Origin of the sequence: Lysinibacillus sp. NPDC092081, assembly GCF_044755845.1 — a bacterium.
GTDB lineage: Bacteria > Bacillota > Bacilli > Bacillales_A > Planococcaceae > Lysinibacillus.
On sequence record NZ_JBIVRU010000022.1, the window covers coordinates 1 to 57,671 of the forward strand.

Annotated in this window: 65 protein-coding genes and 1 pseudogene; 17 read left to right on the forward strand and 49 right to left on the reverse strand. The window is 34.9% G+C overall.

Annotated features, from left to right (window positions below; translation table 11 throughout):
- Positions 1-416: 416 nt before the first annotated feature.
- The 5 genes from ACIQLB_RS21250 to ACIQLB_RS21270 all read right to left on the reverse strand — a co-directional run bounded on the left by ACIQLB_RS21250 (position 417) and on the right by ACIQLB_RS21270 (position 4,253).
- Positions 417-977 carry a DUF1697 domain-containing protein gene (locus tag ACIQLB_RS21250; RefSeq protein ID WP_400730456.1) on the reverse strand — a complete coding sequence of 187 codons (561 nt, stop codon included), beginning with the start codon at positions 975-977 and terminating at the stop codon, positions 417-419.
- Between the two features lie 25 nt (positions 978-1,002).
- Complete coding sequence (locus ACIQLB_RS21255) at positions 1,003-1,821, reverse strand: alpha/beta fold hydrolase (RefSeq protein WP_400730458.1); 819 nt, start codon at positions 1,819-1,821, stop codon at positions 1,003-1,005.
- A gap of 11 nt (positions 1,822-1,832) precedes the next feature.
- Entirely contained in the window at positions 1,833-2,306 is a 474-nt protein-coding gene (locus ACIQLB_RS21260; protein ID WP_400730460.1) for a GbsR/MarR family transcriptional regulator, read from the reverse strand.
- A gap of 394 nt (positions 2,307-2,700) precedes the next feature.
- Positions 2,701-3,258, reverse strand: a complete 558-nt coding sequence (locus tag ACIQLB_RS21265; RefSeq protein ID WP_400730462.1) for a cysteine hydrolase family protein — start codon at positions 3,256-3,258, stop codon at positions 2,701-2,703.
- Between the two features lie 188 nt (positions 3,259-3,446).
- Entirely contained in the window at positions 3,447-4,253 is an 807-nt protein-coding gene (locus tag ACIQLB_RS21270; RefSeq protein WP_400730464.1) for an aminoglycoside adenylyltransferase domain-containing protein, read from the reverse strand.
- A 432-nt stretch (positions 4,254-4,685) separates the two neighbouring features.
- Here ACIQLB_RS21270 and ACIQLB_RS21275 point away from each other — a divergent pair, with 432 nt between their 5' ends.
- Positions 4,686-5,369 (forward strand): DNA alkylation repair protein, encoded by a 684-nt coding sequence (locus ACIQLB_RS21275; protein ID WP_400730466.1) that lies wholly within the window; start codon positions 4,686-4,688, stop codon positions 5,367-5,369.
- A gap of 91 nt (positions 5,370-5,460) precedes the next feature.
- On the opposite strand, the gene ACIQLB_RS21280 is transcribed toward ACIQLB_RS21275, so the two are convergent.
- The 5 genes from ACIQLB_RS21280 to ACIQLB_RS21300 all read right to left on the reverse strand — a co-directional run bounded on the left by ACIQLB_RS21280 (position 5,461) and on the right by ACIQLB_RS21300 (position 8,734).
- Complete coding sequence (locus ACIQLB_RS21280) at positions 5,461-5,754, reverse strand: Ada metal-binding domain-containing protein (RefSeq protein ID WP_400730468.1); 294 nt, start codon at positions 5,752-5,754, stop codon at positions 5,461-5,463.
- Positions 5,755-5,773: 19 nt separating this feature from the next.
- Complete coding sequence (locus tag ACIQLB_RS21285) at positions 5,774-6,592, reverse strand: SPL family radical SAM protein (RefSeq protein WP_400730470.1); 819 nt, start codon at positions 6,590-6,592, stop codon at positions 5,774-5,776.
- Between the two features lie 31 nt (positions 6,593-6,623).
- A complete protein-coding gene (gene adaB, locus ACIQLB_RS21290) occupies positions 6,624-7,157 on the reverse strand; it encodes a methylated-DNA--[protein]-cysteine S-methyltransferase (protein ID WP_400730473.1) in 534 nt (177 codons plus the stop codon).
- Positions 7,141-7,779: a bifunctional transcriptional activator/DNA repair enzyme AdaA gene (locus ACIQLB_RS21295; RefSeq protein WP_400730474.1), complete on the reverse strand. Its 639-nt coding sequence runs from the start codon at positions 7,777-7,779 to the stop codon at positions 7,141-7,143. The genes adaB and ACIQLB_RS21295 overlap by 17 nt, the downstream gene beginning before the upstream one ends.
- A gap of 241 nt (positions 7,780-8,020) precedes the next feature.
- Complete coding sequence (locus ACIQLB_RS21300; protein WP_400730475.1) at positions 8,021-8,734, reverse strand: 2OG-Fe(II) oxygenase; 714 nt, start codon at positions 8,732-8,734, stop codon at positions 8,021-8,023.
- 166 nt (positions 8,735-8,900) lie between these two features.
- On the opposite strand from ACIQLB_RS21300, the gene ACIQLB_RS21305 reads away from it, so the two are divergent.
- From ACIQLB_RS21305 to ACIQLB_RS21320, 4 genes are all read left to right on the forward strand, one after another.
- A complete protein-coding gene (locus ACIQLB_RS21305) occupies positions 8,901-9,812 on the forward strand; it encodes a DNA glycosylase (protein ID WP_400730477.1) in 912 nt (303 codons plus the stop codon).
- A gap of 296 nt (positions 9,813-10,108) precedes the next feature.
- Positions 10,109-10,795 carry a DUF421 domain-containing protein gene (locus tag ACIQLB_RS21310; protein ID WP_400730479.1) on the forward strand — a complete coding sequence of 229 codons (687 nt, stop codon included), beginning with the start codon at positions 10,109-10,111 and terminating at the stop codon, positions 10,793-10,795.
- A gap of 147 nt (positions 10,796-10,942) precedes the next feature.
- Positions 10,943-11,857: a class I SAM-dependent methyltransferase gene (locus tag ACIQLB_RS21315; RefSeq protein ID WP_400730481.1), complete on the forward strand. Its 915-nt coding sequence runs from the start codon at positions 10,943-10,945 to the stop codon at positions 11,855-11,857.
- 19 nt (positions 11,858-11,876) lie between these two features.
- Positions 11,877-12,230: a cupin domain-containing protein gene (locus ACIQLB_RS21320; protein ID WP_400730482.1), complete on the forward strand. Its 354-nt coding sequence runs from the start codon at positions 11,877-11,879 to the stop codon at positions 12,228-12,230.
- A 308-nt stretch (positions 12,231-12,538) separates the two neighbouring features.
- Here the strand turns inward: ACIQLB_RS21320 and ACIQLB_RS21325 are convergent, their stop codons facing one another.
- The 5 genes from ACIQLB_RS21325 to ACIQLB_RS21345 all read right to left on the reverse strand — a co-directional run bounded on the left by ACIQLB_RS21325 (position 12,539) and on the right by ACIQLB_RS21345 (position 16,221).
- A complete protein-coding gene (locus ACIQLB_RS21325; protein WP_400730484.1) occupies positions 12,539-12,958 on the reverse strand; it encodes a VOC family protein in 420 nt (139 codons plus the stop codon).
- Between the two features lie 51 nt (positions 12,959-13,009).
- Positions 13,010-13,720, reverse strand: coding sequence for an ABC transporter permease (locus ACIQLB_RS21330; protein WP_400730485.1), 711 nt, complete (start codon positions 13,718-13,720; stop codon positions 13,010-13,012).
- An 11-nt stretch (positions 13,721-13,731) separates the two neighbouring features.
- Positions 13,732-14,427 (reverse strand): ABC transporter ATP-binding protein, encoded by a 696-nt coding sequence (locus tag ACIQLB_RS21335; RefSeq protein ID WP_400730487.1) that lies wholly within the window; start codon positions 14,425-14,427, stop codon positions 13,732-13,734.
- Positions 14,428-14,490: 63 nt separating this feature from the next.
- Positions 14,491-15,039: a PadR family transcriptional regulator gene (locus tag ACIQLB_RS21340; RefSeq protein WP_400730489.1), complete on the reverse strand. Its 549-nt coding sequence runs from the start codon at positions 15,037-15,039 to the stop codon at positions 14,491-14,493.
- A gap of 297 nt (positions 15,040-15,336) precedes the next feature.
- Entirely contained in the window at positions 15,337-16,221 is an 885-nt protein-coding gene (locus ACIQLB_RS21345; protein ID WP_400730490.1) for a LysR family transcriptional regulator, read from the reverse strand.
- 264 nt (positions 16,222-16,485) lie between these two features.
- On the opposite strand from ACIQLB_RS21345, the gene ACIQLB_RS21350 reads away from it, so the two are divergent.
- Together ACIQLB_RS21350 and ACIQLB_RS21355 are read left to right on the forward strand one after the other, a co-directional pair.
- Positions 16,486-17,802 (forward strand): aspartate aminotransferase family protein, encoded by a 1,317-nt coding sequence (locus tag ACIQLB_RS21350; protein WP_400730492.1) that lies wholly within the window; start codon positions 16,486-16,488, stop codon positions 17,800-17,802.
- Positions 17,803-19,206: a sodium:solute symporter family protein gene (locus ACIQLB_RS21355; RefSeq protein ID WP_400730493.1), complete on the forward strand. Its 1,404-nt coding sequence runs from the start codon at positions 17,803-17,805 to the stop codon at positions 19,204-19,206.
- A 127-nt stretch (positions 19,207-19,333) separates the two neighbouring features.
- Here ACIQLB_RS21355 and ACIQLB_RS21360 read toward each other — a convergent pair whose 3' ends face one another.
- Positions 19,334-20,179 carry an MBL fold metallo-hydrolase gene (locus tag ACIQLB_RS21360; protein WP_400730495.1) on the reverse strand — a complete coding sequence of 282 codons (846 nt, stop codon included), beginning with the start codon at positions 20,177-20,179 and terminating at the stop codon, positions 19,334-19,336.
- Positions 20,180-20,327: 148 nt separating this feature from the next.
- A complete protein-coding gene (locus tag ACIQLB_RS21365; RefSeq protein WP_400730497.1) occupies positions 20,328-21,086 on the reverse strand; it encodes a class I SAM-dependent methyltransferase in 759 nt (252 codons plus the stop codon).
- A 495-nt stretch (positions 21,087-21,581) separates the two neighbouring features.
- Between ACIQLB_RS21365 and ACIQLB_RS21370 the strand changes: the two genes are divergently transcribed.
- Both ACIQLB_RS21370 and ACIQLB_RS21375 read left to right on the forward strand, forming a co-directional pair.
- Positions 21,582-22,154 carry a GNAT family N-acetyltransferase gene (locus tag ACIQLB_RS21370; protein ID WP_400730499.1) on the forward strand — a complete coding sequence of 191 codons (573 nt, stop codon included), beginning with the start codon at positions 21,582-21,584 and terminating at the stop codon, positions 22,152-22,154.
- 93 nt (positions 22,155-22,247) lie between these two features.
- Entirely contained in the window at positions 22,248-22,682 is a 435-nt protein-coding gene (locus ACIQLB_RS21375) for a ribosomal maturation YjgA family protein (RefSeq protein WP_400730501.1), read from the forward strand.
- Between the two features lie 180 nt (positions 22,683-22,862).
- On the opposite strand, the gene ACIQLB_RS21380 is transcribed toward ACIQLB_RS21375, so the two are convergent.
- Positions 22,863-23,708: an alpha/beta hydrolase gene (locus tag ACIQLB_RS21380; RefSeq protein WP_400730596.1), complete on the reverse strand. Its 846-nt coding sequence runs from the start codon at positions 23,706-23,708 to the stop codon at positions 22,863-22,865.
- 338 nt (positions 23,709-24,046) lie between these two features.
- On the opposite strand from ACIQLB_RS21380, the gene ACIQLB_RS21385 reads away from it, so the two are divergent.
- On the forward strand, positions 24,047-24,532 hold the full coding sequence (locus ACIQLB_RS21385; RefSeq protein WP_400730503.1) for a tetratricopeptide repeat protein: 486 nt from the start codon (positions 24,047-24,049) through the stop codon (positions 24,530-24,532).
- 54 nt (positions 24,533-24,586) lie between these two features.
- On the opposite strand, the gene ACIQLB_RS21390 is transcribed toward ACIQLB_RS21385, so the two are convergent.
- The 13 genes from ACIQLB_RS21390 to ACIQLB_RS21450 all read right to left on the reverse strand — a co-directional run bounded on the left by ACIQLB_RS21390 (position 24,587) and on the right by ACIQLB_RS21450 (position 33,503).
- Positions 24,587-24,808: a DUF3955 domain-containing protein gene (locus ACIQLB_RS21390; protein WP_400730504.1), complete on the reverse strand. Its 222-nt coding sequence runs from the start codon at positions 24,806-24,808 to the stop codon at positions 24,587-24,589.
- 10 nt (positions 24,809-24,818) lie between these two features.
- A complete protein-coding gene (locus tag ACIQLB_RS21395) occupies positions 24,819-25,037 on the reverse strand; it encodes a helix-turn-helix domain-containing protein (protein WP_053484019.1) in 219 nt (72 codons plus the stop codon).
- Positions 25,038-25,049: 12 nt separating this feature from the next.
- Complete coding sequence (locus ACIQLB_RS21400; RefSeq protein ID WP_400730507.1) at positions 25,050-25,529, reverse strand: DUF2975 domain-containing protein; 480 nt, start codon at positions 25,527-25,529, stop codon at positions 25,050-25,052.
- Between the two features lie 515 nt (positions 25,530-26,044).
- Entirely contained in the window at positions 26,045-26,716 is a 672-nt protein-coding gene (locus ACIQLB_RS21405) for a DUF3885 domain-containing protein (protein WP_400730598.1), read from the reverse strand.
- Between the two features lie 476 nt (positions 26,717-27,192).
- A complete protein-coding gene (locus ACIQLB_RS21410) occupies positions 27,193-27,579 on the reverse strand; it encodes a DUF5071 domain-containing protein (RefSeq protein ID WP_400730509.1) in 387 nt (128 codons plus the stop codon).
- 139 nt (positions 27,580-27,718) lie between these two features.
- Positions 27,719-28,204, reverse strand: coding sequence for a hypothetical protein (locus tag ACIQLB_RS21415; RefSeq protein WP_400730511.1), 486 nt, complete (start codon positions 28,202-28,204; stop codon positions 27,719-27,721).
- Positions 28,205-28,327: 123 nt separating this feature from the next.
- Positions 28,328-28,873, reverse strand: coding sequence for a CDI toxin immunity protein (locus tag ACIQLB_RS21420; protein WP_400730513.1), 546 nt, complete (start codon positions 28,871-28,873; stop codon positions 28,328-28,330).
- Positions 28,874-29,494: 621 nt separating this feature from the next.
- The gene (locus tag ACIQLB_RS21425) at positions 29,495-29,737 is read right to left on the reverse strand and encodes a hypothetical protein (protein WP_400730514.1); all 243 of its coding nucleotides are present in this window, start codon (positions 29,735-29,737) and stop codon (positions 29,495-29,497) included.
- 264 nt (positions 29,738-30,001) lie between these two features.
- Positions 30,002-30,421, reverse strand: coding sequence for a GNAT family N-acetyltransferase (locus tag ACIQLB_RS21430; RefSeq protein ID WP_400730516.1), 420 nt, complete (start codon positions 30,419-30,421; stop codon positions 30,002-30,004).
- 22 nt (positions 30,422-30,443) lie between these two features.
- Entirely contained in the window at positions 30,444-31,481 is a 1,038-nt protein-coding gene (locus ACIQLB_RS21435; protein ID WP_400730518.1) for a serine hydrolase domain-containing protein, read from the reverse strand.
- Between the two features lie 230 nt (positions 31,482-31,711).
- A complete protein-coding gene (locus ACIQLB_RS21440) occupies positions 31,712-32,173 on the reverse strand; it encodes an alpha/beta fold hydrolase (protein ID WP_400730520.1) in 462 nt (153 codons plus the stop codon).
- Between the two features lie 159 nt (positions 32,174-32,332).
- Positions 32,333-32,752 carry a hypothetical protein gene (locus ACIQLB_RS21445; protein WP_400730522.1) on the reverse strand — a complete coding sequence of 140 codons (420 nt, stop codon included), beginning with the start codon at positions 32,750-32,752 and terminating at the stop codon, positions 32,333-32,335.
- A gap of 265 nt (positions 32,753-33,017) precedes the next feature.
- Entirely contained in the window at positions 33,018-33,503 is a 486-nt protein-coding gene (locus tag ACIQLB_RS21450; protein WP_400730524.1) for a hypothetical protein, read from the reverse strand.
- Positions 33,504-33,577: 74 nt separating this feature from the next.
- Between ACIQLB_RS21450 and ACIQLB_RS21455 the strand changes: the two genes are divergently transcribed.
- A complete protein-coding gene (locus ACIQLB_RS21455) occupies positions 33,578-33,796 on the forward strand; it encodes a DUF3951 domain-containing protein (protein ID WP_370041620.1) in 219 nt (72 codons plus the stop codon).
- Positions 33,797-34,062: 266 nt separating this feature from the next.
- Here the strand turns inward: ACIQLB_RS21455 and ACIQLB_RS21460 are convergent, their stop codons facing one another.
- A complete protein-coding gene (locus ACIQLB_RS21460) occupies positions 34,063-34,584 on the reverse strand; it encodes a hypothetical protein (RefSeq protein ID WP_400730526.1) in 522 nt (173 codons plus the stop codon).
- A 54-nt stretch (positions 34,585-34,638) separates the two neighbouring features.
- On the opposite strand from ACIQLB_RS21460, the gene ACIQLB_RS21465 reads away from it, so the two are divergent.
- Complete coding sequence (locus ACIQLB_RS21465; RefSeq protein WP_400730528.1) at positions 34,639-35,268, forward strand: apurinic/apyrimidinic endonuclease family protein; 630 nt, start codon at positions 34,639-34,641, stop codon at positions 35,266-35,268.
- Positions 35,269-35,404: 136 nt separating this feature from the next.
- On the opposite strand, the pseudogene ACIQLB_RS21470 reads toward ACIQLB_RS21465, so the two are convergent.
- Positions 35,405-35,683, reverse strand: a pseudogene (locus ACIQLB_RS21470) (alpha/beta fold hydrolase); the annotation flags it as partial.
- A gap of 394 nt (positions 35,684-36,077) precedes the next feature.
- Between ACIQLB_RS21470 and ACIQLB_RS21475 the strand changes: the two are divergent.
- The 3 genes from ACIQLB_RS21475 (at position 36,078) to ACIQLB_RS21485 (ending at position 37,682) form a co-directional block, all read left to right on the forward strand.
- On the forward strand, positions 36,078-36,377 hold the full coding sequence (locus tag ACIQLB_RS21475; RefSeq protein WP_370080191.1) for a DUF2089 family protein: 300 nt from the start codon (positions 36,078-36,080) through the stop codon (positions 36,375-36,377).
- Positions 36,377-36,676: a hypothetical protein gene (locus ACIQLB_RS21480; RefSeq protein WP_400730530.1), complete on the forward strand. Its 300-nt coding sequence runs from the start codon at positions 36,377-36,379 to the stop codon at positions 36,674-36,676. Before ACIQLB_RS21475 ends, ACIQLB_RS21480 begins: the two co-directional genes overlap by 1 nt.
- An 859-nt stretch (positions 36,677-37,535) precedes the next feature.
- On the forward strand, positions 37,536-37,682 hold the full coding sequence (locus ACIQLB_RS21485) for a YjcZ family sporulation protein (RefSeq protein WP_400730531.1): 147 nt from the start codon (positions 37,536-37,538) through the stop codon (positions 37,680-37,682).
- A 647-nt stretch (positions 37,683-38,329) separates the two neighbouring features.
- Here the strand turns inward: ACIQLB_RS21485 and ACIQLB_RS21490 are convergent.
- The 5 genes from ACIQLB_RS21490 to ACIQLB_RS21510 all read right to left on the reverse strand — a co-directional run bounded on the left by ACIQLB_RS21490 (position 38,330) and on the right by ACIQLB_RS21510 (position 44,043).
- The gene (locus ACIQLB_RS21490; protein WP_400730533.1) at positions 38,330-39,373 is read right to left on the reverse strand and encodes a phosphotransferase family protein; all 1,044 of its coding nucleotides are present in this window, start codon (positions 39,371-39,373) and stop codon (positions 38,330-38,332) included.
- Between the two features lie 12 nt (positions 39,374-39,385).
- Positions 39,386-40,162, reverse strand: a complete 777-nt coding sequence (locus ACIQLB_RS21495; RefSeq protein ID WP_400730537.1) for an SDR family oxidoreductase — start codon at positions 40,160-40,162, stop codon at positions 39,386-39,388.
- On the reverse strand, positions 40,159-41,394 hold the full coding sequence (locus ACIQLB_RS21500) for an acyl-CoA dehydrogenase family protein (RefSeq protein ID WP_400730539.1): 1,236 nt from the start codon (positions 41,392-41,394) through the stop codon (positions 40,159-40,161). Before ACIQLB_RS21500 ends, ACIQLB_RS21495 begins: the two co-directional genes overlap by 4 nt.
- An 880-nt stretch (positions 41,395-42,274) precedes the next feature.
- Entirely contained in the window at positions 42,275-42,586 is a 312-nt protein-coding gene (locus tag ACIQLB_RS21505) for a helix-turn-helix domain-containing protein (protein WP_400730600.1), read from the reverse strand.
- Between the two features lie 569 nt (positions 42,587-43,155).
- The gene (locus ACIQLB_RS21510; protein ID WP_400730541.1) at positions 43,156-44,043 is read right to left on the reverse strand and encodes a LysR family transcriptional regulator; all 888 of its coding nucleotides are present in this window, start codon (positions 44,041-44,043) and stop codon (positions 43,156-43,158) included.
- A gap of 139 nt (positions 44,044-44,182) precedes the next feature.
- Between ACIQLB_RS21510 and hutG the strand changes: the two genes are divergently transcribed.
- Together hutG and gltS are read left to right on the forward strand one after the other, a co-directional pair.
- Positions 44,183-45,148, forward strand: a complete 966-nt coding sequence (gene hutG / locus ACIQLB_RS21515) for a formimidoylglutamase (RefSeq protein ID WP_400730543.1) — start codon at positions 44,183-44,185, stop codon at positions 45,146-45,148.
- Positions 45,145-46,329 (forward strand): sodium/glutamate symporter, encoded by a 1,185-nt coding sequence (gene gltS, locus ACIQLB_RS21520; RefSeq protein ID WP_400730545.1) that lies wholly within the window; start codon positions 45,145-45,147, stop codon positions 46,327-46,329. Before hutG ends, gltS begins: the two co-directional genes overlap by 4 nt.
- Before the next feature lie 62 nt (positions 46,330-46,391).
- On the opposite strand, the gene ACIQLB_RS21525 is transcribed toward gltS, so the two are convergent.
- From ACIQLB_RS21525 to ACIQLB_RS21575, 11 genes are all read right to left on the reverse strand, one after another.
- Complete coding sequence (locus ACIQLB_RS21525; RefSeq protein ID WP_400730547.1) at positions 46,392-47,657, reverse strand: polysaccharide deacetylase family protein; 1,266 nt, start codon at positions 47,655-47,657, stop codon at positions 46,392-46,394.
- A gap of 469 nt (positions 47,658-48,126) precedes the next feature.
- Complete coding sequence (locus tag ACIQLB_RS21530; RefSeq protein WP_400730549.1) at positions 48,127-48,966, reverse strand: D-alanyl-D-alanine carboxypeptidase family protein; 840 nt, start codon at positions 48,964-48,966, stop codon at positions 48,127-48,129.
- 90 nt (positions 48,967-49,056) lie between these two features.
- Positions 49,057-49,668, reverse strand: a complete 612-nt coding sequence (locus ACIQLB_RS21535; protein WP_400730551.1) for a histidine phosphatase family protein — start codon at positions 49,666-49,668, stop codon at positions 49,057-49,059.
- Positions 49,669-49,709: 41 nt separating this feature from the next.
- Positions 49,710-50,132, reverse strand: coding sequence for a DUF3995 domain-containing protein (locus ACIQLB_RS21540; RefSeq protein WP_400730553.1), 423 nt, complete (start codon positions 50,130-50,132; stop codon positions 49,710-49,712).
- A 90-nt stretch (positions 50,133-50,222) separates the two neighbouring features.
- Positions 50,223-50,747 (reverse strand): TetR/AcrR family transcriptional regulator, encoded by a 525-nt coding sequence (locus ACIQLB_RS21545; RefSeq protein WP_400730555.1) that lies wholly within the window; start codon positions 50,745-50,747, stop codon positions 50,223-50,225.
- Positions 50,748-51,264: 517 nt separating this feature from the next.
- Positions 51,265-52,953, reverse strand: a complete 1,689-nt coding sequence (locus ACIQLB_RS21550; RefSeq protein ID WP_400730557.1) for an AAA family ATPase — start codon at positions 52,951-52,953, stop codon at positions 51,265-51,267.
- A gap of 509 nt (positions 52,954-53,462) precedes the next feature.
- Positions 53,463-54,440 (reverse strand): helix-turn-helix transcriptional regulator, encoded by a 978-nt coding sequence (locus tag ACIQLB_RS21555; RefSeq protein WP_400730559.1) that lies wholly within the window; start codon positions 54,438-54,440, stop codon positions 53,463-53,465.
- Positions 54,441-55,002: 562 nt separating this feature from the next.
- Entirely contained in the window at positions 55,003-55,320 is a 318-nt protein-coding gene (locus ACIQLB_RS21560) for a YbjQ family protein (RefSeq protein ID WP_400730561.1), read from the reverse strand.
- A gap of 12 nt (positions 55,321-55,332) precedes the next feature.
- Complete coding sequence (locus ACIQLB_RS21565) at positions 55,333-55,812, reverse strand: nucleoside 2-deoxyribosyltransferase (RefSeq protein ID WP_400730563.1); 480 nt, start codon at positions 55,810-55,812, stop codon at positions 55,333-55,335.
- A 10-nt stretch (positions 55,813-55,822) separates the two neighbouring features.
- The gene (locus ACIQLB_RS21570; protein ID WP_400730565.1) at positions 55,823-56,257 is read right to left on the reverse strand and encodes a GNAT family N-acetyltransferase; all 435 of its coding nucleotides are present in this window, start codon (positions 56,255-56,257) and stop codon (positions 55,823-55,825) included.
- A 278-nt stretch (positions 56,258-56,535) separates the two neighbouring features.
- The gene (locus ACIQLB_RS21575; RefSeq protein ID WP_400730567.1) at positions 56,536-57,597 is read right to left on the reverse strand and encodes a suppressor of fused domain protein; all 1,062 of its coding nucleotides are present in this window, start codon (positions 57,595-57,597) and stop codon (positions 56,536-56,538) included.
- Positions 57,598-57,671: the final 74 nt, after the last annotated feature.

Sequence of the window (57,671 nt, forward strand, 5' to 3'; positions counted from 1 at the left end):
GGCAAAATTAAAAATGAGTCCGGTGCAATACCGAACTCATTTTACCCGAGCTGCCTAATGAAATAACCGTGTCTAACTTTTAGGGGTCACTTCATCTGCCCTTCAGCAGTCACAAGGTTTCATCCACGTTTAAGAGAGTATACGTCGAGTTTACAACGTACACAAACAGTGAGGGAAATTGGACAAACTGAATGGCAAGAACTTGTTTACACGTTTGTTTGTCATTATCCATCACCCTCTTCCTTCATTTTTTTCTAATATATAGGAGAAATACAAAAAAAGTCAATTGACCAAATATTTTTTAAGCTCCTAAATTTAGCAGATGGAATATTAAATCTATGCGTTGTAGCCATTGTACCTTCTAGTAAATCTTTTATTTGCGAGTCCTGAATAATTCTTTTCTTGTATTCACTTTTTTAATGTTTGAGCTCTTCGACCATACTCGAAAGCTTCATGAGCGTTTTCCAATTACGGACAGTTGCTGGAATTTCAAGCTTTTTTAGATTATTACCGAGTTTGGAGTTTCGAATGCTGTCATAAAATAAAAGATACACATCTCTGCCATTTATGACACTAAGTTCTCTTTCATTTGTAAAAGATAAAAACAGGTTACTATTAACCTTCGAAGGTGCTGTCGGCAACAAAGCCACATGCAAACATTCCCCTTTACATGAGTTGTCCGCTTCTGAAATCTCCTGATCTGAAAAAGGAGGTTGACTAACAATCAGTTGTATTTCTTCTGCTGTCCTTATGACAACAACACTAGAGATCCCAAAATCCTCTTTAATTTTATTGTGAATTTTCGTTTGCAAAAGCTCCTCAGTTTCATCTGATTCAAAAAGGATGTTGCCACTTTGGATATACGTCTTTACATTATGTAATCCTAATTGCTCAAGAGAACCTCTTAATTCTGCCATGATGATTTTATTATGCCCGCCTACATTAATTCCTCTAAGTAATGCAATATATATGGTCATACAATCCCGCCTTTCCATTTACATTTTATTTACTAATAATAGTTACATCCTTATATTGCTGCAAAGGCTTATCCTCTAGAAAATCGATTATCATTTCATTAAAAATATCTCTGCGCATCGTACTTAATGGATCGAATGCATTTTTGAATAATGCTAGTTTTGCATTTTGAATATGGTTGAAAATAGTTCGGGATCCTTTCCCTTCATCAACACCTGTTATCACTTTTCCTTCGCCACCCATTACAAGCGTTGGTGACTTTATCCTATGCAATTGATCTGTATGAGTTGGAAATGGTGATTTTTTCATTGCAAGTAGCATCTTCTTATCAATCGAAAATGACTCTCTTAATATCCGTTGTGTATATAGATCCTCCTTATAAAATTTCATCATGATATTTATAATTACTCGGTACGGAAGCAGACTAAATATAAAATTTGATACCGACAATACCCAGCTTGCCGCAATTGTGGGCATCTCACTATAACTATTGGAGATCACGAGCTTATCTACGTAAGTTGGGTATTTTATTACAAGTAGAGTAGCCAATTGGCCTCCTTGCGAAACACCGACAACATGAATTTTGCTAATTCCAAGTACATCTAAAAAACTTTTTATATCCTCCACAATGATATGATGATCATATTTATTATTAGGGAATTCCTTTGTCGTATCACCATGTCCTCTATAATCAGGCATAATCATTTGATAGCTTGAAGAAAATGCTTCAAATTGAGGCTCCCACATTTTCCATGATGCTCCGCTGCCGTGTAAAAATAATATGGGCGTCCCTTGACCTTTAATTTCGTAATGGATTGTGATACTGTTCGCATTAACTTTTGGCATAAAGTCTCCTCCTACTTTGTATTACTATCCTTTCTCTCTTCCCACTGAACTAAAATTTGCTTTGTCTGTTGGATAACAAATTCAAAAAACTCGATACTCTCATCGATCGTTGATACAGCTCGTTCCTCAAGAACTAAATTTTTTGCTCTACGCAAATATTGTGCCATCATTGCCCCTTGTGCAATGCTCGTATGCAAAGTCGATGTCCATGCGTCTGAATGCAGTTGGTAGAAATTTCGCTTGCTACCGGTAATCCCTACTTTACGAAATAAAGAAATTTGAACACCTTGTCGAACGGACAATGATGCCATACCTTTGCTAATTTGCAAGTCGTTCACCATGTCATCGAGTGACTTTGGAGTACCTGATATCAACAAATATCCCCATATCTTTCCAAGTGTCCTTGCACCACCTGAGGATTCTATGTAAGTTCCAAAATCCTCTATTAATTCCTTCTGCTGATCGTTTAACAAAGTGTTTTCCATATAGTACACCTCTTTACATTTAATGCGTTTAATATATATTAAACTTAATGAACGCAATTTGCAATATTTGGTATAACACACAATAATCCCCGACCTAATTTTCCGTATCTCTGCACTCGGATTAATGAAGTAAAACCTACAACTTAACAACAAATGTCAGTGTTTAATGAACTGGTTATTGCGTTTAACTAAAAAGGAAAGACTATGGCAGCGATTAAGCTTACCAAAAACGTGCATACTTTTTCTTATAATCAAATTTTGTACATATATTAGACCCCTTAGTAGCTTTAGTTGCGCAAAATCTATTCTATTTAAGGTTTTCTTATGATTGAAGATAATGTTAAATGACAAAAAAGAAAAGCACCCATCAATGAGTGCCTTTACATACTTTTTCTTATCTATACGAATCATGTGTAGGTTGAAACAAGTCTTCTTCTGTATTTCTAACAATAGAAAAATGTTCGACATTGTAATGACCATGCAGTGTATGATTATGATGCTTGATAATATGTTCTGCACTTAAAACATCACTATCCGCTGTTGAATGCCCATCACCTACTAACGTGACATCCAAACCACTAATAGTCGCAGTTCTTACTGCACTATCGATACAGTACTGCGTCGAGCAGCCCATCACAACAACATGTTTAATATCTTGAGATTGTAAATGATTTAGCAGTTCAGTCCCATGGAAACAATTCGATGCTTTTTTATCGAAAATCTTCGCTTCATTCGGTACATTAATGCCATTATGAATATCGAATCCTTCCCCTTTACCTTCAGCTACATCGAGATCCCTTACAAACACGACTGGAACATTGGATTTTATTGCTTTGTCAATAACTAAATTGATATTTCTAATAAGCTGTTCTCTATTAAAAACAGCTCTTTCTATCTCGTTGCCATCGATTAAATCTTGCTGAGCATCAATAATAAGTAATGCTTGATTCAAATAATTTTCCCCTTTCAATATGAGGAAACACTATATAATATTTTAGTTAGACGGTTTCCCCTTTTTGTTTATCACGCTAACATAATTTTTACTCATAATATCTACACCCTAAATGAAATTGTCATTTAAGATTAATTAATTCTATCATATTTTCCCATAAACGGTAGCAGATGAAATGAAACAATTCACTAATTTTTCACACTATTACAATCTTTAAGTATATAATCCATACATTGAATAGTGTCATCGATGCGTTGTTTTTTCGAATTACAATAGCGTATATTGGAACCTTCTCGTATACTTATGGCTTCGTTAATAATATTGTGAAACTCTTCTGGCAAATGAAGTATTGCATATTTACAAGCATCTACTTTTGAAACAATCTCGTATTCTTTAAGTGTATAAAATTGTCGTAACATCCCTGTAATTGACCACTCTACTTCTGAATCAACTAAGTTATTTGGTATTAAAAATGCTTTATATTTTTTTATTTTTTTCAATCTGTTCGACCAATAACTGTTCATATTTTCTAATACATAATCACCAAGCACTCTTTCATCTACAAAGAAGCTATATGTAGCTACATCCCTGCCTAAAATGGTAATCCCTTTGTTTTTTAAAATCCACCAAGTAATTGGGTTGATACTATCATTCCCCCAATTTGTTTTGCCTTCGTTGACGTTTAAACAACCTTTTACCTCACTCTGTTTCTTGCCAATATCCTCAACAAGTAAATAACATCCATCCATCCCTGTATCCTTGTATTTTCGATTTAATTCTTTGTGAAGAGCGGATATTACTTTCACATCTTCATCGGTTAAGGATCTATTGATAACTGCAATAAAGTCGATATCACTAGAACCGTTTATGTAAGCGTTAAGAGCAATTGAACCATGTAAATAGAACCCTTCAAGCGTATTCGGTAGTTTATTTTGAAATAGGGTTATATAGTCATTTAAAATTTTTTGAACCGGAATAGGAACTCTAGAATCCATAAAATCTCTCCTTTTAATCAAATCAATATAATATTAACAAAATAAGCACTATATTTTCCATTATTGATAAAAAAAGTTCATTATCGAAAATAAAGGATACAATTTGTTAAAACGTATGTGAGCTTTAAAATAAGGTTTGATCAAAAATACCTCGCAACCCGATATTTTACGTTAAATAAAAAAACGTTTTGAAAAAAGATTGATCAAAACGGATTCATTCCATTTGAAGGTTTAACGCTCTTCCAATGAATTATTACTAGTCAGCTTTTTTATCCAGTTTTATTTATACAAGGGAATATTTAAAAGTAACTAATAATATTGTTTCGATATCTTGCTGTTATATTCAATTCTTGGCTTTTTTAGAAAATAATCAGTTATAGTGAGGTTGTCAAATAGTAAGGGTAACAAAATCAACCAAATAGGAGAGCTCGAATGGAAAATATAATTAGAAAACAAATCTTTGAACTCATCGATACAGACTATCAGAAGTTTTCGGCCGCACTTATACCTACTATTAACAATGTATTAGGTGTTCGGCTGCCAGAGCTTCGTAAAATAGCTAAAAAAATTGTAAAGGGTGACTGGCACGCTTACCTTGAAACTGCGAAAGATGAATATTTTGAGGAAATCATGCTGCAAGGTATGGTCATTGGCTATGTTAAGACGGATATTGAAGAACTCCTGTTTTATGTGGCTTCGTTCGTGCCAAAAATTGATAATTGGTCGGTATGTGACAGCTTTTGTACAGGTCTTAAATCTACAAAGGAAAATAAAGAGCGTGTATGGGAGTTTTTACAGCCCTACCTGTCTTCTAAGAAAGAATATGAGATACGATTTGGAGTGGTTATGCTCCTGAACTATTATATCGAGACCGAATATATCGAAAGGGTGCTCAACCTCCTTGATCGTGTAAAGCATGAAGGGTTTTATGCCAAAATGACGGTTGCGTGGGCTGTCTCTATCTGTTATGTGAAACTTCCCGATTCAACAATGGAATATTTAAGAAACAACACGCTCGATGATTTTACATATAATAAAGCCTTGCAAAAAATTACGGAATCTAATCGTGTGGATAAAGAAACAAAAAGTCTTATCCGCAGTATGAAACGGAGATAGGGAGAAGTAAAGAGGTTAATGAAATTGAAGCAACATGAAAAATAAGTTTGCATGATTTTGTCATGCGTTTTATACATTTTCATTGTCCCTCTTATCTTTTCTTTTTCTTCCATCGTGCATATTTTTCAGGCATGCAAACTGCACATGGCCTAAAACTTGCTGATATAGCCATCTGTTCATCGGCAAAAAACACGCGATGTTTAACGTATCCACCTTTTGCTATAGCTCTAAGCGCTGAGGGACAATCTAATCTTCCGTATAATTTACTCGGTCGATATCCACCAAAAATACCAGGTGTATCACTTTGATACGGATGCATATCGGCACCTAACAGGGTAAATGTCTTTTTTCTATTTTCAGCACTTTTCTCATTATCTTTACACATGCAATCACTTCCTATTTTTTTACGGCTCAAACCCAGCCTGGCTCACATAAACGTGATTTTCCGGAAAGATTTCAATAAATCGGTTATATACTTTTTTAATTACATGTGGTCCATACCATTCTTCTAAACCAAGTTGGGCATATTTTTTCTCAATACCAAGTTTTCTTGTGCGTTTTCCACCGCTGCCATCGCCCATGAAGTAGTCATCAATACATATCCGATCGACGAATGGCTTCAATTTCACAGGAAAATATTCCCCACTCGGTAAGATAGGGGCTATAGCAGCTTGGGTCGGTATCCCAGCAGCTGCTAATTTTTCCAATGTCTTAAAGCGCGCCTGGATTGGGGGTGCCATTGGAGTAAAATGTTTACGTATCGTTTCCGAATCTGTCTCAATAGTCATACTTACTCGAACTTTATCTTTAAATTGTTGCAGCAAATCGATATCTCGACTTACAAGTGGGCTTCTAGTCTGTACTAATAGGAAGTCTGGGGGATCTTCTACCATAACTTCTAGTAAAGATCGCGTCACTTTTTCCTCATGCTCTATTGGTTGATACGGGTCTGTACTTGATGACATAAAAATGGTTACATTCCCTTTGGCTTTGGCGCGATGGAGCTCCTTTTTTAATAAATTCGCAGCTCCGTTTTTCACATCGACCCAATTTCCCCATTCCCCTTCTCGAAAAAGAGATACAGGCATTTCGCGTACATAACAATAGGAACACCCAAACGAACAGCCTGTATATGGATTTAGTGAATGAGTATAGCCAGAAAGAAAGCCAGTCCCTTTATTCAGAATGGTTTTCGGATTTTTATAGAATAATTCATTTTTCATGACGAAACCCCCATTCATTGTACGGCAATAATTACTCATTGCTAGATGAAGCTCGCTTTTCTAGATCCAGGAGTAGTGTCTTCATTTCTAATCCGCCCCGATAGCCAGTTAATGAGCCATTCTTTCCTATTACACGATGGCACGGTACAGTAATTAATACCGGATTAGCCCCAATAGCCGCGCCTATAGCACGAACAGCTGCTGGTTTATTGATATCATTTGCAATGTCGGAATAGGATTTCGTCTGTCCATATGGAATTTCACAAAGTGCATTCCAGACTGCTAGCTGAAATTGCGTACCTACGTACTCAAAAGGAACAGTAAAGGTTTTCCGCTTTCCTTCTAGATACTGAGTGATTTCAACGACATAGGGTTCAAGCTTTTCATCAGCTTCAACAAGCGGACTTCCTGGAAAACGTTTCTTAGCCCATTCGAACAATTCCTCGAATGGATTGTTCTGTGAACCTACAAACACAAGCCCCTTTGAAGTTGAAGCAATATAAAAATGCCAATCCTTAAACTTTAGTAAAGACCAATAAAGGGTTGGTTTATTCTTTGTTTCCATTGTACTTTTCCTCCATTTTTCTCATTTGACGAAATTGTGCTGGTGTTTGACCAGTTTTCTTTTTAAATAAAGTAATAAAATAAGGCACGTTAGCCATACCCACACATATGGCGATATCTCCAATCGCTTTATTCGTCTGAATCAAATACTTTTTAGCCTCGTGTACTCTAACTTGTTGTATATACTCAACCGGCGTAATGCCTTTAATCTTTTTAAATGTTCGATGCATATGATACGGACTCCCATGACAAATATTTGCTAATGATTCTAGCGTTAATTTTTCTGTGAAATTTTTATCAATGTATTCAGTAATTAAATCAACCCACTCGCTATCAGGCAGATTTTCATTAGTGGGTTTGCAACGTTTACAAGGGCGAAAATTTGCGCGGAGAGCTTGTTCTGCGTTTGAAAAAATGCATACATTTTCTTTTTTCGGAACGCGAGATTTACAGGATGGTTTACAAAATATCCCTGTCGACTTTACAGCGTAGAAAAATTGATTATTGTACGCTGTGTCATTATTTAGTATTGCTTGCCACTTTTCATCTGTTATCATCTCTACATCATTCGAAATTCTATGATTATGGCTCTCTTTATGTCCGTTATTGATACTATCCGGCATTTATCTCACCTCTTTTTACAATATACTACCTCTAAATTCAGAATGTATAGTTCTGGGAATGGAATAGCAAGATATTGAAGTTTAATTTTTATCCCGCATTAACGGGCTGTATGACTCCCACCTCAAAACTTAGAGAAATCGGAGAAGTTTAGGTGGGAGATGAACAGCCCGTTAATGCCCAATTGGTTTAACTAATGATCAGTGGGGGATGAAGAGACCCCCCACTGATCAAAGTTTCACTTTATTTAGAATCGTGAAAAATGATTCCAAGACCGTATCGTTCTCCAGAAGTAATCGTGCTTACTCCGTGACGAACCGTATTTTTATAATATCCTTTTTTCCCTAGAACAGGTCTATGGTTCGTAGGAAAAATCAGCGCACTGCCTTGTTCTAAAGTAATGACATGTCCCCTACTCTGAGCACGAGGAATTTGTTCCATTAATAGAGATTCTCCACCGCAAAAGTCTTTATCTCGTTGATTTAATACAAATACTACTTGAACCGGGAAAAATATGTCTCCATATAAATCTTGATGCAAACAATTAAACCCGCCTGTTTCATATTTTAATAGTAAAGGTGTCGGTCTAGTTTGTTCATATTCTTCACAGGTGTTCAAAAAATCTGGAAGATGAGCTGGAAACTGTTCTGTTTTCTTTAAATAACCCAACCATCGATTGGCTGTTTTGGCCAATTCTAGATAGAAGGACTCTCTTAAGCTTTGGATGATTTCAGGTAATGGATAGGAAAAATATTTGTACTCCCCATTCCCAAAGCGATATCTCGTCATATTGATTGTCGTTCTGTATGACTCTTCCTCACAATACGATTCTATGAAGAATTCACATTCCTCTTTTGTTAAAATCGCTGGAAGCTTTGCAAATCCTTGCTCATCTAATTCATTTTGAATGGAATCCCAATTTAAGTTTTCGACACGTGTTTTTATATCTTGGACCATTTTTATCCACTCCTATTTAGCATTCGATAACTAACACTATAACCTCATAATTAGAAAAAAATAAGGTGTTTAGAATGTAATAGCAAGATAACAAAATTAGGTAAGATTATTATGTGATAAAGTAAAATTACAATAGAAAATCGTAATAAGTGAGGAGAATGAAAAAGTGACATGGCATGAAATCAATGATGATATTGTCATTACATTACCTGATAATTTCGACATGAATGCAAACCTAGGCTATCTAACAAGGAAAAAAAATGAATGCATGTATGAAATAGAGAACGATATCATTACAAAAGTTATAGCCATTGGGGAAATTCGGTCCTTAGTTCAGGTAAGCGTAATCAATAATAAACAAATGGTTGTTCAATTCCTAAATGATTCTAGACCTATTGAAAAGTGGCAACGAGAAGAGATTGTAAAATATATTTATGAATGGTTTGATCTTGATAACGATTTAACGCCATTTTATGAAATGGCAAAAGCAGACCCATTACTTAAAATGCCTGCCCAAAAATTTTATGGATTGCGAGTTGTCGGCATTCCCGATTTATTTGAAGCTTTATGTTGGGGAGTTTTAGGGCAACAAATTAACTTAGCATTCGCATACTCCTTAAAGAGGCAATTTGTAGAAGGATTTGGCGATTCTATCGAATGGAATGGTAAAAAGTATTGGGTGTTCCCATCGTACGAACGAATTGCACGATTAACACCTAACGACCTAGCAGATATTAAAATGACGGTAAAAAAAAGTGAATATATCATTGGAATTGCCAAATTAATGGCAAGTGGAGAATTATCGAGGGAAAAATTAATGAAAATGAACTTTAAAGATGCTGAAAAAAACTTAATTAAAATACGAGGAATCGGTCCTTGGACAGCCAATTATGTTCTAATGCGCTGCCTCAGGTTCCAAACAGCTTTCCCAATCGATGATGTGGGTCTAATTAATTCGATAAAAATATTACGTAATATGGACCGAAAGCCTAGGAAAGATGAAATCTTAGAAATATCGTCTCCATGGAAAAACTGGGAATCATACGCTACCTTTTATTTATGGCGTGTCCTTTACTGAATAATTACAACTTAAATCGGTATGTACTCAATAAAAAGAGAATGAACTTTAAAACCTAATCCCTGTAGTTTTGTAATAATGTTTGATTATTAATGATATTAACCTTGATATGCACAAAAAACATCTGTTACCCCGACGCCCCCTGGAAAGCGCTAAGTCGGAACGGAAATCAACCCTACGTTATGATGAAGACCTAATAATGAACTGACAGTTGGATTTCCCAGCGCTGTTGTTGTATTGGAGTATTTTTTAAAATTCATTGGGTATTCTAGGGGTTAGATAAGGAGTGGGAGAATTTGTACACAGGTTATATACAAGTAGTTATTCAAACGATTATTTCTTTTTTTGTTCTTCTGACACTTACGAGGTTTTTAGGTAAAAAACAACTAAGTCACTTAACCTTCTTTAACTACGTAACTGGTATTACAATTGGTTCAATGGCAGCTAATATGGTAGTTTTAAAAACATTGGTATACACAAAATTTTTAGTAAGCTTAATTGTTTGGTGTTCGCTTACTACTTTAATTAGTTACATCGCTCTAAAATCCGGAAAAGCAAGAACATTACTTGATGGACAACCGACAATCGTTATTAAAAAAGGAAAAATAGATAGAAAAGCTTTAGCAAACACTAAAATTAATATTGATGATCTAACAATGATGATTAGACAGTATCAAGTTTTTTCAATTACAGAAATTGACTATGCTATTTTAGAACCGAATGGCATGCTTAGTATTCTGAAAAAGCCTGAATTTCAAAGCACCCAAAAGATTGATTTCAACATCTATCCTTCGTCTCCGGCTTTTATCCCTATTGAAATCATCACTGATGGGAAGCTATTGAAACGAAATTTATTGGAAGTTGGAAAAAGTAAAGAATGGTTGGATAGCGAATTAAAAAAAGCAAATATACAATCAATCGAAGAAGTTTTCTATGCAGAAATTCAACCGAACGGTAAAATATTTATCCAAAAATTTGATTAAGGAGATTCCTTTATCTAGTTGCTTCTCAGCACTAAAAACTTGACAAAAAAAGTTATTTATGCAATAATTTACTTTTATAATATTTATCTGTAAAATAGGATTCTCCTGGCCAGGGGAATCCTATTTTTTTTGAAGGAGTGTATTTGTATGAATAAAGGTGAATCCAGTTTAACTTCATTAATCTCGGCTTTTAGTAGAGCTTATCATAGTCAATTTGATACCCCTAAAATTTTTGATGACTACTTAGCAAAAGAGTTAATCACAAAAAAAGAATTCCATGACATTCAAACAAATATGGTTCAAGGTATCCATTTTTTTAACAAAGAAATCGCAGAACAATTAAATGGACAAACTGAAGAGCTATTAAAATGGATTGCGCAAACTCAACTCTCCCCTACACCCTTGGCACGTGCAGCATATTGTGAAAAAGTTTTACTGAATGAAGTCATGCTAGGGTTACAGCAATATGTCATAATCGGAGCAGGGTTAGATACGTTTAGCTTAAGACATCCGGAATTTGAAAACATTTTAGAAATCTTTGAAATTGATCACCCTGCAACACAGGAATTTAAAAAGAAAAGATTGTCTGAAGTTAATTTAAAGCTTCCGAGTAATGTACATTTCGTTTCGATGGATTTTACAAAGAAGTTTTCATCACAAAATTTATTGGATAGCGGCTTTGACAATAAAAAAACTTTCTTTAGTCTATTAGGTGTTTCCTATTATTTAACGAAAGAGGAAACTTCAAGCTTACTTGATCATTTGTTTGCCAATGTACCATTAGGAAGTTCCATCGTATTAGATTATGCAGATGAAAAACTATTTAAAGAAAAAGGAATTTCAAATCGAGTAGATAACATGGTGAAAATGGCTGCAGCAAGTGGTGAACCGATGAAATCGTGTTTTACTTATGAAGAAATGGAAAAAATGTTAGAAAACTCAGGCCTGCTTATTTATGAACATCTATCGCCAGATACAATTAATGAGCTTTATTTTGACAATCGAAATGATTATTTAACAGCCTTTGAAACGATTCACTACGTTCATGCTGTGAAAAAATAATTAATATTTGGAGGATCAAATGAAATTTTACCAATTGTCTAAAGAAAATGGCAAAAACATAACACAGTTTAAGTCAAATTTTATTATGTCTCCCATTATTAACACGGAAGCATCGGCTAGTATCGGGTGCATGTATTTAGAAGAAAACGGGGTTATTGGCTATCATCAAGCTGTAGTTCCCCAACTGCTCTTAATTTTAGAAGGCGAAGGATATGTAAGAAATGAACAGGAGCAATATTTTCAAGTCCTCCCTGGAGATGCAGTTTTTTGGGAAAAGGGCGAATGGCATGAAACAAAAACGGATAAAGGATTAACAGGGATCGTGATAGAATCTGAACAATTAAATCCTGCAGCTTTTATGCCTATAAAATGACTTATTAATATTTTTAAACTATTTCTCAGGCAATTAACTATGCAAGAATAACATCGTATCATATTTTAGTAATGTAAGATGGTTTAGTCTTACACCTCCGAGGCTTGTTACTAAGGGTCACTTATAATATTAAGTGACCCTCTATAAATATACTATTAAGAAAATAGTGTTTCTATATAGTTTATTGACAAAATCTTAGTGTATTTCCGTCTGGATCACACAAAATGAAAGAATTTTCCGACGCCAAAATAATTGTCTGGGAAATTTAGTGGAATCGGAATAAATATGGCTTCTACTCCTTTCAATACTTATTTTCCATCCTCGTATTTTTCTTTAAAAGCAGGACTCAGCTCACTCCACACATCAAATTTATTTCCGTCTAAATCATAAAAAACAAAATTTCTTCCCGCATGTCCCCTATTTTCAACTTCTCCAACTCTAATTCCTTTACCGATAAAAATTTTATGAATAGTCTTTAATGCACTTAATCCATCAACCTCAAAGGTTATCGAAAAATGTTCTTTCCCATAGCAATCAATGAAATTTGAGCTTTGATTGTTTATCGATCTAACAAGAAAAATACTTTGATTGGCAACATTAAGAATAGCCTTATCACTATCTTGATAACTGCATTCTGCTCCCAACTTACTTACATACCATTCACATGACCGTTCTACATTGCTAACTGGAATATAAATAGTTCCTATTCTTATTAACGTTTCACTCATCCAATCGCCACCTAATTTCGAGCTCTGGTCATTTGATTTTTACTTTTATCATTATTGGTCACTATACTTGAATGTTTTCAAGGAAATGACAAGTGTCAAAGCTAGACATCCCAATAAAAGGAGTAAAGATTCTCCCCATGTACTAAAATTATTTAGAAATGCGGCTTTAATTCCATTTAAAAACCATTCAAATGGATTTACTAGACTAATCATTTGTATAAGGTTTGGTGCCTTTTCCATTGTAAAAAATGCATTACTACAAAGTAGCATTGGTATCATCAGTATATTTGCAGTCATACTTAGATGTCCCTCGTTTTTCACGAGACTTGAAATAAAAAAGCTTAAAAAGACAAAACTTAATGAAGCTATAAGAATAATCGGTGTCATATATAAGAGAATATTAAAAGAAAAATATAGTTGATTGATCACGATAGCGAATAAAAGCACGATATAAGATAAAATAATCGCTACTATAGCCCATGCACTAGCAATACTGACGATATATTTCCATAAAGGCAGTGGTGTAGCGTGAAGCAAATTATAAACGCCTCTTTTTCTTTGCGATAACGCTATAAAAGCAGTGGTCATAAATGAATAGAAAAATACACTAACGGCAATGATTCCTTCTACATAACTTCCTGCATAGCTCGGTAAAAATATCCTTAACGCAATAATCGCAGCAAATGGCATTATTATTGACCAAAAGAGTAAATACATATCCTTTATGCTAGATTTCAAATTCAATACGAATATAGCCTTCATTTTCTCGCTCCTTACTTCGTTAATTCAAAAAATAATTCTTCTAAATTTTGAGTTTGATAGTGCTCCATTAAACCATCAGGCGAGCCACTTGCCATTATTTTCCCACAATGCATAATCAACACTCTGTCAGCTACATTCATTACCTCCAACATATCGTGGGAAGAAAATAAAACTGTAACGCCGGTATCTTTTAAACGTTTCATGATCTGTTGAATTTCTCTTTGGCCTCTAGGATCCAATCCAGCAGAAGGTTCATCCAAAATTACTAATTTAGGATGATGCAAAGTTGTCACGATAATTGCTAGCCGTTTTTGCTGTCCTAATGACAATTTGATAGCAGGCGTTTTTTTGACCTGCAATAAATCAAAAGCGGCAAGTTTTTCATCAATTTCATTTTTAGTTAGCGAAATTCCATAGAATGCCCCGAATAATTTCACATTATCCTCTACAGAATAACCTTCGAAAAAAGGGGTTGATTGAAGCTGCGTACCTATTTCCTTTTTGTAATCAGATGTCCAGTACTCAATCGTTCCACTGTCCTGCGGAATGATGCCAAGAAGTATACCAATAGTTGTTGTTTTCCCAGCACCATTTGAACCCACTAAAGCTACAATCTCACCTTCTTGAATGTCAACATTTATATGATCAACGACACACCTAGCTTTATAACTTTTCGTTAATTGACTAGCACTAATGAGCTTTTTCATATTTTCTCTCCTTACTCAATTTTGTATATTCAATGTTGAATATATAGTTATTTTTTAACTCCCTCATTCGAGAGAGTTACTTTTTTTCATAATTTCAATAGCTTGAAGGACAAATTTTGATTGTACTTTTACAATTTCTAGCATATTATCAAATGCTAGTTGTGTTAATGCTGGTAGTTCTCCTTGCATAGCAATTAATTTCGCCTCAAAGCCAGCGTTGATAGCCTTTTCTTCTTGTTCCAAAATTATTTTCTGCTTTTCTAGTGCTTCCACAGCTTTAGATTTTGGCAGTTTAAATGCAAAGGATACACCAGAATACAAAGTTGTAGGATACACTACAGAGGATTTTTCAAGCGCCTCGATAATTAATTCTTGCTCATGCGCCCTGCCCTTTTCAGTTATTTGGTAAATTGCTTTTTGTCTATGACCCGTGGATTCAATACTAGCCACCTCTATATAGCCATCTTTTTCAAGTTTCTTTAAAGCATTATAGATAGAGCCGATTAGTACTCCACCCCATCGTTCTGCGTCACTTAATTCAAGCATTACTTTAATATCATAGCCAGTCATTGGTTTTAGTCCCAACATAGCAAGAACTAATAGCCTTGTCATAATAATCACCTTTTTATATTCAACGTTGAATAAATCGACTATAACAATTCTGCATTTTTTTGTCAATAGGCTCTTAAATTATTATTGGAATGTTGTAAAAAAATAAAATATACTACAATAAAGTATTTTATGATAAAATATATGATATTGCGCCATCAAAGGGGCATGAACCAATTTAGGCTGTAGCAAATTTATTTGCTACAGTTTTTTTTCTTTTAAATAATAAATCCGACATTAGAAAATTAGAATGGGTATGCACTCTTGCATTCCCCATTTTCTAATTATTTTTTTTGCAATTTAATTTAATGATTCACTAAGATTGTTACTAACTGGCCAGGTGTTTTGTATAAATTCATTAAACGTTAGAATATTCGGTTCATCTGAGCGAACTTTTAAATTAATGGCTGATGTAATGATAGATTCTGAAACATGTTGGAGAATGCTGATCGAACCGTCTTGTATTTCATTCTCAATAGCATTTTGACCTAAAATCGCATAGCCTGTTCCGTTCAACACGGCACGCTTGATCATCTCATCGCTCCCACCAACCATAATAGTGGACTGAGGTTGAAAATCGGCTTTTTTGAAGTATTGTTCTATGATATTACTGAAACTACAATGATAGTCATAGGAGATAAAGGTATCTTCTCTTAGAATTTCATGAAAACTTCTTTCTTTACTAATTCCAGAAGAAGCAACTAAAAAAGCCTTTTCCTCTTCTAAAAAAGTTTTACTAATATCGACATCATTACACTCATTCGCAATAATAGCAATATCTGCTACTTGGTCTCTTACACTTTTAATAGCATGTACACTATTTAGTGGTAGAAGACTTATTTTCACAGTCGGGTATATTTCCAAATAATCTTTTATAATCGATGAAAGATGTTGAGTACAATAATATTCTGAAGCAGCAATAGTCAGAATGCCAGAAGGTCCATGTAGTTCTTCCATGTCTTTTTCTATCTTATCAATAAAGATAAATAAGCTATCGACATGGTCTTTTAGCTTTTTTCCAGCAGCTGTTAGAAGAGTCTTTTTACCAACTCTTGTTAATAGAGTGTGATTCAGTCCTTTTTCTAAAGACTGTATTTGCAGCGTTATAGTAGGCTGTGTATACCCTAATCTTTTGGCAGCCTTTGTGATATTTAATTCTTCTGCGACCACTTGAAAGGTTTTCAAATTCCTTAGTTCCATTTAATCACCGTCTACTTTCCCCTTATTCCCACATAATAACCAAAGATATATTTCCATTATAAAGTAATAATTACCCTTCTTCCATTTAAGAAATTTTGAGTGTTATGCAAGGTCGAATTAGATGTTTTTTATTTCTATCCTGCTTTATCAACTATTTTTTAACTATTAAAATTTCTTATGGTATGCATTTGACGTTTTTTCTGAATTAAGGGAAAATTCTTTCAACACCAATGAAATGGGGATGAATTTATGATTGATTGGAAAAACATTAATGAAGAAGGTTTACTAGCACCCACAATGGCGAAGGATTTTCCGAATCTGCAGGTAGTAAAATCGGAGGGATTATTTTATATAGGAGTCGACGGTAGAAAGTATCTAGACTTTACTTCTGGTATTGCTACAGAGAATACAGGTCATAGACATCCAAAGGTCATTACAGCTATTAAAAATCAAGTTGATCATTTAGTTCATGGTCCTATCGGTATTATAAATTACGATTCAATTATTCTATTAGCTAAGAAATTGAGAGAGATTTTACCAGACCCATTAGATTGTTTTTTCTTTGGAAATAGCGGAGCAGAAGCAATTGAAGGTGCAGTAAAATTAGCAAGACATGTAACTAGGAGACCTTACGTTGTTTCTTTCCTTGGAGGATTCCATGGAAGAACGATGGGAGCGTTAAGTCTTACTACATCAAAAAGTAAATATAGAAGGAATTTACCGGTTGGAGCAAACATGACCTATCAATTACCATATGCTCAATTAACGGAAACACCTGAGGGTTTAAATCATGATGAATATTGGTCAGAACATGTTGAAAAAGATTTTGAACGTTTATTTAATCATCAAGTATCTCCAGATGAAGTGGCAGCTGTTATTTTAGAACCTGTTCTAGGAGAAGGCGGTTATGTGATCCCTCCAACAGCATGGTTACAAAAAATAAGAGAAATCTGTGACCGATACGGAATTTTATTAATCTTTGATGAAGTTCAGACTGGTTTTGGTCGAACTGGTGGCTGGTTTGCGGCAAATCGATTTGGTGTGACACCAGATATTATGGCAATTGCAAAGGGAATTGCAAGTGGCTTGCCTCTTAGCGCAACAGTAGCCTCACGGGAGTTAATGGAACAATGGACCATTGGTAGTCATAGTACTACATTCGGCGGAAACCCTGTTGCATGTGCAGCCGCATGCGCTACAATCGACGTTTTAGAAGATGAAGGTTTAGTGGAAAATGCTAGAATATTAGGTGACTATGCATTAAATAAATTAATACACTTAAAAGAAAAACATCACACGATCGGAAATGTTCGTGGAATTGGTTTGATGCTAGGAATTGAAATTATTCATCCTGAAACCCGAGAACCAAATGGTAAAGGGTTAATGACCATCCTGGAGAAGTGTCTGCACAAAGGGGTTATTTACTATTTGAGCGGTAATAAGGGAGAGGTAATTCGAATGATGCCTCCATTAAATATAGATAAAGAACATTTAGACTTAGGAATTTCCTTGCTTGACGAAGCGATTACCGAATACGAATTAGAATTAAGTTTCGGGGGTGTATAAATGAATATACTGGATACTTTTGTTCTTCTTCTATATTTCGGTGTCTTAATGATTATCGGAATAATAGGCGTTAAAAAAGCGAAATCTGAAAAAGATTTTGTCCTCGCAGGAAGTCGTCTAGGGTACTACAGTCATGTCGGTTGTTTAGCAGCTGTTATTATTGGTGGTGCGGCTACTATGGGTTCCACGACATTAGGTTATAATTTCGGGGTTTCTGGTCTTTGGTTTGTTTCGATGATGGGCTTTGGTATAGCTGCCTTGGGTCTTTTCGTCGTTAATAAAATTGGCGGTTATGAGGTATTTACTATTAGTCAGTTACTCGGAAAGCGCTTTGGAGAAGGAACTCAACTTATTAGTGCGATTGTTACAGCCATTTATACCCTTATGGTCGTGGTAACACAAGTAATTGGTATGGGAAATGTTATTCACGTGTTACTGGGCTGGTCCCTTATTCCTTCTATGATTATTGGCGGAGGGATCGTGCTCTTTTATACAATCTTAGGAGGAATGTGGAGTATTACCTTAACCGATATTATACAATTTATAGTAATGACTATCGGTGTATTTTTTATTATGTTCCCCTTTAGCGTAAGCAGCGTCGGAGGTTTAACAGCCCTATTTAGTAGTGTGCCAGAAACGCATCTTAGCCTTACAAATATCGGCTGGGGTCGTATCTTCCAATACTTTTTATTGTACTTCTTTGGTTTAATGGTTTCTCAAGACATCTGGCAGCGTGTATTTACAGCAAGAAATCAAAAAGTAGCGAAAAGCAGTGCCATATCGGCCGGTCTATACAGTGTTTTTTATGGTTTAGTACTAAGTATTGTGGGGATGTGCGCACTTGTGTTATTGCCAAATCTAGGGGACTCTCAATCAGCGTTTACTAGTCTTGCATTAGAAATTCTCCCACCAGGCTTGTTAGGGCTTGTTCTTGCTAGTGTTTGTTCTGCACTTATGTCAAATGCTTCAGGAGCTATCTTTGCCTCTGCAACCCTAATCACTAACGATATTATTAAGGTATATGTAAAAAAAGATATGACTGATAAAGATATCATCAATACATCGCGAATTGTTATTCTTGGCTTAGGTGTGTTAGCAATCATTTTCTCAGTATGGATTCAAAACATACTAGTAGCATTAGATATGGCCTATGCAATTTTATCAGGTGCTATCTTCGTACCTCTCATTATCGGTCTTTATTGGAAGCGTGTAACAAGTAAAGCTGCTTTCTATTCTATTATTGCTAGTTCACTAGTTATCTTTATTTCATTTATAATTTTTGGAATTACTTCTACACTACCGATTATTTATGGTTTAATTACTGGACTCGTCGTTATTGTTGGTTTCACACTTATTATTCCCGAAAATAACATTGAAGTGAACAAGGAAAATACGACAATTTAATCAATAATTTAGTATGAGCTGCACTCCTATTGTTAGACACAACTAACAATTGGAGATGCAGTTTTTATCTTATCTAGAACGTATATCTTCATTTTGTTTCTTCGTCCTATCGAGACCTTTTAATATGTTAATTCATGAATTTGCTGTGATTAGGTAAAGCAATCTGCTCAAATTCAGTCGCTAATTTATGCAAATTTCTTGTAAGTTCTTCCCCCTTCATTGGTAGTCCATGGCCTGTAATAGCAACTGAAGGTTGTAGTGCTTCTAATTTTTTTACGGAATCCCATGCAGCTTGCCAATCTGTCGTGAAATATCGTGGCGGCCCACTAATTTCCTTCTTTTGCAGCAACACTTTGTAAAGCGACTCTTGTTTAACCGTAACAAATGCATCTCCAACAATTAACGCTCGATCCTCTTCGCGAAATAAAGATATATGCCCTGGCGTATGACCCGGCGTATGAATCCAACGAAAACCTTGCATAAATGGAATACTGCCATCGGACGGGAGCGCCTCAACGTTGTTTCCTAAGTTCATAGCTTCATTCGGGAAAATTGCTGAAAATTTTGCTATTAAGCCCCCATTTACAACAGGATCAGGTTCAGGATAATTTTTTTTACCGGTTAAATAAGGTAATTCTAAAGGATGAGCATAAACCGGCATACCCCAATGTTCAATTAGATCAATTATCGCCCCAACATGATCAAAGTGACCATTCGTCAAAATTAATGCTTTAGGTCGACTATTTGATCCAAACCTCTTCTCGGCTATTGAAATAATTTCCTTTGCACTTTTTGGCATACCTGCATCAACTAATACAAACTCTCTCTTATGAGGTTCACCGTAGAGTACGATATTAACAATTTGAATTGTATGTTGGTATAAATCAGGCAATACTTCTACACCATCTCCACTCCAAATTGATGTTGCTGGAATATATTTAAAATCGCTACCATAATTCATATCTTTATGCATGGAAAACCCTTCTTCCTTCATTGAATTGTAGACAATCATATTTTTCCTATATACAGTAAAAATAAAGCAGGTAAAAAATGGATTTTAATTAAAACAAAAAACCTGCTAGATATTAGCTACTGTCTTAGCTAATATCTAGCAGGCATATTTATTGACGAACAGCTTCAAATGTAATTAATGAATGCTCTTTTGAAGGCTTCTTGTTATAAACATATTCAGCGGAGCAAGTAATATCAGAAAAACCTATGTTTGTTAATATAAGCTTGAATTCTTCTATTCCGTACCATCTTAACGGAAATCTTTGTAACTCTGTATCAATTAATTTACCATTTCGCCATTTTTCATATTTTAAAACGGTTAGCGTATATTGTTCGATCCAGTTCATTTCAACGGCTTTTCTTTCTATTGCAATTCCCTCCTCCTGCGAAATTTCATAGTAGGATGAAGTAATTTCCCCTGTTCGCCAGTCTGTAGGTAAAAGCATGTCTACAATTAGGCGGCCTCCAGGGATCAAATGATTATACATACATGTTAATGCATCCATCGCATCTTTTGAATTCTCGATTAAACAGAACGAACCTGTCGGCATAACAATCGCTTCATATTTTGAGTCTAATGAAAAATTGCTCAAGTTACCTTCATATAGATTTGGCTTGAATCCTCTTTCTTTACAATGTTTTCGGCATGAATCTAACATTTCAGGTGAGTAGTCGATCCCCTCAACATCATATCCATTTTCAAGTAAAGGGATTAAGAAGCGTCCAGAGCCAACTCCTGCTTCAAGTACTCTTCCCTTAGTTCCTTTTAATCGTTCAAGATAATATTCAATATCTCCACCAATAGAATATCCAACTGGTTTTGTCAAATCATAAAGTTCTGTACATAAAGGTCCGTAATTACTATACATGTCAATTCCTCCGATTTCGTGCAGAAGTATCTATTATTCTTATTTCTTCCACACCTTATATTTGTTTGTTGGAAAAATAGAGCTGACTATCATCATAAATCACTCGCTTTCTGTATAATATAGTAAAATTATACATATTAAAGGGATATAGTGCAATTTATATTTCAATCTTCAATATAGCGTGTGCTTGAATTCCGTTCCGACTGGGCGTTTTCCTGGAGTCACCCCGTCTTCACTCCAATCAACTTTTACATATAGCATATTTTATTATCCCAACTCTTAATGATAAGTCCATTTTTATATGCTTAGAGTAATTTATTTAAAGATCCCCATTCTATAAATGGATTTGTTTTTAATCAACTCTACAATATAATGTAATAAATTACCAAAAATATTTTATTCTATCTTTAATAGAGAGGAATTATGGTAAGGATTCAAAACTCAATTGAATATTGCCTCTTCAACTTAAAGGGGAAAAAATAAGGAGAGATTACGATGAATATCGAAAAAGTGTTTGCAGAGTTCCCATTATTAAGCTCCGGAAATTTAGTGCTTAAAAAAATTGAAGATGTACATTTACAGGAAGTATTTACGATCTATGATAATGAAAAAGTCTTTGAATATTGTGGGTTAATCCCAAAACATAATATCCAAACAGTAGGTAAAATGATTGGTCATTTTGACAGGGATTATCGGAAGAAAAACAGAGTTAAATGGGGCATTTTTCAAAAGTCGCATAGCGATCAATTAGTAGGCATTATAGAAGCAATGGATTTTAACCAAAAAGTGAATATGGTGACGATTGGTTACTTTTTAGCAGAAGACTATTGGGGAAAGGGCCTTGCATCCGATGCGGTTAACCTACTTGTCAAATTTTTATTTGATGAAGTTAATATAAATCGCATACAAACCGAAGTAATGCCATTAAATGAGGCATCTAAAAAAGTTCTCCTGAAAAATGGTTTTTTAAAAGAAGGGCTATTAAGACAAGCTACGTTCTGGTCTGGTAAAGGTGTTGTAGATTTAGAAATATATGGCTTGCTTAAAGATGAGTACAAGGTGAACTAAATAATTAGGTATTCTTTCGTCAATGGTGCATACACACATAATTCTTTCGGACATCATTTATGAGATAATGAATTAATATCAACAACCGAAAGAGTGATTCTATTGACTAATGAGCATAAATCTATCAACTTACAATACCGCAACATGCGAATAGCTTATTTGATAGCTATTGTTATTACGATTTTATTAGGACTATCCTCCAGAAAATGGAGTGCCCTACTCCCATCATTTATAGCGCAGAACGCAGGGGACATGCTATGGGCTATGATGGTCTATATCGGATTTCGATTGTTGCTAGTACGTAAGAGTACCCTCACAGCTATTTGGCTCAGTTTTTTGTTTAGCTTTGGCATTGAATTTAGTCAATTGTATCAGGAAGACTGGATTAATCAGATTCGTGGGACAACGCTCGGAGCTTTGATACTTGGCAAAGGTTTTTTAGTAGAGGATTTGGTTCGATATACAGTAGGGATCATAATCGCTACTGTATTAGATAAGATGGCACTTAAGTTCACTTCTCGAAGTTAGATCAATAATTATCAATCAGTTTCTTTGACATAAGTTCCGCTCATATTCATTATAAAAAAATCACCCTATAAGAGGGACTTTTTTAGTGACTATCTTATAGGGTTCATTATATTTAATATAGGATTTTGATCAAACTTTATTTGAAATTAGCCACATGAGTAACTGGTCATTTATTCTTTTCTATTCATTAATCCAATCGATTAATTCATTATCAAAAGTATCTGGTTCTTCAAACATCGGGTTATGGCCGCTTTTTTCAAAAATGACCTTCTTCACATTTTCAGATGAATTATCAATTACATCCCAGAGCGAAACAGGAGCGACTAAATAATCATACCTTCCTAACCCTACAAAAATAGGTTTATCTAAGTGAGCCAATGATTGGATTAAATTTCGTTCAGCAAAAGCTACACCCCAAAGGTAATCAATGACCTCCATATTTGTATATACGCCACCCCACATATAAGCTGCATCGAACGTATAATCATAAAAGCTATGCGCTCCCATACGAATACACATATGCACAAATCGTCTTTCAGGATCATTGTGAATATCATTCTCTAACAATGCAATATCATGCTCAAATTGCTTTGCACGCTCAGCACTGGCAGTTTCATTAAAAAATGAAAAGCTTTGCTGTTGTCTTTCTTCACTGTTTGTCGGTGCTGAATTTAATAAAATAACCTTCTGAACATACTGAGGATATTTTTCGGCATATGCCAAAGCCATAAATGCATGCCCAGAATGTCCTAAGATGATGAAATCCTCAAGCTTTAGCCACTGTCTTGCTGTTTCGATATCCTCTACAATTTTATCCAAAGTATAATCTTCTTTCTTTAAAGAACGAGGAGGATTCACAAAACCTCTATGATCTAAGAAGATAAATTGAAAATGTTTATATAAATTTTCCGAGAACAAGCGTGGATAATAAACACTGCTACCCACTACCAATATCGGCTTACCTTGTCCCTTCACACAATATTTTAAATCAAATCCTTCATTATAAATGCTTTGATAATTATTCATCATAATAGTCCTCTTTTCTTTTTATATAGAAGAGCTATCAACATGTTGCTCTTCTTTCTATCACTCCCTTTCTTTTCTACGTTCCCGTGTTTTCTCCATAGAACGCTCAAGCATTCTGATTCACCCCATTATTATTTTATTAAAATGAAAAACGAGCGTTGAACCGCTTCGATGTTGTCGATTTCGTACTGATAATAACCCTATATTTTCCTTATCAATAAGACTGATAATATAGAAAAGTAAAATTTTTAAAACTAGAAACAAGTATACAATATTAATGTAAAAGTTTAAAATTGTTAAATATTAAGAAAAAATAGAAAGTAAGAGGATACAAGAAGATGGATGAACGATTACAACATATTATTACATTAAGAGAGGCAGGTCAATTGGAAGAAGCAAATCAATTAATGGTCGCACTAGTTAAAGAAGATCCTGAAAACGGATACTACCAATTTCAATGTGCATGGACCTATGATTCATTAGGAAAAGAAAATGATGCTGTCCCCCACTATGAAAAAGCAATTCAATTAGGGCTCAAACCAGAATTTTTAGTTGATGCTTATGTAGGTTTAGGCAGCACCTATCGTACATTAGGACAATATGAACAGGCGAAACGTATTTTTGAACAAGCTATAAGGGAGTTTCCTGAAGCCGAACATGTAAAGGTTTTTTATGCGATGACACTTTATAATCTTGGGGAACATTCAAAGGCTATGGAAATTTTATTACGCACAGTAATTCACACTACTACACATGAAGGCATAAAAGATTATAGTAAAGCCATTAAATTTTACAGTGATAAACTTGATCAAACGTGGGAATAGCACAAAAAACGCATAAAAGATCAGGCTCCTATTTGTGAACCTGATCTTTTCATTTTACTTAACTATATTTGTCTTTTTAACGGTAGAAAAAATTGCAACAAATAATAATGAAATTATACCGCTAAAGAAAAATAAATAACTTAAAGGAATTAAAAAGAAGTTTCTTTCTATGAGTGTTCCATCAGGCAATAATTCATCACCAATAATTCCCTTCATAAATAAACATATAACTCCTATTACGATCGGTAAAGTTGCAAGAATATATTTTTTCATCATTTTTCCCCCATTATTCATTATTTTCATTTTTTCTGTATTCCAAAATGTCACCTGGTTGACAGTCTAAAACTTCGCATATTTTTTCTAAAGTAGAAAATTTAACGGCTTTTGCTTTTCCGTTTTTCAAGATAGAAACATTCGCCATTGTAATGCCTAGTTTTTCAGATAATTCTGTAACACTCATTTTTCTTTTAGCCAGCATGACATCAAGATTTACAATGATAACCATCGTTTACACACCTCAAATCGTTAAATCGTTATCCTGTTTTATCTCACTTGCTTTTCTTACTAAATAAGAAAGCATTGAAGTAAAGACAGAGATCACGATTGCAAAGAATAAAATAAGTAACATAATTACTAGGACATCCGTGTGGTAGCTACCAATCGCAAAAATATAAAGTAACGCAGCTACATATAAAACACCTTCAATCATGGCTAACACACTAATTATTTTTAATCGATCTGCATTCTCGACCGTAAAATCTTGATTGGAGCCAATATCCGTACATATCTTCCAGCCTAAAGCTAATGCTATAAAAAATGGAATCCCTGTTATCCAAATAAATGCAATAAATGGCTTATACAAAAATAGTAGTTCTTCTGAATCCAGTAAGACTTCCTTCCCTGTTTGTGGTCCTACATAAACACAGAACAATAAACCAAATAAAGCACAAAATATAATTATCAATTTTAACCATCTTGATAATTCTCTTTGTTTCATAAAGCACCTCTTTCATAACTTGCTATTGACATATTATCTTGTCGTTCATTCCAAGTCAATAATTATTTATCGTAAAACAATAATTATTTATCGTAAAACAATAAATAATTATTGTTATTAAAGATATCACCCCCTCGTCCTCTTTAAAATGCTTGTTAAATATGAGCAATATGATAAAATAAGAACATGCATTCTCCCTCTCTTAATTTTTTCACGGGAATATTTTTTCATTAAAATAAATTGGGTGCGAGAATATGTTTTAGAATAATATAAAATATAATGTCGGATAATCTGTTGTTTTTATCAGTTCGACTTTGTTTTAAATCAAAGTTTGGTTAAATTGATAATATAAACCTTTATATGAGAACAAATCTAAAGAGCATGTTTTGAAAAAAGATTGATCAAAACATGCTCTTATTTGAAAGTCGTAGATTAACTTTTTAAAATTTGATTATTTTTGAAATCATTATTGCACTAAAGCACCTCGTTCGTATAACAAAAACATAATGACACTCTTATTTAAAACGTTTAACAATTTCTTCTCGTGAGTATTCATCAATCCAATCGCTGTATTTTTTATATAAAGGATATATGGTTTCTTTATTAGTTGAGATGACCTCGCATCCTCTATCATCATAAATAAAAAAGATCACATTTTTAGTCATATTTATAAAAAACACATCTGGATAGTTTGAACCTCCCCCCCATTTTTTATCTAATCTAGGTTTCAAGGGGAAATCCTTATTACACGCTGCTTTAATAAGTAATGGATATTTAAAATCTTGTTTGCGGCACTTTAAGGAAAATCGAGAAGTATAATAATCGTCAGCTTCTTCATCATCGAATACATATGGCAAAGTTTCTTGTCTTAAATGGAATTTTAAATCTTTATTTTTTATATAGCGATCATAAACCTTTATTCGCTTCTTCTTTATTTCATCAGACCTATGCTGATAAACATTCGTAACAAGAAAAATTTCATCCAAATCGGAGAAAAGTTCGTTGAAAATAGACAATGCTTGACTGTATACGCAGTCAAACATTTCGTGATTCAGACTGTCATCATCTTTTAATTGATAAATCCCAGCCCCTAATTCAAAGTGTATACCTATATCCCATTGATGATAAAGACTAGGTGCCAAAGTAAGTCCTGGAAAAGCATTATGTAAATATTGACCTATATCTATTGTCTTTCACTCCATTTTTTCTATTGTTTTTTATTCATATCATTCTTGCACTAACCTGCACATTTAGCTCACTAAGAAAAGCTACCTTTGACTTTGGTATCTTGACTTATACTCTTGCCCCTGTTAGGTGAGGATACGAAACTCAATAACTTTCTTTTTTCCAACGTTTATATTCTACTAACTCTAAAAAACCATACGTTGTTATCATTGATAAAATAGGGACAACATAGTACTTAGGAGGTCCAAATATATAGATAACAACAATGAAACCTGCAATAAAAAGTGCAGTATTTAAAAGATATGATTTTTTTCGATATTTTAAATAGAGTTTTACCTTATTCATTACTTTTCCTTTCACAACAAACATATTCACTAATATTTTTTGTTCTCTTTCTTGAACTATTCTGCCCCTTCAGCACAAAAAGTGATTGCGTTAATTAAATAATCGCACCCTCTAGTTGAATAGAGGTCTTTTTTTAGATTGTTTCCAAAATCTCTTTTGCGATATCATCAAGTTCTTCTGCGAGTTCATTGTGTGTAGGTGTTTCAGCCACTCTTGTTAAATACTCTCTAAACTGAACTCTTAACTTAACTGGTAATTCAATAACTAAAAAGTGTAAAATGAACCACTTCCAGTTATCATCATCTGAAGATAAAACATCTTGCACATATGGGACAATTTCTTCTGGAAAAGTTAAAAGTAATTCTAATACGCTTGGTGCCACTGGCCAATTCATATCTTGAATCCATTCGAGAAGGTTAGGCAGTAAAGGCAATATTTTATCTCTATCCATTTTTTTAATCATTTCTACTCTATCATGATCATGCTTATGTCTTGGTAAAAGTTCTTCAAAGCTTTCCATATGCGTCTCTCCCTTAAAATTTTATACACGGCCATCTATTTTACGATAATTGTAATCTAACCCATTCCAACTAAACTGCTCCATTCGTGAAAAAGCGACTACTCTATTGAACAATCGCACCTTGTTAGCTAAATTAAAATTATCCATTAGTTTTATAGAGGAAAACTTTTAAGATGTTACTGCTTTGTTTTCCTTCTAATCCTTCATCTTCGTCACTAACCTCTTCAAATGGAAAGCCATCGTGATAAGGAAAACATAGAAATTCTTCAATGATTCGTTCGAGGTTATCAACAATTTCAATTTCACAACCGAACGGTAGCTTACAATCATAATCTGATATTAAATTAAATCTTAATTGTGCAGCCTTCCTATCGAACCATACATAAAAAAGCATACCCAGGTGATTATTAGAGAATATTTTAATTTGTTTACTTCTGTTGGAAATAACCTTACCAAAAAAATCTATAAAATCCTTAACACTCAACTGAGTACCTAATTCATTACCAATAGAAATTTTCCACATGTTGTTTGCTATTTCTTGATCTATATCATCTTCACAATCTCCAATAAATAAAGGATCAACCACAATCTCTTCAAGGTCTTGGAAAAATTCAATTTTATCCATAATGTCTCCTTATCTAAACAGCTTTAATTAACTCTATTTAATCATTTCTTCTTCAAGCAACCTGCCCCTTTAAAGAACTCGTTATTTTTAGTGTAAAGCTTCAGATTCTTAGATTGTAGACATTTATTTCTTCCATCCTACTGCTATATCGTTGGATGGGAATTCACTAACCAATTTAATTTGAGGTGAATAAATATATCTGTCCCATTTTCTAACTTCTTCAACTCTGTGTATAATTCTAATCAGTTTTGTTTTAATGACATGTTGATAGTTAAGGTCAATAATATAGCATATTTCATTATTTACTTTATGATTTTTAATTACTAGCTCTTCTAATGCACCTTCATAGTCAACAAAGTTAGAAAATATAGTTTTGTAAAACATAAATGTCCATTCAATTCCGCTACTGCAAAATGGAAATTCTTCAAATAATTCATCAGTAATTTTTTTTGAATCTTCTTTTGATAATATTTCTACTTCCTCTTCAGAATCAGTATTCGGAAATAACTCATTAACTTCCTCTAAAACAGTTTCGTATTCTCTTTTTTCCTCTTCTTTTATTCCTTTTTGTTTTTGCTTGTCTAGCAACTCTTTTAAACGTTCCTTTTTATCCTCCATCATATTCACCCTGACTATTTTCTTGAGTACTATATCAATTCCAACTTTCACTACCCAACCTCGTTCGTTCAATAAAGAAAAAAAGAGCTGCATACGCAACTCAATGATCTTTAATTTACGCTAGCCGTTCGTTGAATAACAGGCTTACATTTAATAATTCATTTTGTTGGTCTAATTCGAAAAAAGCTCTATTTACTATTTCGTACGAAAAATCCTTAACAATAATTTAATTTTCTATAAGAAGAACATTCCCATCCATATTCCGTTCCACATAATCCTTTAGACCTTGTTTAGTGCAAATCGAACACCATCGCTAAAGGTAAAAGTCACTTCAATATGTTCTAAAGAATTTTCACTTGAATCAATTATTTCATCATCAAATTTCCATCTATAAGGACCAAAGATGCTGCCACTGCAACACCTCGTTTAACCCTCGCACCCTTAGTTCAACAATACTTTTTCTTTATTACTTCTATTGAAGTTTCATCAATACCAGTAATATTGGATATTGATTTTAATTCAATTCCCTCTTTTAATGCTTTTCGTACAGTCGTTATGTTTTGTTTTATTTCAGATATAATATTATTTATACAAAAATGGTCAACAACTAAATAATCATCTGATACTTCCCCATCCAAGTTGAATTCAATGGAGTATGTTCCAATTTCTGTATCAAAGTAAAAAAAAATTCACAGTAAAGAACACAAATGCTTCAACCCTTGAGAAGCTATATTTTAATTCAATGGATTTTTCTTCAACACTAATGAATTCATCGTACAACTTTCCGTTAAACGTGTCTAAATAGTCATATTTATCTTCCTCACGCCATTTCCTAAAACTTTCCCAAAATCCATTTATTGTTCGATTTTTTGCATCGTGTTTTCGTTCCCATTCAAGCAAGATTTTAGTGTTCAAATTAACCACCTCTTTTTATTATCAAGTATATTCGATACTCTGCACTTCTTCTTTGGTTAGTAACAAAACGTCTCCACTTGTTGGAGAAAAGCCCCGCTCTAATTTCTTTCCATAGAATACTTTGCCTATCAAATCTTAACAATGTATTGCCTTATTTTATATATGTAATTTTTTCCTCTCAACTAAACTGTCCCGTTTGTGAAAAAGCGACTGCTCTTTTGAACAATCACACCCAGTTACTTTAAGTGAAGAAGTTCACAAAACTTAATTAGGGTTACTAAAAACCCAGATTTTGAACTCGTCACTCTGTTCTTGTAAATTCCAACCTGTTTTATAATAATATTCATTAAAATCGGAATCAGTCGGACATAGTGCAACAATAGGTAAATCATTTATCGTTTTAAACATCTTTTTTAACAACCCTTGACCACGATAAACCTCGCTTATCGCAAATTGATACAAAGAAATTTTGTTTTGTGTTCTTTTTCGGTAAAACCGAAATGCCCCCACTACTTGACCTTCTACTGTTGCCACTATCATTTGCTTTCTTCTTATGGCTGCTTTAACTCCAAGAGGACATAAAAACTCTTCAGAATAGACAGCACTGTTATTACGTTCTAAATTTTCATTGAAGAACGATACAACTTCAGATATATGAGCTGGATTTGCTAAGGCTATCTGCATATTTCTCCTCCCTTAACACTTTTTAAGATAAAAGAGATTTATATATTTCTCCTATAATACCTTCCATTTGATGAACACCTAATTCTGCATTCGTCATTATGACCGCACCTTTCTCTAAATACGGAAACGCCACCATCATACATTGAAAACCCACTCCCCAACCAAGTGATGTAATTTCTATTTCTTTTTCTGAGCCTTCAAGAAACACACCTAATCCAGTCCAACTTTTACCTCTTTGTGAGGTTATCATTTCTTTTGCTAAACTTTCCGAAATACCAACCTTGCTTTCTCCCTTTACAGCATTCATTAGCTCAAGAACTAATTCAGCTAAATTAAGAGAAGTTGTCCATAATCCAGAAGCCGCTGGATAAGGATATATAGGATATTTCCCATCTGCTAATTCACCATTTTTGTTGTGACCACAAGAAAAATTTTGTCTATCCACTTCCAACATTGTTGTATTGAAATGGCTATTTGCCATTCCTAATGGTTCAAATATTTGCTCATTCATAACTTTATGAAACGGTTTTTCAGTAACATCTTCTATCAGTTGCTGAATGATACAAAAACCCGCATCCGAATAATGGAATTCACTTTCTGGTTCACACTTGACGTCAATAGGAGTTTTACAATATGGAGTTTGCCCCTCTAATAATTCAACCATCGAAGGAATCCCTATTTTCGAATTCAGTTCATAATAACTACCTTCAGGGTCTTTAATTCCAGATTGATGACTTAGTAAGTTTCTTAATGTCACTTTTTTATTTTTAGTAAAATCATTTTCTGGTACTTTCCACGATACAAGACTTTCATTCACATCATCATCTAAATCAAAAAGTCCTTCCTCTACTAGCTTCATAGCAAGTATTCCTGTTAAGAACTTGCTAATTGAACACGCACTAAAAATAGAATTTTCATTCACTTTTCTATCGCTTTCCACTTCTAATAAGCCGTAATTTTCTGTTCCACTAATTTCACCACCCTCAAGCAATGTGATACTTAGACCTTGTACATTATAATGTTTCATTCGTTCTTCAATGTGGATGTTCTCTAATTTCACAATTATCCCCCCTTGTCAGTATAATCAGATAAATTATAACACGAACGTACGGTCCCTTATATCTATTTGTAAAATAAATTTATATTCAACTAACCTGCCCGCTAGTTTAATAAGAAAAAAGAGCTGTCTAAGCAGCTCAATGGTCTTCAAGTAAAGCACTCCGTTAGTTTAAGTACATTTCTTCACAAACCACAAAAAGAATAGTTTCCACTCCAACTTAAGTTGAGTGTCTAAATTTTTCCATTCAGAAAGATTTTTACTTCTTCCTTAAATCGGTCAGCCTCCTCTAAAAAAGGATAATGATTACTCTTATTAAATATATGTAAAGTAGAATGAGGAATAAGGGCATTCATTTCTATTGAGTAATTAATAGGGCATTGTACATCATATTTACCACAAATGATTAATGTTGGTGCTTTTATTAATTTTAGCTTTCTAGTTACATCAAAAATTTGAATTTCTCTGCTAAAGTAATTTATTCTAATAGATGACATTTTTTTAAGTACATTGGATGAAAAAATATCATCATAACTTTCAGGATCAAATAAGGATAATTTTGTCCTCTCCTTAGTAAGTTCTTTTCTTGCTTCTAAGGGTAAATCAGGATTCTTTAGCCCGTCAATCAATTTCTGCATTTTATTAAAATCAGGATTTTCTTCATTGTAAATACAATCTAAAAGAGGCTGGGACATAACTAAATGGTTCCTTCATAAAGCCGAATAATCTCTAAATTAACAAAACACGATAAATAGAAAAACCGAACTATTCCGAAACACTTCATGAGCGTTTCATTGGATAGTTCGGTATTTTTGTTGGCTGAAACACTTTTGTCCCAGCCTCTTAATTGCGGGTTAATTAATAGCATTAACTGTCAAAAACTCATTAATACTTTCTTTATTCTCGGCAATGTAATTATTTTTTTCAGACGTTTTAAATTCATTCCATACGCTTTCTTTTTCTTCATCATTATACCCTTCTGTTACCTTGTTATATAAATTATCAATAGATATAGACGTTATATAGTTATCAACTAAAAAATCATTATAATACTCATCTTCGGTGATACCTAATCCTTTAATGACGTCGTTTACATTATTAATGACTTCTTTGTTTTCTTCAGGTTCGCTTACTAAAAGATTTCTAACTTCATCAGACAATTTTTTCGCTTCAACTTCGGAAGCTAATAAGTTTTCGCTTTTTGCTTTTTCAAATAAAGCCTTTTCTTCGATTACTTTTTCAAAAGCAAGCTTTTTTGCTTCTGTATCTGACACTCTCACATCCGTTAAATACTTTTTGAAAAAGTATTGTTCAGCATATTTTTTTTCATCAATAACACTAGGAGATTTTTTGAAGGATTGAATGGACTCTGACTCATAATTCTTTACATATTGAGCTTAAGACTCATAGTTCACTGAATCAGCAGATGCATTTTCTTTTAGATTTACTTTAAAAAACACTAGTCCAGAGATAAGCGAAAATGTAAGAATAGCGATGATATATTTTTTCTTCTTCATAGTTATCCTACTCCTTTTCATTTTAGTATGATAAAGTTACACTAATTGGGAATGTGCAAGGGGCGTAGTCAGAACAGCTAATAACAACACCACTCGTATTTGTTGACTTACCTGTATTTTTCCTTACACTTATGCTTTCGTAATTGCGATAATTGAATGTCTGAGAGCCAGTAGGAGTCACTTGGTCAGGATAATATCTAGAAAATAGACTCGTTTGCGAAATGAATGTAGAGCCATCATAAACTTTTGTGTTTGAGGATGCAGAACTAACAGAAGGTGAAGATCTATCGACATTTATATAAGATTGTCTATACGTAACATTATTAGTTGTGCCAGCTGTATATTCTTCATCATAACGTACCGTTAATTTAAAAGAATATAGCACCATACCACTCATAGTAACTTTATTCTCAGTATTTGAATCGTTTTTCCAAGTAGCACTTGCAGAATCTAATGAAAATGCACTAAAGAACAGAAGAACCGACAAAAAAGCAAGAATTTTCTTCATATTATACACACCCTTCTATTTTATTGAATATTTTGAAGATGTTAGCACTAGTATTAACAAAGGAGGTTTTTAAAATGGATACTTTGAATATCGTCGTTGTTGTAATCGGAATAATCTTCATTGGATTAATAATTTTAGGGGTATACAATATTGTTGTAAGAAAAAAGAAAATCACGAATATGTATACACCATTTGACGATTTCACTAGAGGAACTGACAATACTAACAGAAGTAGAGATTTACAAGAAAAGACAAAATATATAGAACCTGATGATAAAGATGAAATTAAATAATTCGCATAGAGCATCAACATCCTTTCCTATATTTAATAAAATTATGAAATAATTGGAACATTAATTGAATATACATTTGGTAATATTTTGTATTTTAGGTATTTAGATGTGTTTACTCTACTTACTAATGAATAATGTAGATATAAGGTTATTCAAAAGAATGGGTATTTACCCATCCTTTTGTGTAGAGACAAAATGCGTTATTAGCAGTAGGGAACTACTGCTTTTTTATTTAGGCTGTTTCTAAAGGATTGTTTTAGTATTTCTCAAACTTCGCCTTCAATAACTCTGCCTTCATAGCTCTCGTACTCCAATCCCTTTTCGATAAAGCTCTCTACATATTCCACAAATGAAGTTGCAGCCTTTCTCAGATCCATTTCCACCCTATCATAATCCACCGTTATATTTTCAAGGTACCAATTTCCAACCACTTCCTTCATCTCTTGGATGTCTAAATTATAGGCTCTTTTTCTATCTTTTCGGGAATTCCCCGTTTCATTTAAGGCTATCTCCATTTCGGTAATCACATCTATTGTTAGCTCTATATCTTTCTGGGACCTTGTGATCCAATCGAAGTCTAAATAATCCATTTCGTGTCGCCAAACTTGCTCTTCATCTTTGAATACATTTAAACGGAAGTAGAGTTCTGTTTGCTCGAGCATTTTGATCCACAAATCAATTTCAAGTGATTGGATCAGTTCTCGTAATCCATTTTCGTTTTCTTTCGTATCGGCTCCCCAGAAAAAATAAGTTACACCGCTTTGCCCTATTTGCGTCATCTCTTCCACAGCTTGTCTTACAGTTTTCTTTTTATCGCTTAATATTTGGTTAACGGAAGACTTATGTTTAATTTCCGAATTAGGCAGACCCCTCACAAAGCACTACAGCATTTAGAGAAAACCATACAGACGATAAAAGATTTAGGTATACGTTGCGTACTACACCATCCAATTAAATATAATAATCAGCATCTTGATATCATTCATCGAGATCCTACAATGCGGAGCTATTATGACCTATCAACTCGAATAATTGCTGAGATATGTATTAAGCACGACATTAACTGTGTCATACACCCTCACTATACGAATCCGGCTGGCTCGGATCCGAATGACATCAACAAGGTAAATGAAATGAAAGGGGAAATTTCGAAAGTCTTAGCTTACAGCAAAGAGGTCTTCTTATGGGAGAATTCCATTGAGGGATTATTTACAGCAGCTAACTCTAGATGGGTTGAGGATTTTGTAGAACCCTTACAATTACAAATTGTGTACGATGTTAGCCACGCCTTTATCTCGTACAAAGGAGACAATGCGAAATTAATAGACAATATGGAGAAGTTAGCACCTTATATAAAATATCTACACGTTGTAGATAGCTGTGGATTTCAACACGATAGCTTAAGATTAGGCGATAGTTATATCGATTGGAAGCATAATCGAATACATTCACGACAAGCCATATATCTATGAGGTTGGATTAGACAATTTCGAAGATTACACTCCAATGATCGAGAGTCATCATTATTTAAATTCTGTAGTCTTTTTCGTTTTGGGAGAGATCACTTCGATGAAAAAAACTCGAAATAGGACTGCACTACAGCTTTAATCCCCATTTATTAAATCCTAGTGATTCACGAATAGCTTCTAAGTCAAAAACAGATTCTAACAAGCTTAATTCGTATGGCTGGGTTGCTTTTTCTGAATTTCCTGCTTCTCTGAGATTAACTAAAATCACCTTATTTGTACTTACAAAAGTTTCTGCAAAATAATCACCTGTCTCATTAAATTCAGAATAGAAATGTGTTACACATAATGGCTCACCTATACCTTTAGTGAAGATTTCAAACCTTCCCCTAGATGTTTCTACAAACTCTTGTTTCCACATATAATATCCTCACCTTTATTTTTAAAATATATATTAACTTCTATAGAATTTAGTGAATTTCCTTCTTCCACTAACCTGCACCGTTAGTGGAAGAGCAGCAATCATTACGAAAACAGCCTTGCTTATGGTTTGGCTATATTCTTCAACTAAAACAGCTAATAGTTTGTCTATTAACAATCACTCTTCAACTAACGGGTGTTTTAATCGAAATCCCTTCCTTGGTTGAGAATAAAATTAAAAAATAAACGACAAACCTAACATTAACCTAACGAAAAGTTTCCGCGTCTTAAAAAGCGATTAGCTTAAAATAACCTTAAAATAAATGAATAATATTAATGTATACTTGAATTTTGTTTAACTATTATGTAATATTATTGAAAAGGGAGTGGGGAATGTGAACCGTGATGAAGTACCAGCTTGGATTTTGTCTTTAGATAAAGAATCTGTTGAATTTATAAGAAAATTTATTATTAATTCTGGGTCTTTAAAGAATATATCTAAAATTTATGGTGTATCATATCCGACAGTAAGGACTAAATTAGATACATTAATTAAAAAAATTGAATTGAATAGCAAAACAGAAGACGTCGAGTTTGTAAATATGATTAAAAATTTGGTAATTGATGAACGGTTGAGTTTAGAGACGGCAAAATTGATTATTGATAAATATAAAGACGAAAGGAATGAAGGATAATGGATCCAATGTATAAATGGTTAATAGCCATTTTAATAGCCATAGTAATATTAGGAGCTCAATTTTGTTTATCTAGAAGAACTAACGTTTACTGGGGAGCAATTGTACCAGTTCTGTATTTAGTTATTATTTTCGGATGGTGGTACAACAGAATGGATAATTTCAATACTTATACACTTTTTAAGGTTGCAGTTGTTGGTCCAGCAGTTTTATTAGGAATCTGGGCTAGAGGAAGAGAATCTCTAAAAAATAAAAGAAAAAAAGAATTAGAAAAAATGAGGTTATATGATATAAATTGAGGAATATAGAAATTTAGAGTATATTTGAAGATTGTTGCTATTAAAACATAAAAACAGAGTTAATCTACAAAATGTGTAGAATCAACGCTGTTTTTATGTTTGATATTTCGTAAATCGAATATTTAACTAAAGCACCCCGTTAGTTACACATCCTCATAATTTATTTCAACAAGATACCTTGTCTTTAAGATTAAAGAATGTTTACTATTTATCGAATATATTTTAATCTCGTTTTGAAGTTCCAGCATTTATCAGCACCTCTACCCTAAAACTTTCCCAAAATCCCTTAATTGATTGATTTTCTGCATCGTGTTTTCGTCCCTATTCAAGTAAGGTTTTAGCGTTCAAATCAACCACCTCTTTTTATTATCAAGTTATTTTTTTCATAGAATATTTGACCTATCAAATCTTAACATTAAACTTCCTAATTTTACGTACGTAATTTTTTCCTTTTTCAACTAAACTGCCCCGTTAGTTTAAGTGTGATTCTTCACAAATACTTAGATATTCATTCACAATGGAAAGAGGATTACACCATATTTATTAATTTCCTCATATTATGCAGCACCTACCTTGTTTGTAAATTTATTTAAAGCTGTACTTTTATTTTTTAAATCTATTTCACAGGCAATTCACTATACAAACTTAGCTACCACATCATAATAATAGTAAGGTAAAGCTAATTTAGCCTTACACCTCCTAATCGTTTTACTAAGGGTCACTCCATCCCAAGTGGCCCTTTTTTTATGGTCTTATCTCAAAAAAATATATTTTTTAATGCCTATAGCTGAATGGTTTAACAACCATACTCCTTCTCTGCATCCAACATATTATATATTGTAGAAAGGAGGTGTTTTATATGGGATACTATGGTGGAAATGTTGGTGGCATTAATGAAGGCTGCTATTACGGTGGCAATCGTAATGGATCCGCATTTGCCTTAATTGTTGTTCTATTTATACTTCTAATTATTGTCGGCGCTACTTTCTTGAATACAGGGTATTAACATTTCCGATGTAAGGGTCGCCCTCCCAGCCTGGTGACCCTTTACTAATTTCTTACATCAGAATGCCCTTACCTTACTGAACATTTTCTTTCAGATATTCACTCATATATCTGTTTGAAGTAACCTACTACTTCTTCTTGTTCAACTAATCTGCCCCGTTAGTACAATAAAAAAGAGCTGCCTATGCAACTCAATGATCTTCAAGTAAAGCCCCCGTTAGTTGAAAAACAATTTTTATTCCAGGTAACCGAAAGACTTTAGCTGCTTATATCTATTAACAGCAAGAATCCCTTTCCAATATACCCTTGCTACTTCGAAGTTTTCTGGGTAGCTTCCCCAACTCCAAGAAATATCCCAAAGTCCATCATTAGTTATTTGTCCCAAGCCATAATTCTTTAACTATCCATACAAAGTAAAATATGAGTAGAAACCCTATCATTGTTTTTTTATCATTATTTTTCACGTTACTTTCTACACTCAATTTTGATTCCATTTCAGCCTCCTAAAATCTGATTATTTCTTTTTTTAGTAGTTTTGAGGAAGGGTCCTACCGTATATAATATGACACCTTAAATTCATTGACAGAAAAGTTTTTAACAACATGAAATAACGGCTGCTTTAAAAGTAGCCGTCATTTATACCATACTTTATAGTGCTTTGGAAGCCTGTTGAATTAGTGCAGCTACCATTTTATCCATTTGTGCAAAACGATCATCTTTTGTTTGACCATTGACGTATCGATAATAGATTTGCTGACAAATTACAGCTAATTTAAAGTAGGCAAATGTAATATAGTAATCGATGGCTGATACATCACGCCCGCTTTTTTCTGCATAGCGGTTAATGAATTCCTGACGTGTGTAAAACCCTGGTAAAGTCGTTATTGGCGGTTCTCCAAATGCGTATAACAGCATTTTTGGGTCATCTGCATGCATCCAGTAGCTCATGGCCACGCCTAAATCTGCTAATGGGTCCCCTACAGTTGTCATCTCCAAATCAAAAAGACCAATCATCTCAGAGTAATCGCTTGAAAACATAGCGTTATTAAGCTTGAAATCATAATGAATAATGGTTGCTTCTTGATTGGAAGGTACATGATCCTTTAACCACTTTGTCAATGCTGCTACTTCAGCATACTCTGCCGTTTTCGCTTTGTCATAGCGCTCAATCCATCCATGTACTTGTCGATCCATAAATCCTTCTGGCTTCACCATATCCTTTAGCTTCGTTTCCTTATATGGTATTGCATGGAGGGCTACAAGGGAATCAACCATCTTTTCTGATATGAGCCGTCCTAAATCCTCCGTATGTTCAGTACCAGGTGGAAAATGAGTGTCAAGTACGATACCCTTTTTGCGTTCCATTAGGAAGAAATCACTGCCGATAATATCTCGATCTTCAACGTACGCATAAGGTTTGGGTACAGCAGCTAAAAATGGATGTAATGCAGATAAAATCGTAAACTCACGTTGCATGTCATGCGCTTTTTTGGCAACTGGCCCATGTGGAGATCGACGAAGAACGACTTCAAATTCACCTACTTTTAGGCAATAAGTCAAATTTGAATGTCCGGCACTAAACTGTGAAATTTCTAGCTTCCCTTCTGGTAACTCCGGAAATTGATTCTTTAAAAATGAATGTAATTTCACTTCATCAATACGTTCACTTGCCCTTACTTGTATCGTATCCATTGTATCCCTCCCTTAAATGATAGAGCTCATACCGCCATCTACAACTATGACATCTCCCGTAATATAATCAGAGGCAGCCGCGGCTAAAAATAATGCAACGCCTTTTAGATCATTTTCAGTTCCTAAACGTTTTAACGGCGTCACTCCCATTAAATAATCTTGTCCGCGCTCAATTAAGACTTTTGACATTTTTGTTGGGAAAAATCCTGGGGCAATCGCATTCACGTTGACGCCATATGGTCCCCATTTTACAGCTAAATCTTTTGTTAGCGTAATGACTGCACCTTTACTTGCATTATAGCCAATTGTATCCATGAATTCAGGTAATGTACCACCAAGCCCTGCAACCGAAGCGATATTGATAATTTTCCCACTCTTTTGTTCTAGCATTATTTTGCCAACAGCTTGCGTCATTAAAAATGTGCCATTGACGTTAACATCGAAGACTTTTTGCCAAGCCTCATACGGCATTTCAACAGCGGGAGTACCCCAAGACGCCCCACTGTTGTTTACTAAAATATCAATTTGGCCGAATGATTCAAGCGTTTTTGACACTACGTTCGCTATATCCTCTGGCTTTGTCACATCACAGGCAAGAGCTAATGTTTGTACACCTAATTTAGCTAATTCTGCAGCTACCTCTTCGCATGCCTCGACCTTTCTTGAGCACAGTACAATGTTAGCACCTGCTTCAGCAAAGCCTTGCGCAATTTGAGCGCCAAGACCGCGGCCTCCCCCTGTTACGATGGCCGTTTTCCCTTTTAAGCTAAATAAATCTAGTACCGTCATTTCACCAGCTCCTCTTGTTTTTTAGCATGCTTTTTCAGCTCCAATTTGGCAACCGTGTTACGATGCACTTCATCCGGTCCATCTGCTAATCGTAATGTTCGAGAATTTGCCCATTGTGCCGCAAGCGTCGTATCAGGTCCTATTCCAGCAGCACCGAATGCTTGAATTGCTCGGTCAATCACTCTTAATGCCATATTCGGCGCCACTACTTTAATCATCGCAATTTCTGCCTTCGCCTCTTTATTCCCTACTGTGTCCATCATGTACGCTGCCTTTAGCGTTAATAGTCTTGCCTGCTCAATATCGATACGGGACTCCGCAATACGCTCACGCATTACACCTTGGTCTGCGAGTGGTCGATGGAAAGCATGTCGCTCCTGAACACGCACACACATTTCCTCTAATGCACGTTCAGCGGCTCCAATAAGACGCATACAATGATGGATACGACCTGGTCCTAAGCGACCTTGCGCAATCGCAAAGCCCTTTCCTTCTCCCCACAATATATTTTCAACAGGTACTCGAACATTCGTAAACGTCACCTCACCGTGTCCTTCTGGTGCGTGATCATAGCCAAATGCAGTAAGCATACGCTCTATTTTCACTCCAGGTGTATCCATCGGCACTAGTATCATCGACTGTTGCTCATGAATAGGTGCTGTAGAATCTTTATGTTTCCCCATAAAAATAGCGATTTTACAGCGAGGATCACCAGCTCCTGTCGTCCACCACTTATGTCCATTTAAAATATAATAATCGCCATCACGTTCAATACTTGCCTCGATATTTGTTGCATCACTAGACGCGACTGCAGGCTCAGTCATTGCAAAGCAAGAACGTATTTCTCCACGTAATAATGGCTCCAGCCACTGTTTTTTCTGCTGTTCTGAGCCGTAACGCACAAGCACTTCCATATTTCCTGTATCTGGCGCATTGCAATTAAACACTTCAGGAGCAAGTAAAGATCGTCCCATAATTTCACATAAAGGTGCATATTCTAAATTCGTCAAACCTGCACCGTATTCACTATCTGGCAAAAACAAATTCCACAAGCCCGCTTCTTTTGCCTTATGCTTTAATTCCTCCATAATTGGCGGGATCGCTCCCCAACGATCTTCCATTGCCTCTACCTGTGCAGCAAACACTGCCTCATTTGGATAAATGTATTGCTCCATAAAATTTGTCAGCTTCTCTTGTAGTTCGACTACTTTTTCACTATAAGAAAAATTCATAAAAAAGCCCCCCTTTGTTTGAACATCAAAATGCTAAATGAATGAATATTCATTTTTATTCTTACATTAAATGTTACCGCTATATTTCTTGTAAATCAATGTCTATTAAACAAAAATTTGAATTATAGGGAAAATTCATACTTAAGATAATGTTTTGACGGATAGAAAATCTCATTACGATAAAAAAATACAAGTCAAAACACTATTTTGCCATAATATGTATCTTCAAATCAGAATAGCGTCTTTTGAGTTTATTATGGCTACGTGCACTTCATCAAAAAAAGTAACTTCTAATTCAAAGAAGTTACTCTACTCAATCAAATTAATCTTGAATTTTATTTTTGTGTCCATTAGCTAACTTCATAGCGAAGAACTGAGGAATTAATTTAAAACACTCACAATTACTAATAGTTGAGAAGCTGACTACTCCCACAGCTAAAGCAGTGGGGTTCTTATATACTTAAAAGAAGCGTTACAAAGCTCTCCACAGTTGGTGTTGCCATGTCCTGTGTACAACATCTTTGATTTATCTTCTGTTCCATAAGACTTTCTTATTTACACAACCGATGTTGTGTTGGCAATAAGTTTTAACGAAGGCAGGTAGCTCTACCTACGGAGGAATACCCCTCACTTGATTTGTTTGATACCCATGCTAAGAGGGAATGATTTCTTTACTTGTTTCAAGTCTTCTATATGTTGATTGTGTAACTCTAAAAAGGTAGTAAACGTTTTATTGCATAAGTCTTGATTAGGTTGTTGTAAATTTGTATCACTATTCATCAGTAAAAACGCACTATATAAATCTCGTTGTACGAGATGACTTCCAATTTGACTCCAACGTTGACGGAGTTTTTTCTTTTCATAACTATCCGTCACATGGTTATACTGACTGGCTCGAAAGGTTATCGTATTTACTTTCTGTATAGTTTGCTTTGTGTAACCTAATTTTTGATTGATGATTTCCACTAGCAGGTGGCAGCTTGTATACTTCTTTAAATGCTCTAGTAAATGATTCTTGTGATTCAAATTGATAATATAAAGCAATGTCAAGAATGCGTTCACTTGTGTGTAGCAAGGCAACTGAAGCATTGGCCAATCTTCTATTCCGAATGTACTCGGTTACCGTCATGCCAACCGAGGATTGGAATATTCGATGAAAGTGGTATTTCGAAAAATTTGATTGTCGTGCAATGTTTTCTAGGTAAGTGGCTCATGTATGTTTTCTCCCACATACATAATAGTTTTTTTAATTACAATTTCGTAGTTATACAACTCAAACTTTATTTATAGAGTATCAAGATTTCCCATTCATTTTTTGATATATCTTGCGGAGTAATTGTTCCTTTCTCATGTTGTATATCAGTAGCTTTAGAAGTAAAAATTTTATATGGAAGGAGACATAAAATCGTATTATATAGCAAGTAATAAAAAGTAATATAAAATAGAGGTTGATACTAATTAATATGTATCAACCTCTTAACTGCTTCTCTAAATAATCGCGCCTGTTAACGGAACAATCTCTTTGTATGACAAGCATTAATAGTTTGTTTAACTTCCTCTGATGTTAGGTTTCTTATCTGCTTCTTTTTAGCCTTTAACTTTAAACTTACTTAGAAAACTTGTACAGCCGAAGACTATGATAAGTTAGTTTTTTTCGGAAACAAGCATTTCTACAATCATCTTTCTTCTTGTTCCATTTTTTAACATAACCCAAGAATACGATTACTTTTTTCAAGCGTTGTCGTTTAAGCTTTCTATAGTCTAAAGTGTTTTGCCTACCTTCATAATATCAGTAAGCAATTCGTGAATAGCCAAAGGTAAATGACGATTTTTTAAGTACACCAAATAAACATTTCGTCGTAAATTGGGGCAATCTATTTCTTTTTGTACAATAGTTTTAGCTGTAGGACCTTTTAAATAATTTTCAGGTAGAATGGTAACCCCTAAATTTTCACGAACGAGAGACACAGCCGTTTCAAAACGTTCAATTTCAAATTGGATATTAATGTTTTTTTCTGCCTTTTCAAATGCATCTAAAATGTCATGTCTCGTTTGAAAGCCCTCTGTACTTATAATAAAAGGCTCTTCACTTAAATCTGAGATTGTCAGCTTCTCCTTCTCTTCTAACGGATGGTGTAATGGTAAAACAGCTACAAGTCGCTCTTCATATAAGCAGTGAACTTCGAGATCTTCATCATCCATGATCTGATTTGTAATAATTAAATGTGTTTTATAGCTTTTAAGCGATTTTTCAACACGCTTACTCCCTAAAATATCTACTAGATGAATCATCATTTGTGGATATTCTTTTTTATACTCTGTAATCACTTTTGGCAGCCAATGCTTAATCGATTCCATAACGCCTATCGTTATTTCGCTTGTGCCACGAACAATTACCTCATCCATTTCTATTTTTAAAACTTCCATGTTTTTCAATATAGCTTTTGCTCGTTCATATAAAAGCTCACCTGCCTCTGTTAATTGAAGATTTCTCGTATTCCTTTCAAGTAATGGTGAGCCAATTTCTTGCTCTAATTTTTTAATAGCATTACTTAGAGAAGGCTGAGAAATATGCAATTTTTCAGCTGCCTTCGAGAAATTCATTTGCTCCACAACTGCTAAAAAATATTGTAATTGTTTAAAATCCACAACAACATCCTCCTCATTTATAGTTTTAAGCTATAGATTAATATTAATTATATATTAGCAATAATAATTATGTGAATATATAATTTATTCATAACAATATTTTCACTAGAATAATATTGGAAATGGAGTCGATGAAGATATGTATACAATGACAGATCAAAAACAATGGAAAGGCCGTATAGATTCAACTACTAATACGGATAGTTTCCGTTTACATCAAAAAGTGAAAAGAATTCCTATTAATGATGTAAGCGCTTCAGATAATCAGCATGCCGGAATTGTGGGCTTTATATGTGATGAAGGTGTACGTCGTAATCAGGGGCGTGTAGGAGCAGCAAGTGCACCTAATGCTCTGCGTGAATCATTATCTAGCTTACCTTGGACATTTAATGATGAACAGCAAATTATAGATGTTGGTAACGTCCTTTGTCTTAACCACGCTTTAGAAGAAGCACAGCGTGAGCTCGGTGAAATTGTCAAAACATTGCTAAATAAAAAAATACAATGTGTCGTGCTTGGCGGTGGACACGAAACACTTTACGGACATTATTTAGGCGTTCGTGGAGCGTTACCTAAAGATGCGAAAATCGGGATCGTCAATATCGACGCTCATTTCGATTTACGACCATATGATGAGCAACCATCGTCTGGCACAATGTTCCGTCAGATTTTAGAACAGGATCCACATGCCGATTACTTTGTTTTAGGCATACAACGTTTCGGCAATACAAAAGAACTGTTTGATAAAGCCGATGAGTTGCATGTGAATTATGTGTTAGAAGAAAATATGACGTCAGAAAATAAAGCGCAAATCATACATGATCTTCAGCAATTTATGGATAATCATGATTATATTCTCTTAACGCTCTGTATGGATGTACTAAACGCTGCATGTGCACCGGGTGTTAGTGCTCCATCACCGTTTGGACTAGATCCAAAAACTGTACGCATGATACTTCAACAAGTCACTTCACATCCAAATACACATTCTTTTGATATTTGTGAGGTAAATCCTTCACTGGATGAGAATGGGCGCACAGTTAAACTAGGTGCTTATTTTGTTTATGAAGCACTAAATCACTTACTTAGGAGACAAGGTACATGATCGAAATTAATCAAATTACAACCGTATTTCTAGCAGTTGCACTATTCGCATTGGGAGGCTGGCTTATCAATAAAGTCGGTTTTTTAAAACGTTTTTGTATACCAGCACCTGTTGTTGGTGGCTTACTATTCGCCGCATTGGCAACTATTCTAAAGACAACTGGCGTATTAGAAATTTCGCTGGATACGTCTTTACAAAGCTTATTTATGATTACTTTCTTCACAACAATTGGTTTAGGCGCAAGCTTTAAACTTGTGAAGCTTGGTGGAAAATTATTAATTATTTATTGGTTGGCTTGTGGTTTCCTAGCATTAATGCAAAATGTTATTGGTGTATCTCTTGCATCGCTAATGGGTATTCATCCATTAATCGGTATGATGGCTGGTGCTGTTTCTATGGAAGGTGGCCATGGTGCCGCTGCAGCATTTGGACAAACTTTAGAAGACTTAGGTATTTCATCAGCCATGACAATCGGTGCGGCTGCGGCTACATGTGGTTTAGTTGCTGGTGGCTTAATCGGTGGTCCTATTGTAAAGTACTTAGTTGGTAAATATAATTTAACACCAGATGAACAAGAAGCTGAAGAAGTTGATTTTGAAAATAAAAATGAACAAATTACATCCGATTCATTCTTTACACAAGTATTATTAATTACGTTCTGTATGGCTGTAGGTACATATGTTGGAACATTATTCTCAGAAGCTACTGGTTTTGTACTACCTGGCTATGTTGGTTCAATGTTTGTAGCTGTACTAGTGCGCAATATTTTGGATAAAGTAAAACCTGAAGCGATTAACATGAAGAGCATTTCTTTAATCGGCGATGTGACATTAGGTGTCTTCCTTTCAATGGCGCTCATGAGTATTAAATTATGGGAAATTGCTGATTTAGCACTTCCACTATTCATCATTGTTTTCGTACAAGTATTCTTCATTGTCGTATTTAGTATTTTTGTATTGTTTAAGTTACTTGGAAAAAATTACGATGCTGCGGTTATGGTTGCCGGTTTTGCCGGACACGGTTTAGGGGCAACACCAAATGCGATGGCCAATATGTCAGCAGTCGTCCATCGTTTCGGTCCATCTCAAAAAGCATTTCTTGTTGTACCCATTGTAGGAGCGTTTTTAATCGACGTCTTCGGTATTCCAATTATTATTACGACGATCAATTTATTTAAATAATAAAATAGCCAAGCAATTGTCTTAATTAGACAGTTGCTCGGCTTATTTTTTTGGTTTATTGATTATTGTAATATTTCACTAACAGTTACAAATTCGTAGCCTTGTTTTTGCAAGTATAGAATGACATTTTCCAAACCATTTGCTGTCGATTGATGAATATCATGCATTAAAATAATGCTGCCATCTTTCGCTGACGCTTTCACATACGTTAATATTTTATCAGCATTGCGATGCTTCCAATCTAGCGTATCGATTGACCATAGAATAGAAGGCATCGTCATAACAGAACGAACTTTGTCATTCGTTGCACCATATGGTGGACGGAAAACCGTTGGATACTGACCGATTGCAGCATAAATTGCATTGCTAGTTCGATCAACCTCTTGTTTAACATTTGCTGTTGTTAAGGCTGTTAACTTTGCATGGTCCCATGTATGATTGCCTATTTCATGGCCAGCCTCATAAATTTGCTTTACGACTGCTGGATTTTTAGAGACATTTTGCCCAACCATAAAAAATGTAGCCTTCGCATCATATTTCTTTAAAATCGCTAAAACTTGTGGGGTAACTTTTGCATCTGGCCCATCATCAAATGTTAAAGCCACACGCTTTTTTTCCCCTTTCGCTACTGGTACACCTTTATTGTATACTTTGTTATCAGCTATTTGGATATTTGCCAGCTCTGAAGCTTTCACATAGCCCTTTTGTTCACCTACTTCTACATAGGCCCAGCCTGCTAGCGTTGTATATTGCTGGACAACTGTTTTATTGGCAAGTGTACCAAGAACCTCACCATTTGCGCTAGCAGTTAAACGAAGGACAGCGCCATTAGCAGCATTTACTCGTTTTTTTGTCGCAACAGGTTCTTTTAAAGAATTCGTTGCAACATAACCTGTTTGATGACCATATTGGACAAATGACCAACCTCCAGGTGCTGATCCATATACAAAGATCATACTATTTTCGTAAATCTGTCCGGCTTTTTGTGCGCTTGGACTAGGATATGTAAATAAAGTTGTTCCATCTTTTTTCGTCACTACATATTTTTCAGATGTAAGGCTCACTAATGCTGCCGTTTCTACATATCCCTCTAGCTGTTGCACTTTAATTCGAGTCCATTCCTCACTTACTGGTGTAGCTGTTACATAACTACCCTTCGCTATTTGACCGATGACGGCACTTTCTACGGAAGGTTCTACATAAACTGTTGTGTCATTAGCTACTGATTGAATAGCTGGTGTTCCCTCAGCATTTGCAGAAGTATTACCTACAAACACAAAACTGATTAAAAAAGTCAAAATAATAGCATAGGGTAAAAGTTTTTTCATTGTTCTACACCGCCCTTTTCATCACAGATGTCTTTTCTCATATGTTTTTTTCATAAAAGTATAGGATTCGACTCTAATTATAGAATAATAAATTCTACCAGGAAATAGTAGGAATCAACTAGTTTTTGTGAATAAAAAATTCATTATTAACGTTTTTGGGTAGCTAGAATTAACGGCATATTGTTAATGTTTTTCTAAAAAGTCTTTCACCTTTTCTTCATAAAATTCCACTGTGATCGCGTTGGCAATAGATGATGAAAACCCATTATTTTATTGGCACGTAACATCTCCCCACTTAAATGAAAATGATTGATTGTATCCCAAACATGAATACCGTGTTAGCAATTTTGCCAACTTTCATTTGTCAAAGGCTCCCAAGACGCCTTTTTCGGGTGCTTGCGCAGCATACCCTATTCATAAGACGATTGAAACGATTGAAAAGTTATTATTTTTTTCATATTTTTCCCTCTTATAGCGCATCGTACACTGTAAGAGCATCCTCAATATGGAACGGTGGTGTCCAAGCCTGCCCATTTGCATTAGTCGTCACAAAAATATATTGTTTACCTTCTTTTTCGATAATAGAGGCTAAGCAAAGACCAGCTTCAGGTGTGTAGCCTGTTTTTCCTCCCAATATTGCACCTTCTCCACCTGGTACTTTCGCTAAAAGTGAGCTTGTTATCGTTAATTCATTTGGGACATGAGTCATATAACTTTTCGAAGTCAAAATTTGATAAAAGGTAGGATTTTTAATGGCATAACGAAATAGCTTACTTATATCACGGACACTGGAGACATGAGCGGGATCATGTAATCCGCTGACATTGACAAAATGGGTATCGTTTAACCCTAATTCATGCGCTTTATTATTCATTAATGTCACAAATGCTTCTTCACTACCTGCCATCGCATCCGCAAGTGTTCCTGTAGCATCCGCCCCAGAAGCAAGCAGTGTGCCATATAATAAATCCTCTATCGTTACAAAATCTCCTGCCTTAAAGCCCGCCATGGAAGCATTTTGAGCAGTAAATTTAGAAATCGTTTGTGGTTTAACGATTGTTTGCTTCTGCAAATCAGTAGTCATTTCAATGGCAACAATCGCTGTCATAATTTTCGTTAATGATGCAGGATAAATAATGTCATCTGCATTTTTTTCGTATAATACATCTCCTTTTTCATTCAGCAGCAAAGCATTTTTACTATGCAATGAAGGTAGCTCTATTTGCGCCTGTTCCGTTGTTGTGTCATTTGTATAATAAAAAAAGAATGCAGCCGCACATATAAAACAAAATAAGACAAATTTTTTCATAAAAAAACGCCCCCCACTCATTATAATAGGAGGCATTTATGAATATTCCTGTTGGAAATTTATGAAGAAATTCTTAAAGTTGATTTTTGATTAATAAAAATCATCGAAATCTGAACAAATTCTCGTTATCGTTTTATTCGCTAATTTAAAAAATACATCCTGAGATACTTCTAGCTTCAGTGCATCTTCCTTTTTTAAATCCGCATATACTCCTCGTAAAATACGACCTGTTAGACCATGTGAAACAACAATAACTTTCGGTATATGTTGAATGTCTTCTAGCCATGCACTTAGTCTGTTCACTACCGCGTCATAAGCTTCTCCATTAGGCGCATTAAAATACCAATTATACACGTCTGTGTTATGAAAAAGATTTGGCCAAGAACTTTCAATTTCTTTCGTTGTTAACCCAGCCCATTGTCCCACTGCAACCTCGGTTAATCGTTCATCTTTTTCAACATTCTTCAAATCATATCCAATTGTTTCACAAATTATTTCAGTGCTTTGCATGGCTCTTCCTAATGGGCTAGAAAAAACTTTCCATTCATTAGAATTTCCAATTAAGCTTTTCAGCATTTGTGCATTTTGCTGTACTTGATTTACACCCATTTCTGTTAATGGCGAATCGAGCTCTCCTTGGTACCGTCCTAGTGTATTAAATTCAGTTTCACCATGACGAAGTAAGTATATCGTTTGATTCAATATTGTTTCCCCCTATAATTTCTCCCCCACTGTCACTCATTTTAAAACAATAGAATGATATAAACAAATCCAAAGAACAAACATAATGGACTGTAGATCCAAGTATCGTATTTAGCAAACAGTGAATGTTTTATTTTTTTAAAAAACCCAACATAATTAAAATCACCAATCGCCCGAACAATAAAAACTATAGCACAGACAATACTTCCGATTTTTGATAAACTATTTGCTTGAAAACTCTGCAAATAATCACATTGAACAACGATAATGATACTAGCAAATAGAATAAGAATGGCTACGAATAATGTTCCCCATTTTCTCGGAGTAAATGCAGGTTTATGCTCTCCCTCTTTTACTGGGAGAACAGCTGTAGAACCCCATCGACCTCCAAATGCCCAATACATATGCAAAAAACTGATAAACCACAGAGACCCTACAGCTAATATTGATAAAATTGATTTCATCTATTTATTTACCTCCAATGTCGCTTCCCTAAAACATACACCACCGTATGTTATGAGAATAATTTTGTCCCTTCAGGTTGTATAACCATATTAGGGACATTTATTATCGTGTATTAAAAGCTCGACTATTTTATCAATATTAAAATTAGGATTTTCTTCATACCTTGTCATCCATCCTACATACGTTAAATAGGCAAGTCTCGCTCTATCAATCGATTCAGCATTGTCTATGCCCTTTTTTTGATACAATTTCGCAACACAAGAAATTCTTTGTTCTTCAATATCCACTAAACGTGCTGCAACAACAGAGTCGTATTTAGCCCAAGTATGAATACCAATCTCCATCTTTTTATTTCGATTAAAACTAATCTGTAATAGCTGTTCTAATGAGGCATCCTGTTGCTCCATACTTTGAACAATCAGCTTTGTTGCATGTATTTCCCAATAGTCGACCATAGAATCTAACAACTCTTGATGGTCACGAAAATAGTGATAAAAGCTTCCTTTACTTATTTTTAGTAATCGAGCGAGTGCTTCGATGCGAACTTTATGGATTCCTTCATCAGCTAATTGTTGTAATCCTGCTTTTATCCAATCTTCTCTCGTTAATTGCATGTCATCTCTCCAGTAAGATACGGTAGCGTATGTTTTGTGTTAGGTTACTACTAATTTCATTTTTTGTCAATTATTCAAATTCAATTTATTTATTTTTATGAACTTTAATGTTATTGTCAATCGTAATATTTATAGTCATTACCCTTGGTAAAATACAAGCGCCTACCAATATAATAGCTAAAAGTTTTTTCATCTTTCTCTCCTTTTTTCATTTTATTGATCATATTTATTCTTTTGTCCACAGCTAAGGTCAAGTTTTATTAATTCCTTGACCTCAATGACAACTTATCAATTATGCCTCGGCACAATGCGTCCGGAATCGGCTTTGTGCTTAGGCCTGCAGATGTTTTTTGTGCGAAAGCGCAGTGCTAACGCAGCGGCAGCAACAGATGTTGGTCACTCAGTCATGTGTTGTTGCTTCCGCTGCGCTTTCGCACAGATAAATTGCCACGGGACTTGGCGTTCTTAGACTGAGTTCCTCTATTTCAGCGGGTGTTTGGACACCCGCTGAAAGAAGTTAAAATGTATTATCAAATAGACGTTCAGCAATGCCTAGTAAAATATCTTTCTCTGTAAACTCCATTAATTCTTCTTTCGTAATATTTTTCTGTTGAATTAGGCGGTTAGATTGAATGGTCACGAGCTTTTCAAATAAGTTTCGGATATAACGACCGTTCGAAAAGTTTGGAATTGATTCGACTGGAATTTGATGCAATTGCTCCTTCATATGGTGTGCAAATACTTCACCATACTGATAATCATTATTTTTACATAGCATGGCAAAAATATCATAAAGCTCATCTGTGCTAAAATTATCAAACTGCACAAAATGATTGAAGCGCGATTTAAAACCTGGATTGGCTAGCAGAAATTCCTCCATAAGCTCTGTATAACCAGCAACGATCACAACTAAATCATCGCGTAAATCCTCCATCGACTTTAATAGGCTATCAATCGCTTCTTTACCAAATGCGTCCTGTTTATCATTGATGAGTGAATAAGCTTCATCTATAAAAAGCACGCCGCCCCTTGCTTTATTCACAACTTCCTGAACCTTCAAAGCTGTCTGGCCAACATATCCTGCCACTAACCCTGCACGATCTGTTTCCACAAAATGCCCGCTTGAAAGTACACCAAGATGCTTATATATTTGGCCTATTATACGCGCCACCGTTGTTTTTCCTGTACCTGGATTTCCAGAGAATACTAGATGATATGTTATTGGGAAGCTTGTTAAACCATGGTCGACACGCAAGCTTTGAATTTTAATGAAATTAATAAGATTATGTAATTCCTTTTTGGCATTTGGAAGTCCTACAAGTCCATCAAGTTGCTTTTGTAATTTTTCAATCTCTCGCTCTATTTCTGGTGTGATTCGTAAACGTTCACCGTTAATAAATTCACCGCTATAAATAATTTTTCCCTCTTCATTAAAATAATCTCCTCGACCGTGCTTTTCTCCATTTACAAGTTCACCGATATAGGAAGCCTGTCCATTAGCATAATAAAGCGTACCGTGTCCTGTCATAGCATCCTCTTTAAATTGCCCTTTCGATACTAGCACACCTTGACTAGTATAGTTCTTACCTTTTCCATGCTTCATATCCTCAAAGAAATAACCCTCATACTGAAGGGATGTTACACCAATTGCAAGCTCCTCAGCACTTGGCGATTCTGGTGCATAGTAAAGCTTTCCTGCACCTTGCATATGATTCCATATAAAATCACCTTCATATTGTAAAAAACCACTTGGATAGTATTGTTTTCCCTTGCCTTTCTTCATGCCATGGACAAAATCACCCTCATATTGTGGCTGATTTAATTGCGGATACTGTACACGAAGCTCTTTAAATGGGACAATAACATCTTCTTCATAATACAAAATACCGTAACCTTCCATTAAATCATTACGAAAATGTCCCTCGTAATATATCTGATTTTCCTTATATAAAATACCATCACCTTGTTTTTTATTTTGAATAAATTCGCCCTGATAAATCATTTGTCCTTTTAAATACATAATGCCGTTACCTTGCTTCATATGATTGACGAATTCTCCCTCGAATAACAGTTCACCTTCTTGGTCAAATAGCGTCCCCTCTCCATCATAAATGTCATGACCAAAGTCATTTTTCTTCACACCGCCACGATACATTAATGTACCATCTGGATACAATATCTCTTTTTCTTCGTGATTATATATCATTTAATTCCACCCTTTATCCATTCAGTATATGCTCAATTATAACGTGGAAAAGAATGTATATGTGCGAATTTTTAGAATTTAATGGGTTTAACATTATTAAATATTACTCGGTATCCTAAATATTTTTAACCGGCGATTCAACGACTTGATAGTAAGTAAATTAATGAAATTGAATTGATTCGTTCCTCTGATAACAAAACAATCATAATTACAGATGTAGCAATTTGAATATCAGCCGCGCTTTGAAAAGTCTATTTTTCCAATTCTGATAATGATGGGGCTTATTAGTTATCGTTACGTATTAATGATAAACGTGAAAATGGCATACGATTAGATGACTCAAAACATTTATTTATATGAGGAAAGCATATGAAAGATTACAAGATTTAGATGATATTAATTTGGCCCGGCCTTTTCGAGGATGTTTTTTAAGATATAAATCATTCTTAAACGGTAAAAATCCGCTTCGATTCTACGCGGATTTTTACTTTAAACTTTAGGATAGCTTTTTATATGTAGCGATAATTTTGCTGCATCGATTGAATCGTTTCAATGATCTCTTCTCTAAGCTCAATTGGCTCTAGCACTTCAATGTTTGCTCCTTGGCTCAGCAGCCACATTTTAATACCATGTCCAAAAACTTCTGCTTCAAATAAATATTGCCCATCTTTTTTGGATACTATTTTTGCTGTTGGTAAACGATCTAACACAGCTTGCGGGGATGCTCCTTTAAAGATAAATTTCATACTCATTAGCTCGCCAGCATGCATAAACTGAATACGTTTGCGAAATTCTCCTTCTTGAAAACGTTCGGCATATGGTATTTGAAATTTTTTATCAAGCTCAAGAAAATGTTGTATTCGGTCGACTCTATAGACAATAGGCAAATCCTTTTCGTGCTTATTATCATAAGCAATTAAATAAAAGTAGTATTCTGCGAAAATGACGGCGAGTGGTTTTAAAATCTTTTCTGTAGGAATTGTTTCGCCTTCACGTAAATAATCAATTTTAATGATTTTCTTTTTTTGAACCGCCTCTGAAAGAACCCAAATTAAATGCAATAGAGACTTTTTATGATTTAAATCTACGTACAAATGCTTTTCGTTTAAAATAATATTATGAATAAACTCCTGCTTATCGGCCGCAACAATTGAAATAAGCTTATCTATAATATCGCTCATTTCTGATTTTAGCAGTGCTCTTGATTCAATGAGAATTTTAACAATCGCTAAAACTTGCTCCTTCGATAAAATACTTTCCCCTTTATTTGTCAGCCTGTACACATTTTCTGTCCGCACATATTCTAAATGGCAATCTAATTTAGCTTTTTCCAGATACCCCCGAATTTCATTCAAATCCCGTTGTATGGTTTTTTCACCAACATTATGTGTAAATGCTTCTTGTTTTTTGTTAATCCCTTGACCATCCATCAGTCTGTCAAACATCGAAATGACGCGATAGCCTTTATTTTGTTGTGAATCTACCATATATCCCACTCTCTCTTCAAAGTTACTTCTCTATTATACAAAAAGAGTTGGACACTATTAGTCCTTTTAACTACTAAATTTCTATATTATTGGTATTATTGGCACTACATACTATACTTTTGTTATAATTCACTTGATTTTTACAGTTAATCCCTCATTTGCAGATAAAAAGGACTTCAACCTTGGTGATTGAAGTCCTTCACTATTATGTCAATGAAATAAGGTGTCACATTGAATAAAGTCTGACCCTTAGGCAAAGCTAGGGGTTGATTTCCGTTCCGGCTGGGCGCTTTCCTGGGGGCGTTCGATGAGCCGCTTCGCTTCGCTGCAGGGTCTCGGTCCAACACGATGTTGGTCACGAAGGAGTCGCCCAGCCTCCACTCCAATCAACCACTTCACATAGAATTAATTGTGATAAAACGAAATTTCAACATTATATCTGTGCCAAAGTGAGTAGTCTGAAACGGAGATTACTCTCATTTTAAGGGCAACATTCACAAAATCCCATTGACCATTTTGTTTTTAAACATAAGTAAAAATCTTGATTAAAATCTTTAGCGGATTATTCCTTTACTCTTACTGCAGTTCCGTATGCTAGTACTTCTGATGTGCCGTCCATGACAGATGATGTTGAAAATCTTACCGCAACAATTGCATTTGCTCCTAGTTGTCTGGCTTCTTCTTCCATAGCTTGTGTGGCAATCTCTCGAGAACGAGTGAGCATTTCTGCATACTCCTTCATCTCTCCTCCGACAATATTGCGAAGTCCAGCCATCATATCACGACCAATATTTCTCGATTGTACCGAATTACCTTTTACTAAACCTATAGTTTCTACAATTTCTTTTCCCGCTACAATATCTGTTGTTGATAGTAACATACAAAACTCCTCCTATTTTTTATATTTTTCAATGGCTTTAACTGCTTCAGCAATAGAAGTTGTAATAACTCCATTGCGCTTAATTAAGCCAATAACAAATAAATTACGATACACAAACTGATTTTCAATTCCGTCGCGTACAAGTGCCTCTATTTTCATCATATTATCCCGACCTTGTTGACGAACATCTGTAAATACACCTACGATTGGTTGATTCAGCATCGCAAATGCACCAATCTCTGCTGCCACACCAGAATCAATTTCAACACCATCTAAAACGGCTACTAATACATCACTATTTTGCAGCATCTCTAAATCTGCTTGCGCAATTGCCAAACTATCTGCATAAGACGTTTTATCATTTATTGCATCATTCTCCTGTGGCACATATAATTCAATACCTGGTACTGCCTCTCTAATTGCCGCAGCGAGCTGCTCGTTGACTAAACGATCTCCTAAAGAAAATAATCCATTTGCTAAGTATGCCTTCATCATAAAACTCCTATTCCAATGTTTTTTCAAATACTATCTTATGTCGATCTTTTTTATCTACAAAAGTTGAGACAATATCAAATCCGTGTTTAAGATTTGTGATAAGCATTGCTTTTCGCTCATTTCTACCATATGTACGAACTTTATTAAAGCCAAGTGCCTGTAGATATTCATGCTGTCGCCTCATTAATTGACTGGCGATTCCTTGACCACGTTTCTTTTCATGGACACCACCTAACCAGCTATAAAAAACGCCATCCGGATGTGTGTAGCCTAGTTTAAAGCCTATGATATCTTCATTTTCTACTGCTAATAAACAAATGAGTCCTTCTTTACTTTCAAGTTTTTCTAGTGGTAGATTTGCCCCATCAAATACATGTGCATGAATCTCCTGTAATTGCTTCAACCAATCATATGGCACGCCTTCCATTGTAACGATATGCATTTTTATCACCCCAATCTCTACAATCATTAATTATAGCAGAAAAGGTTTAACTATAAGGTTGAACATTGCCGTATAGTTAGTTTTCTAAGAAAAGTTTCAAATGAGGATTCCGTATGGATTGAAATCAGATTTCTTTTTGTTATTCTCTTAAAAGAAGCTTGCGGTATTTAATCTGATTCAAACGGTTCTGGTTAATAATAAAATCTCCCACTTTTATACGAACCCAAAGTCACATCATTTGGATATACTGTTCGTTTTAGCGGGAGAGATATATTCAATCATCCGATTGTTTCCACAACATTTCCTTGCTGATCTTTAATATACGTTTTTTCAATTAGGAGTGAAAGCCCCGGTATAGAAGATAATTCAAATTCTTTTTCTTGTGGCATCAAATTTTGATTGAGTTCCATAACTGCCTTTTCATTTAAAGCTATGGTAACATCCGCTTCCTCCACGCTATACCCACATTTTTCTCCTGGCTCAAATACAATTCGGATTTCTCGACCAACTAAGGCTAACCTTTTCCCTTTTAAAATTCGCCCGCGTAATAGTTTACCGATTATTCCTGCTTGCTTTGCCCCCAGCGTTAACTTATTAGGCTGTTTGCTGAACACTCCCTTTTTCCCCTGCTCCCAAGCTAGTTGGTCCACAAATAAATAGCCGGTATTTGAGCCTTCTTCCGCCATTCCTTTTTCTACCGCTTCGGCAATGGATGAAATCTGTAAAAGAGATGCACGAGATAAGTCCGTAACATAGCTCGGGATATATTCTAGACCTGCATTTAGTACACCAATAGTAGTCCAAGTTTGCATCGCCTCAAGCTCATCGCCTGTAATACCTACCATTTGAATAAACTCCACTTGTCCATTTGGTGTATCAATAGCAGGCAACTCGGGATCTAACTTATATGCAAGCGCCGTTAAAAGCGTATCAACGCCTTCGCAGATTGGACCATTAGCATCCAAATAATCGCCTGCTCTGAAAACATTGCCACTGTCAAAAACATATCTTCCCATGTTTTGCAGCAAATTTAACGCCCACGCTGGTGGCTCCTCCTCATCTTCATTTCGAGCAAGACGAAATGTTAACTCAAACCCATATCCGCTGTATTCAGCATCCTCTGATTCTTTTTCATACAACTCGGAAAATCCATAAGTTACAAAATGCCAGTGTGGAACTGGTGTCTCACTCTTATAGACACTAATTCCTTCAAGCGGATCTTCGCCCCCTAATAAATATGGAATAACAGTGCCATAATGCTTCGGCTCCTGTGCTCCATAAACTTTTAATAATTCCTGATCAATCGCATCCCAACCAAATGCATTTACTTCTTCGCTCATCAATAACGCCTCCTATGTATTTTTCGGTTTTCGAACGTTTAAGGTAATCTACGGACTCGTTTCTTTGGTCTTTC

What these genes read in the sequence shown, in the direction of transcription:
- ACIQLB_RS21250 (WP_400730456.1), bottom strand. Translation starts at nt 977, where the DNA reads ATGACCATATATATTGCATTACTTAGAGGAATTAATGTAGGCGGGCAT.
- ACIQLB_RS21255 (WP_400730458.1), bottom strand. Translation starts at nt 1,821, where the DNA reads ATGCCAAAAGTTAATGCGAACAGTATCACAATCCATTACGAAATTAAA.
- ACIQLB_RS21260 (WP_400730460.1), bottom strand. Translation starts at nt 2,306, where the DNA reads ATGGAAAACACTTTGTTAAACGATCAGCAGAAGGAATTAATAGAGGAT.
- ACIQLB_RS21270 (WP_400730464.1), bottom strand. Translation starts at nt 4,253, where the DNA reads ATGGATTCTAGAGTTCCTATTCCGGTTCAAAAAATTTTAAATGACTAT.
- ACIQLB_RS21275 (WP_400730466.1), top strand. Translation starts at nt 4,686, where the DNA reads ATGGAAAATATAATTAGAAAACAAATCTTTGAACTCATCGATACAGAC.
- ACIQLB_RS21280 (WP_400730468.1), bottom strand. Translation starts at nt 5,754, where the DNA reads ATGTGTAAAGATAATGAGAAAAGTGCTGAAAATAGAAAAAAGACATTT.
- ACIQLB_RS21285 (WP_400730470.1), bottom strand. Translation starts at nt 6,592, where the DNA reads ATGAAAAATGAATTATTCTATAAAAATCCGAAAACCATTCTGAATAAA.
- adaB (WP_400730473.1), bottom strand. Translation starts at nt 7,157, where the DNA reads ATGGAAACAAAGAATAAACCAACCCTTTATTGGTCTTTACTAAAGTTT.
- ACIQLB_RS21295 (WP_400730474.1), bottom strand. Translation starts at nt 7,779, where the DNA reads ATGCCGGATAGTATCAATAACGGACATAAAGAGAGCCATAATCATAGA.
- ACIQLB_RS21300 (WP_400730475.1), bottom strand. Translation starts at nt 8,734, where the DNA reads ATGGTCCAAGATATAAAAACACGTGTCGAAAACTTAAATTGGGATTCC.
- ACIQLB_RS21315 (WP_400730481.1), top strand. Translation starts at nt 10,943, where the DNA reads ATGAATAAAGGTGAATCCAGTTTAACTTCATTAATCTCGGCTTTTAGT.
- ACIQLB_RS21320 (WP_400730482.1), top strand. Translation starts at nt 11,877, where the DNA reads ATGAAATTTTACCAATTGTCTAAAGAAAATGGCAAAAACATAACACAG.
- ACIQLB_RS21325 (WP_400730484.1), bottom strand. Translation starts at nt 12,958, where the DNA reads ATGAGTGAAACGTTAATAAGAATAGGAACTATTTATATTCCAGTTAGC.
- ACIQLB_RS21330 (WP_400730485.1), bottom strand. Translation starts at nt 13,720, where the DNA reads ATGAAGGCTATATTCGTATTGAATTTGAAATCTAGCATAAAGGATATG.
- ACIQLB_RS21335 (WP_400730487.1), bottom strand. Translation starts at nt 14,427, where the DNA reads ATGAAAAAGCTCATTAGTGCTAGTCAATTAACGAAAAGTTATAAAGCT.
- ACIQLB_RS21340 (WP_400730489.1), bottom strand. Translation starts at nt 15,039, where the DNA reads ATGACAAGGCTATTAGTTCTTGCTATGTTGGGACTAAAACCAATGACT.
- ACIQLB_RS21350 (WP_400730492.1), top strand. Translation starts at nt 16,486, where the DNA reads ATGATTGATTGGAAAAACATTAATGAAGAAGGTTTACTAGCACCCACA.
- ACIQLB_RS21355 (WP_400730493.1), top strand. Translation starts at nt 17,803, where the DNA reads ATGAATATACTGGATACTTTTGTTCTTCTTCTATATTTCGGTGTCTTA.
- ACIQLB_RS21360 (WP_400730495.1), bottom strand. Translation starts at nt 20,179, where the DNA reads ATGCATAAAGATATGAATTATGGTAGCGATTTTAAATATATTCCAGCA.
- ACIQLB_RS21365 (WP_400730497.1), bottom strand. Translation starts at nt 21,086, where the DNA reads ATGTATAGTAATTACGGACCTTTATGTACAGAACTTTATGATTTGACA.
- ACIQLB_RS21370 (WP_400730499.1), top strand. Translation starts at nt 21,582, where the DNA reads ATGAATATCGAAAAAGTGTTTGCAGAGTTCCCATTATTAAGCTCCGGA.
- ACIQLB_RS21380 (WP_400730596.1), bottom strand. Translation starts at nt 23,708, where the DNA reads ATGAATAATTATCAAAGCATTTATAATGAAGGATTTGATTTAAAATAT.
- ACIQLB_RS21385 (WP_400730503.1), top strand. Translation starts at nt 24,047, where the DNA reads ATGGATGAACGATTACAACATATTATTACATTAAGAGAGGCAGGTCAA.
- ACIQLB_RS21390 (WP_400730504.1), bottom strand. Translation starts at nt 24,808, where the DNA reads ATGATGAAAAAATATATTCTTGCAACTTTACCGATCGTAATAGGAGTT.
- ACIQLB_RS21395 (WP_053484019.1), bottom strand. Translation starts at nt 25,037, where the DNA reads ATGGTTATCATTGTAAATCTTGATGTCATGCTGGCTAAAAGAAAAATG.
- ACIQLB_RS21400 (WP_400730507.1), bottom strand. Translation starts at nt 25,529, where the DNA reads ATGAAACAAAGAGAATTATCAAGATGGTTAAAATTGATAATTATATTT.
- ACIQLB_RS21410 (WP_400730509.1), bottom strand. Translation starts at nt 27,579, where the DNA reads ATGGAAAGCTTTGAAGAACTTTTACCAAGACATAAGCATGATCATGAT.
- ACIQLB_RS21415 (WP_400730511.1), bottom strand. Translation starts at nt 28,204, where the DNA reads ATGGATAAAATTGAATTTTTCCAAGACCTTGAAGAGATTGTGGTTGAT.
- ACIQLB_RS21430 (WP_400730516.1), bottom strand. Translation starts at nt 30,421, where the DNA reads ATGCAGATAGCCTTAGCAAATCCAGCTCATATATCTGAAGTTGTATCG.
- ACIQLB_RS21440 (WP_400730520.1), bottom strand. Translation starts at nt 32,173, where the DNA reads ATGTCCCAGCCTCTTTTAGATTGTATTTACAATGAAGAAAATCCTGAT.
- ACIQLB_RS21450 (WP_400730524.1), bottom strand. Translation starts at nt 33,503, where the DNA reads ATGAAGAAAATTCTTGCTTTTTTGTCGGTTCTTCTGTTCTTTAGTGCA.
- ACIQLB_RS21455 (WP_370041620.1), top strand. Translation starts at nt 33,578, where the DNA reads ATGGATACTTTGAATATCGTCGTTGTTGTAATCGGAATAATCTTCATT.
- ACIQLB_RS21465 (WP_400730528.1), top strand. Translation starts at nt 34,639, where the DNA reads ATGTTTAATTTCCGAATTAGGCAGACCCCTCACAAAGCACTACAGCAT.
- ACIQLB_RS21480 (WP_400730530.1), top strand. Translation starts at nt 36,377, where the DNA reads ATGGATCCAATGTATAAATGGTTAATAGCCATTTTAATAGCCATAGTA.
- ACIQLB_RS21485 (WP_400730531.1), top strand. Translation starts at nt 37,536, where the DNA reads ATGGGATACTATGGTGGAAATGTTGGTGGCATTAATGAAGGCTGCTAT.
- ACIQLB_RS21490 (WP_400730533.1), bottom strand. Translation starts at nt 39,373, where the DNA reads ATGGATACGATACAAGTAAGGGCAAGTGAACGTATTGATGAAGTGAAA.
- ACIQLB_RS21495 (WP_400730537.1), bottom strand. Translation starts at nt 40,162, where the DNA reads ATGACGGTACTAGATTTATTTAGCTTAAAAGGGAAAACGGCCATCGTA.
- ACIQLB_RS21500 (WP_400730539.1), bottom strand. Translation starts at nt 41,394, where the DNA reads ATGAATTTTTCTTATAGTGAAAAAGTAGTCGAACTACAAGAGAAGCTG.
- hutG (WP_400730543.1), top strand. Translation starts at nt 44,183, where the DNA reads ATGTATACAATGACAGATCAAAAACAATGGAAAGGCCGTATAGATTCA.
- gltS (WP_400730545.1), top strand. Translation starts at nt 45,145, where the DNA reads ATGATCGAAATTAATCAAATTACAACCGTATTTCTAGCAGTTGCACTA.
- ACIQLB_RS21525 (WP_400730547.1), bottom strand. Translation starts at nt 47,657, where the DNA reads ATGAAAAAACTTTTACCCTATGCTATTATTTTGACTTTTTTAATCAGT.
- ACIQLB_RS21530 (WP_400730549.1), bottom strand. Translation starts at nt 48,966, where the DNA reads ATGAAAAAATTTGTCTTATTTTGTTTTATATGTGCGGCTGCATTCTTT.
- ACIQLB_RS21540 (WP_400730553.1), bottom strand. Translation starts at nt 50,132, where the DNA reads ATGAAATCAATTTTATCAATATTAGCTGTAGGGTCTCTGTGGTTTATC.
- ACIQLB_RS21545 (WP_400730555.1), bottom strand. Translation starts at nt 50,747, where the DNA reads ATGCAATTAACGAGAGAAGATTGGATAAAAGCAGGATTACAACAATTA.
- ACIQLB_RS21550 (WP_400730557.1), bottom strand. Translation starts at nt 52,953, where the DNA reads ATGATATATAATCACGAAGAAAAAGAGATATTGTATCCAGATGGTACA.
- ACIQLB_RS21555 (WP_400730559.1), bottom strand. Translation starts at nt 54,440, where the DNA reads ATGGTAGATTCACAACAAAATAAAGGCTATCGCGTCATTTCGATGTTT.
- ACIQLB_RS21560 (WP_400730561.1), bottom strand. Translation starts at nt 55,320, where the DNA reads ATGTTACTATCAACAACAGATATTGTAGCGGGAAAAGAAATTGTAGAA.
- ACIQLB_RS21565 (WP_400730563.1), bottom strand. Translation starts at nt 55,812, where the DNA reads ATGAAGGCATACTTAGCAAATGGATTATTTTCTTTAGGAGATCGTTTA.
- ACIQLB_RS21570 (WP_400730565.1), bottom strand. Translation starts at nt 56,257, where the DNA reads ATGCATATCGTTACAATGGAAGGCGTGCCATATGATTGGTTGAAGCAA.
- ACIQLB_RS21575 (WP_400730567.1), bottom strand. Translation starts at nt 57,597, where the DNA reads ATGAGCGAAGAAGTAAATGCATTTGGTTGGGATGCGATTGATCAGGAA.